Origin of the sequence: Streptomyces sp. NPDC093221 (genome assembly GCF_044753885.1) — a bacterium.
Classification (GTDB): domain Bacteria; phylum Actinomycetota; class Actinomycetes; order Streptomycetales; family Streptomycetaceae; genus Actinacidiphila.
Window position 1 is genome coordinate 306,801 of sequence record NZ_JBIVOA010000005.1, and the last position, 55,917, is coordinate 362,717.

Annotated in this window: 52 protein-coding genes and 1 tRNA gene (1 of these 53 cut by a window edge); 22 read left to right on the forward strand and 31 right to left on the reverse strand. The window is 72.4% G+C overall.

Annotated elements, in window-relative coordinates:
* The first annotated feature begins 368 nt into the window (after positions 1-368).
* On the forward strand, positions 369-947 hold the full coding sequence (locus ACIQCJ_RS21730; protein WP_401853205.1) for a hypothetical protein: 579 nt from the start codon (positions 369-371) through the stop codon (positions 945-947).
* A gap of 109 nt (positions 948-1,056) precedes the next feature.
* Positions 1,057-1,707, forward strand: a complete 651-nt coding sequence (locus ACIQCJ_RS21735) for an HAD-IA family hydrolase (RefSeq protein WP_355349995.1) — start codon at positions 1,057-1,059, stop codon at positions 1,705-1,707.
* 159 nt (positions 1,708-1,866) lie between these two features.
* Here ACIQCJ_RS21735 and ACIQCJ_RS21740 read toward each other — a convergent pair whose 3' ends face one another.
* Together ACIQCJ_RS21740 and ACIQCJ_RS21745 are read right to left on the reverse strand one after the other, a co-directional pair.
* The gene (locus ACIQCJ_RS21740) at positions 1,867-2,448 is read right to left on the reverse strand and encodes a TMEM165/GDT1 family protein (protein ID WP_355349992.1); all 582 of its coding nucleotides are present in this window, start codon (positions 2,446-2,448) and stop codon (positions 1,867-1,869) included.
* A gap of 314 nt (positions 2,449-2,762) precedes the next feature.
* Complete coding sequence (locus ACIQCJ_RS21745) at positions 2,763-3,536, reverse strand: ABC transporter permease (protein ID WP_355350004.1); 774 nt, start codon at positions 3,534-3,536, stop codon at positions 2,763-2,765.
* Positions 3,537-3,937: 401 nt separating this feature from the next.
* On the opposite strand from ACIQCJ_RS21745, the gene ACIQCJ_RS21750 reads away from it, so the two are divergent.
* The gene (locus tag ACIQCJ_RS21750; protein WP_355349989.1) at positions 3,938-4,618 is read left to right on the forward strand and encodes a VTT domain-containing protein; all 681 of its coding nucleotides are present in this window, start codon (positions 3,938-3,940) and stop codon (positions 4,616-4,618) included.
* A 78-nt stretch (positions 4,619-4,696) separates the two neighbouring features.
* Here ACIQCJ_RS21750 and ACIQCJ_RS21755 read toward each other — a convergent pair whose 3' ends face one another.
* Complete coding sequence (locus ACIQCJ_RS21755; RefSeq protein ID WP_188285091.1) at positions 4,697-4,882, reverse strand: hypothetical protein; 186 nt, start codon at positions 4,880-4,882, stop codon at positions 4,697-4,699.
* A gap of 267 nt (positions 4,883-5,149) precedes the next feature.
* Between ACIQCJ_RS21755 and ACIQCJ_RS21760 the strand changes: the two genes are divergently transcribed.
* Positions 5,150-6,571 (forward strand): family 2B encapsulin nanocompartment shell protein, encoded by a 1,422-nt coding sequence (locus ACIQCJ_RS21760; RefSeq protein WP_355349985.1) that lies wholly within the window; start codon positions 5,150-5,152, stop codon positions 6,569-6,571.
* A gap of 137 nt (positions 6,572-6,708) precedes the next feature.
* Here ACIQCJ_RS21760 and ACIQCJ_RS21765 read toward each other — a convergent pair whose 3' ends face one another.
* Positions 6,709-7,467: a DUF4239 domain-containing protein gene (locus ACIQCJ_RS21765; protein WP_402712262.1), complete on the reverse strand. Its 759-nt coding sequence runs from the start codon at positions 7,465-7,467 to the stop codon at positions 6,709-6,711.
* Positions 7,468-7,573: 106 nt separating this feature from the next.
* Between ACIQCJ_RS21765 and ACIQCJ_RS21770 the strand changes: the two genes are divergently transcribed.
* A complete protein-coding gene (locus ACIQCJ_RS21770) occupies positions 7,574-7,807 on the forward strand; it encodes a hypothetical protein (RefSeq protein ID WP_402712263.1) in 234 nt (77 codons plus the stop codon).
* 1,094 nt (positions 7,808-8,901) lie between these two features.
* On the opposite strand, the gene ACIQCJ_RS21775 is transcribed toward ACIQCJ_RS21770, so the two are convergent.
* The 3 genes from ACIQCJ_RS21775 to ACIQCJ_RS21785 all read right to left on the reverse strand — a co-directional run bounded on the left by ACIQCJ_RS21775 (position 8,902) and on the right by ACIQCJ_RS21785 (position 12,670).
* Positions 8,902-10,176, reverse strand: a complete 1,275-nt coding sequence (locus ACIQCJ_RS21775) for a sensor histidine kinase (protein WP_402712264.1) — start codon at positions 10,174-10,176, stop codon at positions 8,902-8,904.
* 17 nt (positions 10,177-10,193) lie between these two features.
* A complete protein-coding gene (locus ACIQCJ_RS21780; protein ID WP_402712368.1) occupies positions 10,194-12,197 on the reverse strand; it encodes an MMPL family transporter in 2,004 nt (667 codons plus the stop codon).
* A gap of 401 nt (positions 12,198-12,598) precedes the next feature.
* Positions 12,599-12,670 (reverse strand) — tRNA-Val (locus tag ACIQCJ_RS21785).
* Positions 12,671-12,819: 149 nt separating this feature from the next.
* On the opposite strand from ACIQCJ_RS21785, the gene ACIQCJ_RS21790 reads away from it, so the two are divergent.
* Entirely contained in the window at positions 12,820-14,061 is a 1,242-nt protein-coding gene (locus ACIQCJ_RS21790; protein WP_355349974.1) for a hypothetical protein, read from the forward strand.
* A 139-nt stretch (positions 14,062-14,200) separates the two neighbouring features.
* On the opposite strand, the gene ACIQCJ_RS21795 is transcribed toward ACIQCJ_RS21790, so the two are convergent.
* Positions 14,201-14,434 carry an FmdB family zinc ribbon protein gene (locus ACIQCJ_RS21795; RefSeq protein WP_391047336.1) on the reverse strand — a complete coding sequence of 78 codons (234 nt, stop codon included), beginning with the start codon at positions 14,432-14,434 and terminating at the stop codon, positions 14,201-14,203.
* 235 nt (positions 14,435-14,669) lie between these two features.
* On the opposite strand from ACIQCJ_RS21795, the gene ACIQCJ_RS21800 reads away from it, so the two are divergent.
* Positions 14,670-15,206 carry a DUF4383 domain-containing protein gene (locus ACIQCJ_RS21800; protein WP_355349968.1) on the forward strand — a complete coding sequence of 179 codons (537 nt, stop codon included), beginning with the start codon at positions 14,670-14,672 and terminating at the stop codon, positions 15,204-15,206.
* 25 nt (positions 15,207-15,231) lie between these two features.
* Here ACIQCJ_RS21800 and ACIQCJ_RS21805 read toward each other — a convergent pair whose 3' ends face one another.
* Positions 15,232-15,891, reverse strand: coding sequence for an O-methyltransferase (locus ACIQCJ_RS21805; protein ID WP_355349965.1), 660 nt, complete (start codon positions 15,889-15,891; stop codon positions 15,232-15,234).
* Between the two features lie 54 nt (positions 15,892-15,945).
* Here ACIQCJ_RS21805 and ACIQCJ_RS21810 point away from each other — a divergent pair, with 54 nt between their 5' ends.
* Entirely contained in the window at positions 15,946-16,572 is a 627-nt protein-coding gene (locus ACIQCJ_RS21810) for a nucleoside/nucleotide kinase family protein (protein WP_402712265.1), read from the forward strand.
* Positions 16,573-16,834: 262 nt separating this feature from the next.
* Here ACIQCJ_RS21810 and ACIQCJ_RS21815 read toward each other — a convergent pair whose 3' ends face one another.
* The 3 genes from ACIQCJ_RS21815 to ACIQCJ_RS21825 all read right to left on the reverse strand — a co-directional run bounded on the left by ACIQCJ_RS21815 (position 16,835) and on the right by ACIQCJ_RS21825 (position 21,489).
* Positions 16,835-17,653: an HAD family hydrolase gene (locus tag ACIQCJ_RS21815; protein WP_355349959.1), complete on the reverse strand. Its 819-nt coding sequence runs from the start codon at positions 17,651-17,653 to the stop codon at positions 16,835-16,837.
* On the reverse strand, positions 17,650-20,211 hold the full coding sequence (locus ACIQCJ_RS21820) for a phosphoribosyltransferase (protein ID WP_402712266.1): 2,562 nt from the start codon (positions 20,209-20,211) through the stop codon (positions 17,650-17,652). The genes ACIQCJ_RS21815 and ACIQCJ_RS21820 overlap by 4 nt, the downstream gene beginning before the upstream one ends.
* Positions 20,212-20,322: 111 nt before the next feature.
* Positions 20,323-21,489 (reverse strand): HpcH/HpaI aldolase/citrate lyase family protein, encoded by a 1,167-nt coding sequence (locus tag ACIQCJ_RS21825; protein ID WP_355349953.1) that lies wholly within the window; start codon positions 21,487-21,489, stop codon positions 20,323-20,325.
* 163 nt (positions 21,490-21,652) lie between these two features.
* On the opposite strand from ACIQCJ_RS21825, the gene ACIQCJ_RS21830 reads away from it, so the two are divergent.
* Positions 21,653-22,567, forward strand: coding sequence for a TerD family protein (locus tag ACIQCJ_RS21830; RefSeq protein WP_355349950.1), 915 nt, complete (start codon positions 21,653-21,655; stop codon positions 22,565-22,567).
* Positions 22,568-22,594: 27 nt separating this feature from the next.
* Here the strand turns inward: ACIQCJ_RS21830 and ACIQCJ_RS21835 are convergent, their stop codons facing one another.
* The 6 genes from ACIQCJ_RS21835 to ACIQCJ_RS21860 all read right to left on the reverse strand — a co-directional run bounded on the left by ACIQCJ_RS21835 (position 22,595) and on the right by ACIQCJ_RS21860 (position 27,147).
* Positions 22,595-23,326 carry a Tellurium resistance gene (locus ACIQCJ_RS21835; protein ID WP_355349947.1) on the reverse strand — a complete coding sequence of 244 codons (732 nt, stop codon included), beginning with the start codon at positions 23,324-23,326 and terminating at the stop codon, positions 22,595-22,597.
* Positions 23,327-23,396: 70 nt separating this feature from the next.
* A complete protein-coding gene (locus ACIQCJ_RS21840) occupies positions 23,397-24,590 on the reverse strand; it encodes a DUF475 domain-containing protein (RefSeq protein WP_401304272.1) in 1,194 nt (397 codons plus the stop codon).
* 55 nt (positions 24,591-24,645) lie between these two features.
* Positions 24,646-25,221, reverse strand: a complete 576-nt coding sequence (locus ACIQCJ_RS21845) for a TerD family protein (RefSeq protein WP_355349942.1) — start codon at positions 25,219-25,221, stop codon at positions 24,646-24,648.
* 118 nt (positions 25,222-25,339) lie between these two features.
* Positions 25,340-25,915, reverse strand: a complete 576-nt coding sequence (locus ACIQCJ_RS21850) for a TerD family protein (protein WP_188285108.1) — start codon at positions 25,913-25,915, stop codon at positions 25,340-25,342.
* Between the two features lie 108 nt (positions 25,916-26,023).
* Positions 26,024-26,506 (reverse strand): redoxin domain-containing protein, encoded by a 483-nt coding sequence (locus ACIQCJ_RS21855; protein ID WP_391047347.1) that lies wholly within the window; start codon positions 26,504-26,506, stop codon positions 26,024-26,026.
* A gap of 200 nt (positions 26,507-26,706) precedes the next feature.
* On the reverse strand, positions 26,707-27,147 hold the full coding sequence (locus tag ACIQCJ_RS21860; protein ID WP_188285110.1) for a DUF3052 domain-containing protein: 441 nt from the start codon (positions 27,145-27,147) through the stop codon (positions 26,707-26,709).
* Positions 27,148-27,558: 411 nt separating this feature from the next.
* Between ACIQCJ_RS21860 and aceE the strand changes: the two genes are divergently transcribed.
* On the forward strand, positions 27,559-30,306 hold the full coding sequence (gene aceE / locus ACIQCJ_RS21865) for a pyruvate dehydrogenase (acetyl-transferring), homodimeric type (RefSeq protein WP_355344828.1): 2,748 nt from the start codon (positions 27,559-27,561) through the stop codon (positions 30,304-30,306).
* Between the two features lie 109 nt (positions 30,307-30,415).
* Here the strand turns inward: aceE and ACIQCJ_RS21870 are convergent, their stop codons facing one another.
* Complete coding sequence (locus tag ACIQCJ_RS21870) at positions 30,416-30,682, reverse strand: small hydrophobic protein (RefSeq protein ID WP_355344825.1); 267 nt, start codon at positions 30,680-30,682, stop codon at positions 30,416-30,418.
* A 404-nt stretch (positions 30,683-31,086) separates the two neighbouring features.
* Between ACIQCJ_RS21870 and ACIQCJ_RS21875 the strand changes: the two genes are divergently transcribed.
* From ACIQCJ_RS21875 to ACIQCJ_RS21885, 3 genes are all read left to right on the forward strand, one after another.
* On the forward strand, positions 31,087-32,253 hold the full coding sequence (locus ACIQCJ_RS21875; protein ID WP_355344870.1) for an alpha/beta hydrolase: 1,167 nt from the start codon (positions 31,087-31,089) through the stop codon (positions 32,251-32,253).
* Between the two features lie 77 nt (positions 32,254-32,330).
* Positions 32,331-32,684, forward strand: a complete 354-nt coding sequence (locus ACIQCJ_RS21880; protein ID WP_355344822.1) for an MmcQ/YjbR family DNA-binding protein — start codon at positions 32,331-32,333, stop codon at positions 32,682-32,684.
* 38 nt (positions 32,685-32,722) lie between these two features.
* A complete protein-coding gene (locus ACIQCJ_RS21885; protein WP_391047353.1) occupies positions 32,723-33,475 on the forward strand; it encodes a DUF4429 domain-containing protein in 753 nt (250 codons plus the stop codon).
* A 61-nt stretch (positions 33,476-33,536) separates the two neighbouring features.
* On the opposite strand, the gene ACIQCJ_RS21890 is transcribed toward ACIQCJ_RS21885, so the two are convergent.
* Complete coding sequence (locus ACIQCJ_RS21890) at positions 33,537-34,559, reverse strand: aldo/keto reductase (RefSeq protein ID WP_391160185.1); 1,023 nt, start codon at positions 34,557-34,559, stop codon at positions 33,537-33,539.
* Entirely contained in the window at positions 34,559-35,068 is a 510-nt protein-coding gene (locus ACIQCJ_RS21895; RefSeq protein WP_355344813.1) for a MerR family transcriptional regulator, read from the reverse strand. Before ACIQCJ_RS21895 ends, ACIQCJ_RS21890 begins: the two co-directional genes overlap by 1 nt.
* Before the next feature lie 133 nt (positions 35,069-35,201).
* Here ACIQCJ_RS21895 and ACIQCJ_RS21900 point away from each other — a divergent pair, with 133 nt between their 5' ends.
* Positions 35,202-36,053, forward strand: a complete 852-nt coding sequence (locus ACIQCJ_RS21900) for a serine hydrolase domain-containing protein (RefSeq protein ID WP_402712267.1) — start codon at positions 35,202-35,204, stop codon at positions 36,051-36,053.
* Between the two features lie 18 nt (positions 36,054-36,071).
* Here the strand turns inward: ACIQCJ_RS21900 and ACIQCJ_RS21905 are convergent, their stop codons facing one another.
* Positions 36,072-36,785 (reverse strand): pirin family protein, encoded by a 714-nt coding sequence (locus ACIQCJ_RS21905; protein WP_402712369.1) that lies wholly within the window; start codon positions 36,783-36,785, stop codon positions 36,072-36,074.
* A gap of 377 nt (positions 36,786-37,162) precedes the next feature.
* Between ACIQCJ_RS21905 and ACIQCJ_RS21910 the strand changes: the two genes are divergently transcribed.
* The 5 genes from ACIQCJ_RS21910 (at position 37,163) to fabF (ending at position 42,099) form a co-directional block, all read left to right on the forward strand.
* The gene (locus ACIQCJ_RS21910) at positions 37,163-38,368 is read left to right on the forward strand and encodes a helix-turn-helix domain-containing protein (protein ID WP_355344804.1); all 1,206 of its coding nucleotides are present in this window, start codon (positions 37,163-37,165) and stop codon (positions 38,366-38,368) included.
* An 89-nt stretch (positions 38,369-38,457) separates the two neighbouring features.
* Entirely contained in the window at positions 38,458-39,408 is a 951-nt protein-coding gene (locus ACIQCJ_RS21915; protein ID WP_355344801.1) for an ACP S-malonyltransferase, read from the forward strand.
* Positions 39,409-39,421: 13 nt separating this feature from the next.
* A complete protein-coding gene (locus ACIQCJ_RS21920; protein ID WP_355344798.1) occupies positions 39,422-40,432 on the forward strand; it encodes a ketoacyl-ACP synthase III in 1,011 nt (336 codons plus the stop codon).
* Positions 40,433-40,502: 70 nt separating this feature from the next.
* On the forward strand, positions 40,503-40,751 hold the full coding sequence (locus ACIQCJ_RS21925) for an acyl carrier protein (RefSeq protein WP_355344795.1): 249 nt from the start codon (positions 40,503-40,505) through the stop codon (positions 40,749-40,751).
* Positions 40,752-40,830: 79 nt separating this feature from the next.
* Positions 40,831-42,099 carry a beta-ketoacyl-ACP synthase II gene (fabF, locus tag ACIQCJ_RS21930; RefSeq protein WP_401715246.1) on the forward strand — a complete coding sequence of 423 codons (1,269 nt, stop codon included), beginning with the start codon at positions 40,831-40,833 and terminating at the stop codon, positions 42,097-42,099.
* Positions 42,100-42,301: 202 nt separating this feature from the next.
* On the opposite strand, the gene ACIQCJ_RS21935 is transcribed toward fabF, so the two are convergent.
* Together ACIQCJ_RS21935 and ACIQCJ_RS21940 are read right to left on the reverse strand one after the other, a co-directional pair.
* The gene (locus ACIQCJ_RS21935; protein ID WP_402712268.1) at positions 42,302-43,195 is read right to left on the reverse strand and encodes an NAD(P)-dependent oxidoreductase; all 894 of its coding nucleotides are present in this window, start codon (positions 43,193-43,195) and stop codon (positions 42,302-42,304) included.
* A 56-nt stretch (positions 43,196-43,251) separates the two neighbouring features.
* A complete protein-coding gene (locus ACIQCJ_RS21940; protein WP_188285125.1) occupies positions 43,252-43,746 on the reverse strand; it encodes a DUF3145 domain-containing protein in 495 nt (164 codons plus the stop codon).
* A 453-nt stretch (positions 43,747-44,199) separates the two neighbouring features.
* Here ACIQCJ_RS21940 and ACIQCJ_RS21945 point away from each other — a divergent pair, with 453 nt between their 5' ends.
* A complete protein-coding gene (locus ACIQCJ_RS21945; protein ID WP_402712269.1) occupies positions 44,200-44,922 on the forward strand; it encodes an SGNH/GDSL hydrolase family protein in 723 nt (240 codons plus the stop codon).
* Between the two features lie 78 nt (positions 44,923-45,000).
* On the opposite strand, the gene ACIQCJ_RS21950 is transcribed toward ACIQCJ_RS21945, so the two are convergent.
* Both ACIQCJ_RS21950 and ACIQCJ_RS21955 read right to left on the reverse strand, forming a co-directional pair.
* A complete protein-coding gene (locus ACIQCJ_RS21950) occupies positions 45,001-45,771 on the reverse strand; it encodes an EI24 domain-containing protein (RefSeq protein ID WP_355344783.1) in 771 nt (256 codons plus the stop codon).
* A 421-nt stretch (positions 45,772-46,192) separates the two neighbouring features.
* On the reverse strand, positions 46,193-48,748 hold the full coding sequence (locus ACIQCJ_RS21955) for a beta-glucosidase (protein WP_402712270.1): 2,556 nt from the start codon (positions 48,746-48,748) through the stop codon (positions 46,193-46,195).
* Positions 48,749-48,897: 149 nt separating this feature from the next.
* On the opposite strand from ACIQCJ_RS21955, the gene ACIQCJ_RS21960 reads away from it, so the two are divergent.
* On the forward strand, positions 48,898-49,554 hold the full coding sequence (locus ACIQCJ_RS21960; protein WP_402712271.1) for a TetR/AcrR family transcriptional regulator: 657 nt from the start codon (positions 48,898-48,900) through the stop codon (positions 49,552-49,554).
* 59 nt (positions 49,555-49,613) lie between these two features.
* On the opposite strand, the gene ACIQCJ_RS21965 is transcribed toward ACIQCJ_RS21960, so the two are convergent.
* Positions 49,614-50,042 (reverse strand): organic hydroperoxide resistance protein, encoded by a 429-nt coding sequence (locus ACIQCJ_RS21965; protein ID WP_355344774.1) that lies wholly within the window; start codon positions 50,040-50,042, stop codon positions 49,614-49,616.
* Between the two features lie 118 nt (positions 50,043-50,160).
* Positions 50,161-51,171, reverse strand: a complete 1,011-nt coding sequence (locus ACIQCJ_RS21970; RefSeq protein ID WP_402712272.1) for an NADP-dependent oxidoreductase — start codon at positions 51,169-51,171, stop codon at positions 50,161-50,163.
* Positions 51,172-51,320: 149 nt separating this feature from the next.
* Between ACIQCJ_RS21970 and ACIQCJ_RS21975 the strand changes: the two genes are divergently transcribed.
* On the forward strand, positions 51,321-51,827 hold the full coding sequence (locus ACIQCJ_RS21975; RefSeq protein ID WP_401304299.1) for a MarR family winged helix-turn-helix transcriptional regulator: 507 nt from the start codon (positions 51,321-51,323) through the stop codon (positions 51,825-51,827).
* Between the two features lie 28 nt (positions 51,828-51,855).
* Here the strand turns inward: ACIQCJ_RS21975 and ACIQCJ_RS21980 are convergent, their stop codons facing one another.
* The 3 genes from ACIQCJ_RS21980 to efeB all read right to left on the reverse strand — a co-directional run.
* On the reverse strand, positions 51,856-52,869 hold the full coding sequence (locus ACIQCJ_RS21980) for a hypothetical protein (protein ID WP_402712273.1): 1,014 nt from the start codon (positions 52,867-52,869) through the stop codon (positions 51,856-51,858).
* 154 nt (positions 52,870-53,023) lie between these two features.
* On the reverse strand, positions 53,024-54,538 hold the full coding sequence (locus tag ACIQCJ_RS21985) for an aldehyde dehydrogenase family protein (RefSeq protein ID WP_402712274.1): 1,515 nt from the start codon (positions 54,536-54,538) through the stop codon (positions 53,024-53,026).
* A gap of 137 nt (positions 54,539-54,675) precedes the next feature.
* Positions 54,676-55,917, reverse strand: partial view of an iron uptake transporter deferrochelatase/peroxidase subunit gene (gene efeB, locus ACIQCJ_RS21990; RefSeq protein WP_355344867.1) — the 3' portion only. Its footprint extends 9 nt past the window's final position; 1,242 of the gene's 1,251 nt are visible here — the last part of the coding sequence; the start codon falls outside the window, past its right edge; the stop codon is at positions 54,676-54,678.

Genomic DNA, 55,917 nt, shown 5'->3' on the forward strand with positions numbered 1-55,917 from the left:
CCTCTTTCGCCCGGACGGCGAGCCGATCTTCAAAGGGGCGCGGGGAACTGCGCCACCAGCCACGACGCTCCCGCACGACACCACCCGCCCCAGCGGGGCAGACCGGTAATCCCCGGACCACCGGCCGGTGGGGGCGGGCCGCGCAGTTCCCCGCGCCCCTGACGGGGCGCACCGCCTTTCGGCCGGACGGCGAGCCGATCTTTTGGGGGCGCGGGGAACTGCGCCACCAGCCACGACGCTCCCGCACCTCACCACCCGCCCCGGCGGGGCAGACCGGTTGTCCCCGGACCACCGGCCGGTGACGGGTTACCCGCGCGAGCCCGCGCGGGCGGCGCCCCGCCGGGGGGTGGAGGTTCTAGGGTCGAGGGATGGTCACGCAGGCGTTCGGGGTCGCGGAGTTCCAGCTGGTGCTGCTGCGAAGAATGGCGGACCACCAACCGGAATTGGTGGACGAGGCGCTCCGGTCGCTGGGAGCGACACACGCCCAGGCGCGCGAGGCGCACAAGAGGTGGCAGGCGAGAGCCCACTCGCGCACGTTCCCGACCGGTGAGCGGAGGTACAGGACGGCGCTGGGCCCCCCGGAGACGGAGGAGGAGCGGCGGATCGGCGACCTGACGTGCCGGGCCCTGCGCTGGCCGACGCCCCTGTGGCCGGACCTGAGATTCGAGGTGCTGTGCGCACCGGGCGGCGGCTCGGCGGTGTGGAACGAGTGGCTGGTACGGGCCCCGGAAGCGCCCGCGCCAAGGCTGCGGGAGGTGGCCGACCTGACGCCGTGGTCGTGCACGGTGGACGACGCGGCCAGGGCCTTCCCGCCCGCGGAACCGCTGCCGCCGGACGCGCCGAGCCGTACCCGCGTGGCGCTGACGCCGCCCGGCGGCGGCGCGAGGGTGGTCGCGCACTTCACATGGGGCCTGTTGCAGTACGTGGACCAGGGGGACTGGCGCTGAGCGCCCCACTTTTGTACCGTGAGGGAACAAAGTGGTTCCGCCCGCTTCCCTGACCGGCGGGCGGAACCACGTTGCCGTTGATCACCGATGTGCCGAGGAGCCCCAGAACATGCCCGTCCTCTCCGCGAAAGCCCTGCTGCTGGACATGGACGGAACGCTGGTGAATTCGGACGCCGTCGTGGAGCGCTGCTGGCGTGCCTGGGCCGGCCGCCACGGCCTGGACGCCGACGCGGTGCTGAAGGTCGTGCACGGCCGCCAGGGCCACGCGACGATGGCCGTCCTGCTCCCCGACCGCCCGATGGCAGAGAACTACGCGGAGAACGCGCTGATGCTCGCCGAGGAGACCGCCGACACCGACGGTGTCGTGCAGGTGCCCGGTGCCACCGCCTTCCTGGCCTCGCTCGACGGCCGCCCGCACGCCTTGGTGACCTCGGCGAGCGAGGAACTGGCCACGACCAGGATGGCCGCCGCGGGCCTGCCGCTGCCGCCCGTCATGGTGACCGCGGAGCGGGTGAGCGCGAGCAAGCCGGACCCCGAGGGCTTTCTGAAGGGCGCGGCGGAGCTGGGCTTCGCGCCCGAGGACTGCGTGGTGTTCGAGGACGCCGAGGTCGGCATCGCGGCGGCGCGGGCCGCCGGAATGCGCGTGATCGGCGTCGGCCCGCGCGCCGCGGTCCACGCGCCCACCGCGCACGTCGACTCACTGGAGCGGGTACGGGTCGAGGCCGTCGCGGACGGCGGCCTCCGTATCGTCGTCGACTGAGACGTACGGACGCGTCGTACGGACAAGACGCACAGCCGAGACGCACGCACGCACGCGACGCACGCACGAGCCGTAAGGCCGTACGGGGACGCGTGAGAACGAACGGGCCGGACCCTCGTCAGGGTCCGGCCCGCCGTGCCGTACGGCCCCGCGGAATCGTCAGCCCGCGGCGGCCTCGTACAGGCTGAACCCGGCGAGCACCACCATCACAGCTGCCGCGATCTTCGTGATCAGCGCCAGCGGCACCCGCTTCATGAGCAGCCGCCCGCCGAAGATGCCCAGGGCCGCGACCGCCCACAGGCCGAGGACGGCGCCGATGCCGACCGAGACCGGGTCGTCGTAGCGGGCGGCGAGGTTGGCGGTCATGATCTGCGTGAGGTCACCGAATTCGGCGACCAGGATGAGCATGAAGCCGGTGCCCGAGACCTTCCAGAAGCTCTGGTTGGCGGGCTCGCGCACCTCCTCCTCGTCGTCGCCCTTGGAGAAGAGCAGCATGGCCGCGCCGCCGAGGAAGAGCAGTCCGACCACGCCCTGGACCCAGCGGTGCGGCAGCAGGGTGAGCAGGCTGCCCGCGGCGATGGCGAGGGCGACGTGGACGACGAAGGCGGCGGCGACGCCCACGAAGACATACGAGGCGCGGTAGCGGGTGCCGAGCATGAGCCCGGCGAGCGCGGTCTTGTCGGGGAGTTCGGCGAGGAAGATCACGCCGAAGACGACGGCGATGACGGTCAGGCTGAGCACGGGGTCTGGTCCTCAATCGGTCGGGCGCCGCACCGAGAGATCCAGGGGAACGTCAAGCCGTATCTGAGATCACTTCGGCACGGCAGCGTCGGAACACTGCGGCCGAAGGTCTCGCTGGCGGGCTGTACGCGCATCGCGCGGCACATCCGCCTCCGGGCGCCGGCTCAGAACAGCGAACTGCGGCTGAACTGAGCAGTATGTCGACGGTCCGGCGAAGAGCTACTCCCCTTCTGCTCCGACGAGTCTACGCGACGCCCGAACGGGGTACCGCACCGCGCGGTCGCGGGGCCAGGCCCCCCGGTCCGAAGGCCCGGTCACAGGGCCGGAACGCGGGTGATGCGGCCCCGCGCGACCAGTTCCAGGACGACGGAGACCGCGACCGCCTGGACGGCCATCAGCGCGATGAGGACGAAGAACTGCACGGCACCGGCCGACACGGGGCTCGCGCCGCCCAGCAGCATGCCCACGAAGGCGCCGGGCAGGGTCACCAGGCCCACCGTCCTGGTCTGGTCGAGGCCGGGGACCAGCGCCCCGGAGGCGGCCGGTCTGGCGATCTCCAGGCGCGCGTCGCGGTCGGAGAAGCCCAGCGCCATCGCGGCCTCCACCTCGCCCGCGCGCAGCTTCAGCTCCTCCAGGGCGCGCCGCCCGCCGAGCACGGTGGCGGTGAGCGCGCCGCCGATGAGGATTCCGGCCACGGGGATGAGCGCGATCCCGTCGATCGGCACCAGGCCGGTCAGCACGAGCACGACGACCACCGGCAGCGCGCCCGCCGCGACGGGCACCGCGGCCCACCACCAGGTGCGGTTGCGGGTGATCCGGCGCCCCGCGGTCCGCGACGCGACCGCGAACATCAGCGCCACGAAGCCCAGCAGCGCCGCCTGGTGCTTGACGACCCAGCCGATGAGGGCGGCGACCACCGCGAGCTGTACGGCCGCCCTGAGGCCCGCCAGGGCGATGCCGCGCGCGTAGTTGTCGTGCTCGTCGGCGAGTCTGGCGTACGCGGCGACCCCGGCGGCCGCCACGAGCAGCGCGGCGAGAACGAAGCCGAGGGTCTTGTCGACCGGCAGCAGGGAGGAATTCGAGGCCAGCGACGTGGACAGCGTCTCGTGGGTGGACACTGGAGGAGCGGGTGCGGAAGCCACAGCGTCACTGTAGGCGGGCGCCCGCCCGGCGCCCCCGCCGATTCCCGCGCGGATCGTACGGATTTCCGATCAGTTCTCTGATCAGCGATGAACGGTCCCGTCGGAAAGTATTCTCGTAGTGATGTCTACTACGTCACGTGCCCTCGCCGGTTCCGGCGGTGCCCCTTGGCGTACGCTGTACGGCTGACGGTGGATGAAGATCTTCGACCACCGGACAGCACCCCTTCAGGACCCGGTTTGACGAGGCGGAACGCCGACGGAGAGCCGGACAGCACGGCAAGTACGAGGTGCCCGGCATCAGACGGGCGCTCCACGGGTACGAATTCGGCCAAGGACGAGGAGGCGCGGTGCTGCAAGGCCTGGGCTCCCTTTTCGACTGGCCCTGGATCTACGTGCTCGTGGCGAGTTCCGTGATCCTCGACGTCTTCGTGCCGGTGCTGCCGAGCGGTGTGCTGGTGATCAGTGCCGCCACCGCCGGGACCGCCAGCTCACGCGACGACATGCTCGACGTCTTCGCGCTGCTGGTGTGCGCCGCCGTCGCGTCCTGCCTCGGCGACCTGCTGGCGTACCGGCTGGCCTTCCGCGGCGGGGACTGGTTCGACCGGAGAGTGGCGTCCTCGCGGCGCCTGGCGGGCGCGCACGAACGGCTCGGGCAGGTACTGCACCAGGGCGGCGGCGCCCTGGTGATCCTCGCCCGCTTCGCACCGGCCGGCCGCAGTGTGGTCAGCCTGGGCGCGGGCGCCGCCCGCCGCAGCCCGCGCGAGTTCCTGCCCTGGTCGGCGCTGGCCGGGGTCGCCTGGGCGACGTACAGCGTCGGACTCGGCTGGATCGGCGGCAAGTGGCTGGGCGCGAGCTGGCTCGGCACCCTGATGTCGTTCGTCGCGCTGCTGGGCGCCGGCGCCTTCGCCGCGTACGTCTTCCGCCGGGAGCGCCGCAGCGCGCTGGCCGCGGCGCTGGCCGCCGTGCCGCTCACCATCCCGCCGCAGGTGACGCCCCCGGACCGCGGCTCGGTCGTCGAGGCGCTGTAGCCGCCGCAGCCTCCGCGCGCGGTGGTTCCTGACCGCCGCGTGGCCGCCGCCTCACCTCGGGTGCGGTCCCGCACCCGGTCAGCGGCGACGACGCCGTCTGCTGGGGACCGCCCAGCCCGATCCGACGCCCGCCAGGTGCAGTGCGACGAAGACCAGTCCCGCGAGCAGCAGACTGATCGGCGTGAAGCCCGCGTCCGTGCTCGTGCTCGTGGCGTTGATGATGTACGCGATGGCGAAGATGACTGCCCCGATTGCGGCGAACATCCCGGACCTCCTGTAAGCCGGCCCTCGGGGCCGGCGGTGCTCGTGCGGTGCGGCGGCGCCGGGTGGCGTCCCCACCCACCGGTTGCCCCCGAACTCCCCCCTGACGCACACGGGTTCGAGCGCGCGCGGGGTCGCGCGCCCCGTGCGCCCCACCAAAAGCCGCGATCCGGATTTTCGGAAAGTATTCTCACTCGTTTCGGCAATAGGCAGCACTCTGCGTCACGGAAAGAATGAGGCCGTATCACCCGCTTACGGGAAGGACAGCACATGTCGGTTGATGCGGGCCAGGACACCGCACTCGGCAATCCGCACGACGACCAGGCGCGTACGAGCCTGGACACGTCGGCCGCCAGGAATCTGGCGACGACCACCAAGTCCGCCCCGCAGATGCAGGGCATTTCCTCCCGGTGGCTGCTGCGCGTACTGCCCTGGGTGCAGGTCAACGCGGGCACGTACCGGGTGAACCGCCGGCTGAGCTACTCGGTCGGCGACGGGCGCGTGACCTTCGTGAAGACGGGGTCCGAGGTCCGGGTGATCCCGCAGGAGCTGGGCGAGCTGGCCGCGCTGCGCTCGTTCAACGACGTCGGCGCGCTGACCGCGCTGGCGGACCGTTTCGTCCAGCGTGAATTCGCGCCGGGCGAGGTCATCGCCGAAGCCGGGACGCCCGCGGACACCGTCTATCTGCTGGCGCACGGCAAGGTCGAGAAGCTCGGCGAGGGGTCCTACGGCGAGCCGACCCGGCTCGGAGTCCTCGCCGACGGCGACCACTTCGGCGACCAGGCGCTGCTCGGCGCCGACGGCGAGTGGGAGTACACGGCCCGCGCGGCCACCGTCACCACGGTGCTGGCCCTGCCCCGGCAGGAGCTCGAACCGCTGCTCGGACAGTCAGAGGCGCTGCGCACGCACCTGGAGGCGCACCGCGCGATCCCGCGGCAGCGGGTCAACAAGCGCGGTGAGGCCGCGATCGAGCTGGCGTCGGGCCACAAGGGCGAGGAAGCGCTGCCCGGCACCTACGTCGACTACGAGGTCAAGCCGCGCGAGTACGAGCTGAGCGTCGCCCAGACCGTGCTGCGCGTCCACAGCCGTGTCGCGGACCTCTACAACGAGCCGATGAACCAGACCGAGCAGCAACTCAAGCTCACCGTCGAGGCGTTGCGCGAGCGCCAGGAACACGAGCTGATCAACAACCCCGAGTTCGGGCTGCTGCACAACGCTGACTACGACCAGCGCATCCAGCCGCACGCGGGCCCGCCGCTCCCCGACGACCTCGACGAGCTGCTCAGCAGGCGCCGCGGCACCAAGTTCTTCCTTGCCCACCCGCGGGCCATCGCCGCCTTCGGCCGCGAGTGCACCAGGGCGGGCCTCTACCCCGACCCGGTGGAGGTGCACGGCCACACCGTTCCCGGCTGGCGCGGTGTGCCCATCCTGAGCTGCAACAAGATCCCGGTCAGCACCGCCCGTACCAGCGCGATCATCGCGGTCCGCAGCGGCGAGGACAACCAGGGCGTCATCGGTCTCAACCAGACCGGGCTGCCCGACGAGTACGAGCCGGGGCTCAACGTCCGTTTCATGGGTATCGACGACAAGGCGATCATCAGCTACCTCGTCAGCACGTACTTCTCCGCGGCCGTCCTGGTGCCCGACGCGCTCGGCATCCTGGAGAACGTGAACGTGTCCAACTGGCGCTGACCGCACGGCGGTTCTCCTGAAAGCGGCTCCCCTGCCCGGCCTGGCAGGGGAGCCGCTTCGTTGTGTCCGCCGGACGCGTTCCCGGCCGCGTCCGCCGTGCGCGTTCCCGGCCGTGTCCGCCGGGGCGCGCGCCCTGGTCAGCGGCGCAGTACGAGGTCCCGGAAGACGTCGGCGGAGACGGCGAGTCCGCCGCCGAAGGGATCGTCGAGGTCCCAGATCAGGAACAGCAGGAAGGCGATGAGCGCGCTGAACAGACCGGCGAGCAGCAACTCCTTCGGTGAGCGCCGGATCTGGAGGGTGAAGATCAGTCCGACCGTCACCAGCGCGCCGGTGATCAGGCCGAACCACACCATCCCCGGCATCGTCGCGCCCACGCTCTGGCTGCGCGACGTGCGGGCCTCGTCGACGGCGGCGACCTCGTCGACCAGCGGCTGGTACGCCTGGGCGCCGAGGTCGGACGTGGGCGCGTACTGCGAGACGTCCTTGCGGAGCGTGTCGAGCAACGCGTTGCCCCGCGGATCCAGTTCGCCGTGGTTCTTCATGTACGGCCACTCCTTGTCGGCCACGAACGCCGCGTAGGCGTTCACGTCCGCGCGGATCCGGTCGCGTACGTCAACGGGATACACCTGCGCCCGCGCGCCCACCTCGTGCAACGCCTGTGCCTCGGCGAGGACTTCGGCCTGTGCCCCGCTCCTCCCCTCCCAGACACCGGCGATGGCAAGACCGAGCACGATCGCGTAGACCACGCCGATCATCATGACCATGTACTCGATGACGTCGGGTGTCTCCGACGGATCGTCGTCCGCGTGGACCTTGCGCGTACGCAGGACGACCACGCCGAGGACCACAGCGCAGACCGCGGCCATCGCGATCACCAGCGCCAACCACTGCGACATGCGGAAATCCCCCTTGTTTCACGTTCAGTTGTTCCTGCTGCGACCGGAGTTGGAGCCGGAGGAGCCGGGCCGCAGGACGGCGACGGCCAGCACGGCGGGCACGGTGGTGAGCATCATCGTGATCATCAGTGACCGGCGGTGCTCCTTCGGCGCCGCGACCGGCGCCGGCGCCTTCTCCGGCCAGTGCACCGCCACCGGGGCGGCGGGCGGCGCGGGTTGGGACCGCGGCACCGGCGCGGGAGCCGGTACGGGTGCGGCGGTGGGTACGGGCTGCGGTACGGGTGCGGGCGCCGGGGGCCTCGGCGCGGGTCTGGGACGTGGCGTCACCGCCGCTTTCTGACTCGGCGTGGGAGTCGGGGTCGGAGTGGGTGTCGGCGTGGGCGTGGGGGTCGGAGTGGGGGTCGGGGTCGGTGTGGGCGTAGGAGTCGGGGTGGGGGTGGGAGTCGGCGTGGGGGTCGGTGTCGGGGTCGGGCACGGCTTCGGATGGTGGTGGTGGCGGTGGCAGAGCCACGTCCAGGGCCACTGGTCCGGCCAGTACCCGCACCAGGGCACATACGGGTCGGGGTGGTGGTAACCGGGCCCGTGATGATCGGGCCGGTGCCGTCCGGGGTCGTGGTCCGCGGGGTCGTGGTGCCCGGGGTCGTGGTGATCCGGGTCAGCGTGGTCCGGGCCGTGATGACCGGGGTCGTGCCATACGGGCTCGTGGTGCGTCGGCTGGTGCCGTACGGGCTCGTGGCGGTCGGGCACACGGCTGGGCGCGGGCGAGGTCGTCGGCGGGGCCGTGGGCTCGGGATCGGTCCTGTGGGTGGGAACAGACGTGGGCGCGGCCGTACGCGTCGGTTCGGGCGCGGGCGCGGGTGTGGTCGTGGGAGCGGGCTTGGGTGTGGGTGCCCGGGTGGGCGGGGACGTGGGATCGGGCCGGGAGGGCCGCGTCCGTGTCGGTGCGGGTCTGGGTGTCGACGTCCGGGTCGGTTCCGGACCGGGCGACGCGCGGTGCGACGGCGCGGGCGACGCGGCCTCGGACGGTACGGGCGACGCGTGGTGCGACGGGTGACGGGACGGCTCGGCGGGGCATGACTCCGCTCTGCCGTGGCCCGCTCCCGCCGGGCACCGCGCGCGCGGCTCGGCCGAGGCCACCGCGCCGAGTCCCCACGATCCTGCCGCCATCGTCACGACAAGCAGCGCCGTCCAACCGCGGACGCGCCTCCCCCTAGAAGTGGTCACCCTTCATGGTCAGCATGCGCGCGGCACGTGCCGACGCTTCCCGCGACCGTTCCCCCAAAGGAGTAACGAAGGCGTCAAACCCTCGATTTTCCGCGCGAATCAGCGCCGCCCGCACCGGCCGCCGCGCGGGCGTGACCGGGCCCGACTCGCAGCGGTTGAGGACCAGTTGGGAGCGGTCGCGGGTGCCGGTCCCCCGCGCGGCGGGGCGCGTCAGGCGGGGTCCTGCGGTGCGGCGGTCCCGTCCGTACACGCGTCCGCGCGGGGGGTCAGCGGGAGGTCGGCCGCGACCCGGAATCCGCCTCCGGCGAGGGGGCCCGCCGTCAGGGTGCCGCCGACGCTGCGGACGCGTTCGCGCATGCCGATCAGACCGAAGCCGGGGCCGAGGTCGGGCCCCTGGGCGGGGCCGTGGGCCGGGCCGTCGTGAGGGCTGTCGTGAGGGCCGAGGTGGAAGGTGGGTCCGGGGCCGGGCCCGGGCCCCGTGCCGACGGCCGCCCCGCCGTCGTCGGTGATCTCGACCAGCAGCGAGCCGGGGCCGACGCGCACGGTCACCTCGGCCCGCGCCCCGGCCCCCGCGTGCCGGGTGGTGTTCGTCAGGGCCTCCTGCACGATGCGGTACGCGGCGGCCTCGACGGCGGGCGGGATGTGCGGGTCCGCGCCGCCGGAGGAAGCACCTCGCGCCGTAAGCACGTGGAGCCGGGCCCCGGCCGGGCGGGCGAGGTCCGACAGCGCGGCCAGACCGGGCAACGGCCCCTCGTCGGCGGCCCGTTCGCCGTACCGCAGCACCTCCAGCGTGGTGCGCACCTCGACGCGGGCCGCGCGGCAGGTGTCCGCGATGCCGTCCAGCGCCTTGGACACCGCCGCCCGGTCGAATTCCTCGGGCGCCACCGTCATCACGTGCGCGGCCACCGCCGTCTGCACACCGATCAGCGTGATGCTGTGCGCGAGCAGGTCGTGCAGGTCACGGGCGATCCGCAGCCGTTCCTCCGCCACCCGCCGGGCCGCCACCTCCTCCCGCGTCCGCTCGGCGCGCTCGGCCCGCTGCGTAGTCGCGGCCACCAACTGGCGGTGCACGCGCACGGTCGCGCCCGCCACCAGCACCGCCGCGATCCAGCCCGAGGTCCGCAGCGTGTCCACCGCTCCCCCGGCGTCCGAGACCCAGTCCGCCGCCACCGTGCCGCCGACGACCACCGTCCCGATGGCCGCCGCCCGCCACACCGGGCTCGTGGCCGCCGCCGTGAACAGCAGCGTCATCGAGCCCAGCACCGGCGCCGCGTGCGGATACCCGAGCGCGTGGTACGGCCCGAGGAACGCGACCGTCACCACCAGCGCGGCCGTCGTGTGCGTCCGCCGCCACAGCAGCGGGATCTGGCAGCAGACCAGCAGCGTCCAGCCCAGCGCGTCGGGACGCGTCCCCGGCGTCAGCAGGGCCAGCGGCACCGACAGCGCCGCCAGCCCCGCCGCGAGCGCCGCGTCCTGGCGCGTCACGCGGCGCCCTCGCGGGCTCACCCCCGTTCGCCCGGCGCCGGGCGGCTCAGGGCGCCGGGCCACCAGACCCGGCGGCGCAGCAGCAGCGCGGCCGAGGTCACCAGGAAGGTGCGGACGAGGAAGGTGTCGAGCAGGACGCCGACGGCGATGACGAAGCCGAGTTCCGCGAGCTGGACGAGAGGCATGTTCATCAGGACGGAGAAGGTCGCGGCCAGGACGACACCTGCCGAGGTGATGACGCCGCCGGTGGAGTGGAGCGCGCCGAGGGTGGCCTCGCGTGGCCCGGCGCCGTTGAGCGCTTCTTCGCGCATGCGGTGCATGAGGAAGATGCCGTAGTCGACGCCGAGGGCGACGAGGAAGACGAAGGAGAGCAGCGCGAGTCCTGGATCGGTGCCGTGGAAGCCGAGGACCGGGCCGAAGACGAGGCCGCCGATGCCCAGGGCGGCGCCCCAGACGGCGACGACCGCGACGACGAGCAGCAGCGGCGCGACGAGGGACCGCAGCAGGAGGATGAGGATGAGCAGGACGGCGGCGAGGGTGATCGGGATGACGATGCCGCGGTCGCGCTGGTTGGTGTGCTGGAGGTCGAGCTGCTGGGCGCTGGGGCCGCCGACGTAGGAGCCGGGGAGTCCGGTGCGCAGGGCCTTGATGGTGGCGGTCTCGGCCGCGGTCTGCGGCGGGCCCGCGGTGGTGACGAAGAATTCGCTCCAGCCGTCGGCGGTGCGCCCGGCGCGCACGTCGGTGACGCCTCGGGTGGAGCGGGCGGCGGCCCGCGCGGCCTCGGCGCGGTCGGCGGGCGCGATGACGGCGACGGGACGGCTGCCCTGGTCGGGGTAGGCCGCGCCGAGAATCCGCATGGCGGTGATCGCGTCGGGCTCGCTGCTGAACATGTCCTGCTGCTTGACGCTGCCGGGCAGGTTGAGCACGCCGACGGCGAGGGCGCCGAGCAGCAGCACACCGCCGACGAGCACCGCGACCGGCCTGCGGCCGACGCCGTCGCCGATCGCGACGAAGGCGCCGCGCCGCTGCTTCGGCTCGCTGCCGTGGGCGGGGATCAGCGGCCAGAACACGCGGCGGCCGAGGACGACGAGGACGGCGGGCAGCAGCGTCACCATGGCGAGCAGCGCGCAGACGACGCCCACGGCGGCCGTCGGGCCCATGCCCCGGCTGCTGTTGAGGTCCGCGGCCAGCAGGCAGAGCATGCCCGCGGCGACGGTGCCCGCGGAGGCCAGGACCGCGGGCGCGGCTTTGCGCAGGGCGGTGCGCATGGCGTCGTACGGGCGCTCGGTGCGGCGCAGTTCCTCGCGGTAGCGGGCCACGAGCAGCAGCGCGTAGTCCGTGCCGACGCCGAAGACGAGGATGGTCATCACACCGGAGCTCTGGCCGCTGACGGTGACGCCGAACGCCTGGTTGAGGCCGTAGGTGACCGCCATCGACAGCACGTCGGCGGTGCCCGCGCAGATCAGCGGGATCAGCCACAGCACGGGGCTGCGGTAGATGAGGATCAGCAGGACGGCGACGACGAGGACCGTGGTGTAGAGGAGCGGGCCGCCGAGCGCGCTGTAGACCTCGGCGCTGTCGGTGTCCAGGGCGCCCTGTCCGCCGACCTTCACCGTCAGCCCCGAGCCGCCCGTGGCGACGTCCCTGACCCCGTCCACGAAGTCGGTTCTGGCCTGGGAGTCCTGGCCCGGCGCCGTGGTCGACAGCGGGTACATCAGCGTGGTGCCGTCCTTGGACGGCACGGCCCGCGGGGCGTCCCCGGTGAGCCGGTTCGTACGGGCGATCTCGGCGGTCTGCCGCGCGGCGGTGGCCCGGTCGGCCGCGGTGAGGCCGCCGTCGCGGTGGTAGACCACGACGATGTCGGTCGTCTCGCCGCCGGGCAGCGACGCCTGGATCTTGGCCGCCCGCGTGGAGTCCGCGCTGTTCGGCAGGTAGTCCACGACGCTGTCGCGCTGGACGTCACCGAGCCTGGCGGACAGCGGTATCGCGACGGCCAGCACCCCGACCCACAGCGCGAGCATCAGCCACGGCAGCTTCCGCGCCCGGCCCCCGCCCGCCCCTGCGCCCGGCGGCGCGGCGCCCCCGTCACGTACCCCGCTGACCTGCTCCGCGGTCCTCATCCCGGCCTCCCCTTGCGACGAACGACTGATCGCCTCCATCGTCAAGGCGTGACAGCCACGGAACGTCGCGCCAGCGGCGGACATCGCCGTACCCCCGCGGGCGGTACGGGCCGCGCCGTTACATCCATGGGAGTACGGACGCGGGCCGGTCGGCCGGTGTCCCCGGCCCGGTGTCAGCGCAGGTGATCGGGGAGTGCCGTCTTCGCCGCCTCGAACAGCAGCGGCCAGGGCGGAACACGGAGCGGGACAGGGAAGAGCCCCTGTCCAAGGACGCTGGACAGGGGCCCGGGGGCTTCCGAGGGTGGGCGTGGACGGTTTCGAACCGCCGACATCCGCCTTGTAAGGGCGGCGCTCTACCACTGAGCTACACGCCCTCGGTGAGTTCGACGTCACAGGTTACCCTGCCCTGGGGCGTGATCAGCAACCACGGGGCCGTGGGGACCGGGCGGTGTGTTCGGGGCGGCCTGGTGGGAGGATGGGTCCGACGGTGGTCGGCGGCGATCTGCGGGGAGAGAGTGTCACGGTGACGACGGCACGTTCGTGGTGGCGACGCGGCGACAATCACCGTGCGGAGGCGCAGGCGGCGAAGGACGCCGCGTCACAGGCGTTCTACGAGCTGGACACGGCGCAGCGCGATCTGGAGATCTCGATAGAGACGATCTCGGCGGTGGACGACTCCCCCGAGGCGCGCCGGGCGCTGGCCGGATTCCGGTCGCTGGGCGAGCGCATCGACCAGGTGAGCGCGGCCTACATCAACACCGTGGACGCGCACGACATCGACCGGGACGAGCTGGACGCGGGCACGGCGGCGCGGGCGCGCACCGAGCTGACGAAGGCCAAGGACGAGCTGGACAGGGCCAAGACCGAGCTGGAGCGTTTCTCCGCGGGTCTCGCGCCGCTGCTCGGCAAGGCGGAGACGCAACTCGCCCGGCTGGCGCCCGCCGTGGAGCGGGCCAAGCAGTCGCTGCTGGCGGCGACGAACGCGCTGGACGGGGTCCGCGCGGTCGGGCTGAAGGCGGACGACCTCGCGGCCCGGCTGGCCGCGCTGGCACCCGAGCTGACCAGGCTGAACGAGGGCGCGAGCAAGCACGGCGTGCAGGAGACCGTCCAGCGGGCCGACGATGTGCGCCGCAAGGCGGACGCGGTGCGGACCGAGGCGGAGCGGCTGCCCGAGCAGGCCAGGGAGATGGACAAGCGGCTGGTGTCGCTGCGTACGCGGGTGCAGGCGCTGGCGACGCGGGCCGAGGGCGTGGACCCGGTGCTCAGCGAATTGCGGCGGCGGTTCTCGCTGGCGTGCTGGCAGGACCTCCAGCAGGTGCCCGAGCGGGCCGCGCAGGCGGTACGGCAGGCGGAGACGGCGCTGGCCGAGGCGCGCAAGGCGCGGGACGAGCAGCGCTGGCCGGACGCCACGTCACGGCTGGCGACGGTCAGGGCGCTGATGGACGACGTGGAGGGCGCGGTGTCCGCGGCCGGTGACCGGCTGCGGCAGCTCAACGAGGTGAGCAAGGACCCGAAGGGCGAGGTCGAGAAGACCCGCTTCGCGATCCGGGACGCGCAGCGGCTGGCCATGCAGGGGCGTTCGACGCCGGAGCCGCGGCACGCCCGCCCGCTGGACGACGCGGTGGCGCGCCTCGACCGCGCAGTGGCCGCGCTGGAGGGCAGGCACCCGGACTACTGGGCGTTCCTCACCGAGACCGCAGCGGTGCGCGAGACCGCGAACCGCGTGGTGGCCAACATCCGTGAGGACCGCGCGGCCGGGCGCTGAGCACCCCTGGCCGGTCTCCTGCTCCGGCGACCGGCGGTACGGCCGGACCGGCGTTCGTACGACCGGACCGGCATACGTACAGCCGGACCGGCATACGTACGATCCGACCGCCGCCCGTACCGGCCCCCGTCCCGTCCGTTCAGCTACAGCAGCCGCCACCGCAGCATCCGCCGCCGCCGTTGCCGCTCGCCGGGGCGGGACCGGCCGACGACGAGGACGAAGACGACGAGGAGCCGACCGCGACCGTCGAGAGCAGCTTCACGGTGTCGTCGTGACCCTTGGGGCAGACGGTCGGGGCGTCCGACTGGGACATGGGGCGGCGCAGCTCGAAGGTGGAGCCACAGGTCTTGCAGCGGTACTCGTAGCGAGGCATGGGCCCAGGGTAGCGGGGACGCGGCCCGCGGAGGGCGTTCCTCCACAGGTCACCCCGGCGTCGCCGGCCGCCGGGAACGATGTGCCGGACTTCGCGCACTGCCGCCCGCTGCCGCAAGCCCCGCGCCGCCGGCCCGTGACCCGGGGTGACCCGCGCGGAGCGCCGGATTCCGGACCCCGGCCTATCCTGGAGGAGCAGCGGCCTCGATTCCCCTTCAGCGAAGGAGGCCGGTCATATGCGACTCGACGATCATCTGCCCGTGGACCACAAGCTGAGCCAGATGTACCGATTCGGCGCCGGTCTGATGGGCCTGATCCTGGTCGTCTTCGGGATCCTCGGACTCCTCAACGGCGTGTCGTTCCTGTCCAAGGCGGGCGACCGGATCGCCGGGCTGAACTCCAACGGCGCGCTCAGCACGATCTCCATCGTCATCGGCGTGCTGCTCTTCGCCGGGATGGTGAAGGGCGGCAACTTCGCCTCGACCCTCAACATCGTCGTCGGCGTCGCCTTCCTGCTCAGCGGGTTCGTCAATCTCGCCCTGCTGGACACCGGCAGCAACCTTCTGGCGTTCAAGATGTCGAACGTGCTGTTCAGCTTCGCGGTCGGCGTGATGCTGATGTTCTTCGGCATGTACGGGCGGGTGACCGGCGGACTGCCGCACGACAATCCGTACTGGCGCAAGCGCCACCCCCAGCAGGCAGCCCGCGAGGAGGAGGCCCGGGCGGCGGTGACCACCCGGCGGCCGCCTCCCCGCGGACTGCCGCAGCACTGACCCCGTGACGGTCCAGCCGGAGTGACTACTTCTTACGGGCCAGGGTCAGGCCGTCCGCGACGGTGAGCAGGACATCGTCCACCCGGTCGTCCGCGCGTACATGGTCGTTGAACGCGCGGATGGCCGCGGCGCCGCCGGTCGCGTCCTCGTCCACGACCTCGCCGTGGAAGAGCGTGTTGTCGACGACGAGCAGGCCGCCCGGGTTCATGCGCGGCACCAGCTCCTCCCAGTAGTCGGTGTAGGACCCCTTGTCGGCGTCCAGGAACACCAGGTCGATCCACTGGCCGCCGGGCAGCGCCTTGAGCGTGTCGATGGCCGGGGCGATCCGCAGGTCGACGCGGTCGGCGACGCCCGCCTTGGCCCAGGCGTCCTGGCCGACGGCGGTCCACTCCTCGGAGACGTCGCAGGCGATGAGCCTGCCGTCGGCGGGCAGGGCCTGGGCCATCGACAGGGTCGAGAAACCGGTGAAGGTGCCGACCTCCACGATCTGCTTGGCGCCGGTCAGGCGGACGAGGAAGGCCAGCAGCGGGCCCTGCTCCTCAGCGGTCTGGAGCCCGGCCACATCGGCGAGGCGGGCGTGCGTGGTCTCGACCAGTTCCCGCTGGACGGCGTCCAGCGGCGGGTTGTGCGCGAGGACGTATCCGTAGAGCTCGGGTGTGAGCTGCGGGTTCTTCGTTTCGGACAAGGGTCTTCTCCCTGGTGCGGCGCTCAGGGCCCGTCCGGGCCCTAGGGTGACGGAATGCTCGTGGATGACGCGGTCGCCTTGGTCCCCAGCATTCCAGGCCGGAGGGCTCTGCTGGGGCTGGCGGGCGCCCCGGCCGCCGGGAAGTCGACTCTGGCGCGGCGGCTGGTGTCCGGGGTGAACGACCGGGTGGGCGCGGGGACGGCCGCGTATGTGCCGATGGACGGGTTCCATCTGTCCAACGCGCAGTTGGACCGGCTGGGGCTGCGGGACCGCAAGGGCGCGCCCGAGACGTTCGACGTGGACGGCTACGTCCACCTGCTGCGGCGGCTGCGCGGTGACCGTCAACACCCGGTCTACGCGCCCGACTTCGACCGGCGCCTGGACGAGCCGGTGGCCGCCGGGCTGGTCGTCGCGCCCGGTGTCCGGCTCGTCGTCACCGAGGGCAATTACCTCGCCGACGACGGTGCCGGGTGGGAGCAGGTCCGTGACCTCCTGGACGAGCTCTGGTACGTCGACGCGCCGCGTCAGGTGCGTGAGCGGCGGCTGCTGCGACGGCACGTGCGCGGGGGGCGCAGCGAGCTGGAGGCCCGGGCCTTTATCGCTGCGAGCGAGCGGCCCAACGCGCGACGCGTAGAGCGCTCCCGCGCCTATTGCACCCGGGTGGTGGCCCCGGGGCACTGACCCCGGACCCCGAGGCGGTTCCTCTCCGCCGGGGGCGCCGGCCACGCGCTTTTTTGGGGGCGCGGGGAACTGCGCGGCCCGCCCCCACCGGGCTGTCAGCCCGAGAACAGACAGCGTCTGCCCCGCTGGGGCCGGTTTTCAAGGCGCGCCACCGTCGGTGGCTGGTCGCGCAGTTCCCCGCGCCCCTAAAAAACAGGCCCTGCGCAACGCCAGCGCACCAGCCCCGCACCCCCAAAAAACAAGGCCCTGCGCGGGGGCGGCGTTAGAGGGCGTTGCGCATCCGCAGGATGATCTCTTCGCCGGCGGCGACGCCGACCGTGGCGAGGCCGGTGACGTGGGGGGCGGTCCAGCCGGAGTCGGCCAGCTCGCCGTGGCCGGGGCGCCAGCCCTCATCGGCGGCGAGGAGCAGATCGGCGTCGAGGAGGGAGTCGCCGGCGGCGAGGACGCGGTCGGCGCCGGTGCGGCGGACGACCTCGGCGAGGGCGGCGGACTTGCTGAGCGGCAGCGGCACGGCGTAGATCTTGCGGCCCTGGAGGGAGACGGTCCAGCCGCGGGGTTCGGCCCAGGCGGCGAGTTCCTTGACCCAGCCGGCGGGGAGGCGTTCGCGGTCGACCACGAGGTAGGCGAAGAGGTCTTCCGCGATGCGCTCCTTGCGCAGCCACGCGGGGTCGGCGGTCGCGGCGAGGTGGGCGCGCACCTCGTCCAGCGGCGCGGAGCCGTCGGCGAGACGGCGGCGGATCTCGGCGTTCCAGTCGTGGTCGGTGCGGCCGTCGACCAGGAGGTGGCCGCCGTTGGCGCAGATGGCGTACCGCGGCTGGGGTCCGGGCAGGCTGATCCGGCGGTACTGCTTGCGGGTGCGGGTGGTGGAGGGCACGAACTGCCCGGCCTCCGCGGCGAGTCGCACCAGCAGCGCCGCGGCGGTCTCGGTCATGTAGGACAGCGGCTTCGCCTCGTGCACCTCGACGCAGAGCAGGCGCGGCGCGTGCTCGTCGGCCATGGTGAGGGCGAGCGCCGCCGTGGAGTAGATCAGGGTGCGGTCGAGGTCGCTGGCGACCAGCGTGCGGTTCTGACGGGTACTCACTTCGCGTCCACCGCCTTGCCGTCGGTCCCGGTGGCCCCTCGGGTGTAGCGGGGGTGGATGAGACCCACGCAGGAGTACGGCAGCCCGTCCACCTCCTCGACCGGTACGCCGCGCTGTGCGGCCAGCAGGCGGACGTGGTCGAGGTCGGCGCCGACGCCGCGCTGGGCGAGGATCTTCCAGGGCACCCGGCGCAGCAGCACGCGGGTGGTCTCGCCGACGCCGGGCTTGACGAGGTTCACGTCGCCGATGCCGTACTCCTCGCTGATCCGCTCGACCGCGGCCCAGCCCGCCCAGGTGGGTGAACGGTCGGCGGAGCGCAGCGACTTGACGTCCTCGGCGACGGCGTCGCCGACCCGGTCGAAGGCGGCGGTGACGGTGTCGAGGAAGAGCCCGGAGACGTCGGCGCCCGCCAGCTCGCGGTAGAACTTCGCGCCGTGGTAGTCGTCGGGCCCGGTCAGGTCGGCGCGCAGCACGGTGCGCGAAATGAGGCCGGAGACCGTGGAGTTGAGGCACGCGGAGGGGATCAGGAAGTCGTCGCGGGTGCCGTAGGTGGACACGCAGCCGCCGGGGTCGGCGAGCACCGCGATGTCCGGGTCGAAGACGCCTTCGCCGTCGAAGTCCTTGACGGCTTCGGCCAGTTCGCGGGTGATGGCGCCCTTGCCCGTCCAGCCGTCGACGAACACGGCGTTCGCCGCGTCGTGGTGGGCGGCCAGCCAGCTCAGCGCGTTGCGGTCGATGCCCCGGCCGCGGACGATGGAGACGGCGTAGTGCGGCAGGTCCAGGCCGTGCGCGTGCCGGGCCCAGCGGCGCATCAGCACGCCGACCGGGGTGCCCGCGCGGGCCAGCGAGACCAGGACGGCGTCCGGGCCGCGCTCGGCGAGCACGAGTTCGGTGACGGCGCCGACCGCGCGCGCGATGCGTTCGGCGGAGCCGTCGAGGGCGGCCTTGAACAGGTCCTGGTACGCGGCGCTCGGCTGGTACTCGACGGGCAGCGACTCGGCGTAGTGCGCGCCGCCGCTCTGGATGGCCTCCTCGCGCTCCTCGGTCGGCGCTTCCAGCTCGACCTCCGACAGGTCCTTGAGCAGCCAGCCGACCTCGTCCGCCGCGTACGACGAGAAGGCGGGGCCGCGCAGGGGCTCGGGCAGCGGTCGGGCGGTGGCGCTCACAGGGGCGGGGCTCATCGGTGCGGCGTGTCCGTTCGGTCGGGGACGGGACTCGGTTCCGGCGGTGAGCCGGGACCGCAACCGGGCGTGCAGCCGGGGCCGCGGCCGGTAGGTGGGGACGACGGCGACCAGTACGCGGTCGGTGTGCGCGGCGAGCTGGGCGATCAGGCCGCCGGGCCCGTACAGCTCGGGGGTCTCGCCCGCGGAGTCGATGACGCAGACGACCGCGTCGAAGCCCGCGCCCGCCACGTTGTACGCGTACCGGTCGCCGGGGCCGTCGCTGGGCTCGTCGTGGGCGGGGAACACGATCCGGCTGCGGATGGCGTAGCCGGGGTCGTCGACGGCCAGCACCGGCGAGCGGGTGGTGGTGGAGTAGCGCACGTCGAGAGCGCCGCCAGGGGCCGCCTGCGAGCCCCCAAGGCCCGCGTCCGCTCCGGCGGTGTGCCGTCGCAGCGCCTCCGCCAGCCGCAGCGGGGCGTACATCAGCTCCTCGTTGCCGAGGACGAGGACGCGGCGGGCGCCGGGCGGGAGCGCGGCGGCCAGCCGCTGTCCCATCGCGGGCAGCGCGGCCTCCAGGGCGGCGCGGTGCTCGGGCAGGAAGCCGTGCCTGGCGCCGTCCGGCACCCCGGCCGGCCAGTCCAGCTCGACGTGCGTGAGGTCGTAGTAGTCGGCGGGCGTGGGCGGCGGCGTCTCGTGGGCGGCCACCAGGGCCTGTCCGCGCTCCAGCACGCCCTCGGGGAGCGTGACGGCGCCCGCGACCAGGGCGACGACGTCCACGCGGGCGCCGAGTTCCGCCGCGAAGTCCTCCAGCCGCGCCTGGTCGGCGGCGGACCGCATGTCGGTCAGGGCGACCACCACATACCGCTCACGCGGGTGGCGTCCGTGCAGGTCACGGATGGTGTTGAGGATGGTCTGGCCGGTGGAGAACTCGTCGTCGACGAGGACCAGCGGGCCGCTGCCCGCCAGCAGCGCCGGGTCCTCGGGGAGCAGCAGGTGCCCGGTGGCGTGGCTGTGCTCCTCCTGGAAGCCGCCGCCCGCCGCGACGCCCGCGACCTCGCGCCGGGTGGAGTGCAGGTACGGCACACCGCCGACGCCGTCGGCGACGCAGTGGCCGAGCCCTGTCGCGGTCTCGGCGTAGCCGAGGACCACGGCGTCGGCGACCGCGTCCGGGCCGAGCAGGTCGCGGACCCGCTCGCCGAGCGCGTACGCGGAGCCGTAGACCGCGCGCGGGTCCTGCGGGACGTGCTTGCCGAGGATGTTGGAGACCAGCAGGTGGGCGCGCTTGGGGTTGCGGCGCAGCGCGAGGCCGAGCACTCCGTGCAGGCCCTCGCCCACCAGGCCGATGCCCAGCCGGTCCGCGACCCACTGGCCCGGCCAGGGCGTGTGCGTTGCCATGCGGTGCTTCTCTTCCGTTCGGTGCGAGCGCGGCGCGGGGGCCGTGCTCAGGGCTGGGCGCGGCGCCTGGCCGTGCTCAGGACTGCGCTGGAGGCTGTTCCGGGACCGCGCTCAGGACTGCGGCAGGCTCGCCGCGAGCAGTTCCACGAAGCCGATGTCCTCCTGGGCGACGCCGAAAACCTCGGCGCGGCGCATGGTGCGCTCCGCCCAGGCGCGGTGCGGCTTCACCTCGTTCATCTTGTTGGTGTACGCGGACCGCATGACGCCGCCGCCGGAGCGGTCCTCGTCGAGTATGTCGGCCGCGTCGCAGAACTCCTCGTGCGTGACGACGCTCAGCGCGTGCACGACGGGCACGTGGGTGGGGTGGATGCAGGTCTTGCCCTGGAGGCCGTTGGCGCGGTCCAGCTCGATCTCGCGGAGCAGGCCGTCCATGTCGCGCTCGATGAGGGTGTCGCGCAGGTCCTCGGCCTCGGGGGTGAAGGGGCTGCGGCGCAGTTGCGGCTTGAACATCCGCTCGTGGTGCCTGAAGTACTCCCAGACCGGTCCCGTCACGGTGAAGCCGCTGCCGTCGGCGCGGCCGAGGACGTTGACCACGTCGGCGATCACCGAGGCGACGATCTGCACGTCGTAGGCGGTCATCGCGGGGGCGCGGCGCAGGCCGTAGGAGGAGCAGAAGTCGGTGACGCCCAGGCGCAGGGCGAGCACCCGCTCGCGGTATTTGTCGACCGTCCTGGATATCCCGTAGAGCGTCTCGACCCGGCTCTCCAGGTGCAGGAGCTGCGGGGACTCCAGTACGGGCATGGCGAACAGGCGCCGTCCGCTGGCGGCCTCCGCGTGCGCCATGGCCTCCAGGAAGGGGACGCCGGTCTCCTCGGTGAACTTGGGCAGCACGAATCCGGACAGCAGTTCCACGGTGCCGCCGAGCCGTGTCACCAGGTCGGTGATCTGCGCGGGCGTGCGGACCCGGATGAACAGCAGCGGAAGCGCCGCCTCCGGCCGGGTCGCGAGATCGGCGAACTGCCGGACGAGATTGGCCTCACCTGCGACGACGTCGCGGTCGTCGATGGAGTCCTCCAGGCACAGGACCATCGACACCACACCCCGGGCGGCCTGCTTCACCACGTCGTCCGCGAGCTGCGGGCGGGTGGCGGGGCTGTAGAGGGTGGCGCCGAGGGCGACCGCGAGCATGCGTGCGGGCGAGTCGGCAGTGAACTCCTGCGGCTCGCGGTGAAACAGTTCGCTCCTGGCTTCAGGAGCGAGGTGCCCGAAGTGTCGCATACGCCCCATTTCGAGGTAGTGAGCCCGATGATATCTGGCCGATTATCGTACGTGCGAGCATGGGGTAGAGGTTCCCTCCACACGTGAAAAACAGGTAACCGCGGCGGGTCCACCGCGTGACCGTCCCGCCCGGCGTTGTGGCGCACGCCACGGGGAGGGCAGGATGACCGGTATGACGCACGTGATGGTGAAGGGCTCGAACACCCCACTGGACGCCCCCGGAATCCGGGCGGTACTGCGCTGGACCCCGGCGTCCGGTTCCCCCGATGTTGACGCCTCCGTGCTGCTGCTCGGTTCCAACGGCAAGGTCCGTTCCGACGCCGACTTCGTCTTCTACAACGAACCGCGCCACCCCTCGGGGCTCGCCCGTCACCTGCCCAAGAAACGCGTCTCCGGCAGCCTGACCGACACCGTCGAGGTCGACCTGGCCGCCCTCGGCTCCGACGTGGACCGCGTCGTGATCGTCGCCTCCTGCGACGGCGGCCCCTTCGCGCAGGTCCAGGACCTGTGCGTGCTCCTCTACGACACCACGGGGCCGCAGCACGCGCCCGTCATCACCTTCGAGGTGCGCCCCGACACCGGCTACGAGACCGCCCTGAACTGCGGCGAGATCTACCGCAAGGACGGCGGCTGGAAATTCCGCGCCCTGGGCCAGGGGTACGACACCGGTCTGGTCGGCGTGGCCACCGAATTCGGCATCGCGGTGGACGACGTCGAGGGCGGCGACTCCGACCGTACCGCCGTACCGGCCACGACCGCGCCGCCCACCGTCTCCCCGGCGGCGCCGCCCACGGCCGGGCCGGTGTCCCAGCAGACCGCGCCGTACGCCCAGGAGCCGGAGCCCGCGCCCACCAGTGCGTACGGATACCCGCTCCAGGCTCCCTCGCCCGGCCACGTGCCCGCACAGCCCGCCTACGGCTACCCGCAGCCCGTGGCGGCCACCACGGCCCCTGCAGTCCACCAGCAGCCGCAGCAGGGCTACCCGGCGTACGGCTACCCGCAGCCGGTGGCCGCCGCCGCCAACGACGGCGGCTTCCAACTGCCGCCGCAGGGACCCCAGTTCCAGTCGGGCAGCTGACCCGCGCGGACAGCGCGCCGGACGCGGTCAGACCTTGGACTTGTAGCCGCGGCCCCACTGGAGGCCCCAGCCGTAGAGCCGGTCGATCTCGGCCTGGAAGCCGTAGACGTACCTGACCTCGCGGCGCACGACCAGCTCGCCCTTGCGGTTCTCGATCAGCACGACGGCGCACGAACGGGCCTGCGGCTCCCGCTCGTTGAGCGGGATCTCGATGCGCGGGCCCGAGGTCGGGAAGATCTCGACCTTCGCGTGCGTGCGGTCGAAGGCGGGCGTGCCGTCGTAGATGTAGACGAAGACCAGCAGCCGCCGGAATTCGTCCCGCTTGTCGAAGTTGATGTACAGCGTCTCGCCCGAGGTGCCGCCGAACCGGTCGTCGCCGCTCATCTGGATGTACGGCGGCGCGTCCAGGTCGCCCAGCAGATTGCCGAGCGGCTGGACAACTCCCTTGCTGCCGTCGGCCAGTTCGTACATGCAGGCCAGGTCGAGGTCGACATTGACCATGGCGGGTCCGGCCGCCTGCACCACGCGCGGTTTGAAGACGTCGAGCTGGCGGCGGAAGAACCCGCCGTTGGAGGTGGCCCAGCCACCGGTGTCGGATGTCCGCATCGACCACGAGAGGTTGACCCGGAGGTTGCCGACGGCCGCTCCCTGCTTGGACAGCGACACCATCGGGTGCCGCTTGGTGAGTTCCACGGTGTGCGCGTTCGCGACGTCGAACTGCTGCCCGCCGCTCGGCCGCAGAAAACTCCACCAGGCCATCTGCCCTCGCCCTCCCCTGACATGAGGCTGCCCCCGCCGGACGGCGGGGGCAGCGCTGGCGCGACCGGGGTCAGACCCCGCTCGCGACTTCCGCCTTGTCGTCGTCCTTGTCACCGTCCGGTTGCCCGGAGTCTTCCCCGAGTCGGCGGTTGCGTACCACCGAGGACCAGTACGAAGCGGCGATCAGCACCACGCCGACCAGACCGGTGATGACCTCGCTGACGTCGTACTTGATCGTGACGAGCAGGATGACGGCCAGCGCGCCGATCGCGTAGTGCGCGCCGTGCTCCAGGTAGACGTAGTCGTCCAGGGTGCCCTTGCGGACCAGGAAGACGGTCAGCGACCTGATGTACATCGCGCCGATGCCGAGACCCAGCGCGATCTCGAAGATGTCGTTGCTGACCGCGAAGGCGCCGACGACACCGTCGAAGGAGAAGGACGCGTCGATGACTTCGAGGTAGAGGAACATGAAGAACGCGGCCTTGCCCGCCAGGCCCACGACCTGTCCGGTGCTGACGCCGTTGCCGCTCTTCGCCGCGACGGGCTCCGCTCCGCCCGCTTCCGCGCCGTCCTCGTCGTCCGCGCCGTCCTCGTCGTCGTCCTCCAGCCGCTCCTCGAAGAAGCTGGAGACACCGCCGACGATGAGATACGTGAGCAGGCCGCCGACGCCCGCCAGCAGCACCGTCTCACCCTTGTCGATGGTGCCGTGACCGCCGTGCAGCGGGACGCCGGTGGCGACGGTGGTGGCGGCGACGAGCAGCGCGACCAGCGCGACCACGACGGAGAGCATGTCCAGCTTGCCGACCTTGGCCAGCGGCTTCTCCAGCCAGCCCAGCCAGGTGATCTCCCGCTCCTCGAAGATGAAGTCGAGGAAGATCATCAGCAGGAACATGCCACCGAAGGCGGCGATCGCCGGGTGCGCGCCGGTGACCAGCGCCTCGTAGCGGTCGTGGTCGTTGATCGCGACCCTGACCGCTTCCCACGGACTGAGCTTGGCCGTGATGGCGACGATGATGATCGGGAAGACGAGCCTCATGCCGAAGACGGCGATCAGCACGCCGATGGTGAGGAACATCTTCTGCCAGAAGGCATTCATCTTGCGGAGGATGCCCGCGTTGATCACCGCGTTGTCGAACGAGAGTGAGATCTCGAGGACCGACAGGATCGCGACAATGGCCAGGCCCTTCCAGCCCCAGAGGACGCCGGCCAGGGCGAGGCCGGCGGCAGTGATGCCGAACGACCAGCCGAATGTTCTGAGGAGCACGAGCTACCTACCTATTTCCCTGATGATCACGAGGACCCCCGCGAGGTACGCGGCTTTACGAAACGTTGACCCCGAAGTCTAGGGCGATGCCGCGCAGTCCGGAGGCGTACCCCTGACCTACCGCACGGAACTTCCACTCGCCGCTGTAGCGGTAGAGCTCGCCGAAGATCATCGCGGTCTCGGTCGAGGCGTCCTCGGTCAGGTCGTAACGGGCCAGTTCGGCGCCGTCCGCCTGGTTGAGCACCCGGATGTACGCGTTGCTGACCTGGCCGAAGGTCTGGGAACGGGCGTCGGCGTCGTAGATCGAGACCGGGAAGACGATCTTGTCGACGCGCTCGGGGACGAGGCTCAGGTCCACCAGGATCGTCTCGTCGTCACCGCCGGTGCCGCCGACCAGTTCGTCGCCGGTGTGCTCGACGGAACCCTCCGGGCTCTTGAGGTTGTTGTAGAAGACGAAGAACTCGTCTCCCAGGACCCGGCCGTTGCCGCAGAGCAGCGCGCTGGCGTCCAGGTCGAAGTCGGCTCCGGTGGTCGAGCGGGAACTCCAGCCGAGACCGATCTGCACCTTGGTGAGATTCGGCGCGGCCTTGGAGAGGGAGACATTGCCTCCCTTGGCGAGCGTGACGCCCATCGTGTTTCGTTCCTCCCCGTCGCAGGGTGTGCTGGGTGGGTCCTGGGTGCTGGGTGGGCCCTGGGTCCTGGGTCCGCCAGGGACGGGCGGCGCCCGGTGGCCGGGCGCCGCACCGCGATCAGACGTTGACGCCGAAGTCCTGGGCGATGCCGCGCAGTCCCGAGGCGTAGCCCTGGCCGATGGCGCGGAACTTCCACTCCGCGCCGTGCCGGTACAGCTCGCCGAAGACCATGGCGGTCTCGGTCGAGGCGTCCTCGGTCAGGTCGTAGCGGGCCAGCTCGCGCTGGTCCGCCGCGTTGAGCACCCGGATGTAGGCGTTGCGCACCTGGCCGAAGCTCTGCTGGCGGCTCTCGGCCTCGTAGATGGAGACGGGGAAGACGATCTTCGCGACATCGGCCGGGACACCGGCCAGATTCACGTTGATGACCTCGTCGTCGCCCTCGCCCTCACCGGTGAGGTTGTCACCGGTGTGCACCACGGAGCCGTCGGGGCTGGTGAGGTTGTTGAAGAAGACGAAGTGCGCGTCGGAGAGCACCTTGCCCTGGTCGCTGGTGAGCAGCGCGCTCGCGTCGAGGTCGAAGTCGTTGCCGGTGGTGGTGCGGGCGTCCCAGCCCAGACCGACGACGACGGCCGTGAGATTCGGCGCCTCCTTGGTCAGCGAGACGTTGCCACCCTTGCTGAGGCTGACTCCCACGAGTCCTCCCAAATCGGTTCGTGCGTGCTGTGTGCGTGGCGTACGCGTGCACAGATCCTGCGCTGGTGCCGGATCAACGTGCCGAGCTTAGTGACGGGTTCCCGAGGTCTACAGCGATTCGAGCGCCTTTGCGTAGTCGTGAAGATCGCGGGCGTCCGGCAGCCCGTTGACGACGGTCCAGCGCACGGTGCCCTCCTTGTCGATGACGAAGGTGCCGCGCAGGGCGCAGCCCTTGTCCTCGGCGAAGACGCCGTAGGCGCGGGAGACCGCGCCGTGCGGCCAGAAGTCGGACAGCAGCGGGTAGTCCAGGCCCTCCTGGTCGGCGAAGACCCGCAGCGAGTGCATCGAGTCGCAGGAGACGGCGAGCAGTTGCACGTCCGCGTTCTGGAACGCGGGCAGCTCGTCGCGCAGCGCGCACAGCTCGCCGGTGCACACGCCGGTGAAGGCGAAGGGGTAGAAGAGCAGCACGACGTTCTTCCGGCCGCGGAAGTCGGCCAGGCGCACGGTACGGCCGTGCTGGTCGGGCAGGGCGAAGTCGGGTGCCGGGGCGCCGACCGCGGGGATCTCGTGGGCTGCGCTGATCTCGCTCATCGCGCGGGCGTCCCTTCTCGGGGGAGGCGCGGGACCCGGCGCGGCCGTCGCGACCGCCGCAGGGCCGCGACACAGGGTGGGCCAAGCGCGCGGTTCCCCGCTCCCCCGAGGGGGCGCGGGGAACCGCGCGGCCAGCGTGTGACGGGCGGCGGACGGCCGCGGGGCGCAACCCCTGCGGCGGGCCGCCGGTGCCGGGAAAGCTACCGCTTCCCCGCGCGGGCCGTCTTGGGTGTCACGAGACGGCTGCCGGTCCAGTCCTTGGCGGCGTTGACGCTGCTGGTCTGGGCGAGGCCCGCGGTCTGCGCGGCCTCTCCGATCTCGCTGGGCTCGACGTGGCCGTCACGCCCGGTCTTCGGGGTCATGAGCCAGATCGGGGCGCCGGGGTCGACCGTCGACGTGGCGTCGACGAGTGCGTCGGTGAGGTCGCCGTCGTCCTCGCGGAACCACAGCAGGACGGCGTCGGGCACGTCGTCGTACTCCTCATCGGCGAGCTCCTCGCCCGTGAGCTCCTCGATACCCTCTCGAAGCTCCTGGTCGCAATCCTCGTCGTACCCGAGCTCCTGGACCACCTGTCCGGGCTCGAAACCAAGCCGGCTCGCCGGGTTGGTCCGCTCCTCCGCGTGGTCCGCGGTCGCGCTCACGCTTTGCCTCCTGTCATGGGGAAAATCTGCCCGCGCCTGTGCGGGTTATTGGCGGTAGTCCACACGGGCTGGGCGGATCGCGCAAGTACCCGGCGTACGAGACCGTCGAAACGGTGACGATTCGACCGTGTCACCGCAACCCGCACACTCAATGGTGACGCACATCACGGCGGTTTGCCGGTGTTGTGCGTGATTGGAGCCGCGAGTCGGTCGTACGAGCGACTGGGCGTAGAGTTCAGGTTTGGCCTCCCCCAACCTCAGGCCGGGAGGCTCCCGGCCGACCACCGGCCCTGGGGCCGCGCGGCTCATGAGCTGCGGTTACCGCTCGGTAGAGATGACGTATCGAACGACGCGGTACACGATGGAGGCGGCGCGACCCAGCAGAGCTCCACCTAGCAGCGAAGGAACAGCGTGGCTTCCGGATCCGATCGCAACCCGATCATCATTGGCGGCCTTCCCAGCCAGGTCCCGGATTTCGATCCCGAGGAGACGGCGGAATGGCTCGACTCGCTCGATGCGGCCATCGACGAGCGCGGCCGTGAGCGGGCCCGCTATCTGATGCTCCGCCTCATCGAGCGCGCGCGCGAGAAGCGCGTCGCGGTGCCCGAGATGCGCAGCACCGACTACGTGAACACCATCGCCACCAAGGACGAGCCGTTCTTCCCGGGCAACGAGGAGATCGAGCGCAAGATCCTCAACGCCACCCGGTGGAACGCGGCGGTCATGGTCTCCCGCGCCCAGCGTCCCGGGATCGGCGTCGGCGGCCACATCGCCACCTTCGCCTCCTCCGCCTCGCTCTACGACGTGGGCTTCAACCACTTCTTCCGCGGCAAGGACGACGGCCTCGGCGGCGACCAGATCTTCTTCCAGGGCCACGCCTCCCCCGGCATCTACGCCCGCGCCTTCCTGCTCGACCGGTTGAGCGAGGCGCAGCTCGACGCCTTCCGCCAGGAGAAGTCGAAGGCGCCGAACGGCCTTTCCAGCTACCCGCACCCGCGGCTGATGCCGGACTTCTGGGAGTTCCCGACCGTCTCGATGGGCCTCGGCCCGCTGGGCGCGATCTACCAGGCCCGGATGAACCGCTACATGGAGGCGCGCGGCATCGCCGACACCTCCACGTCGCACGTGTGGGCGTTCCTCGGCGACGGCGAGATGGACGAGCCGGAGTCGCTCGGCCAGCTCTCGATCGCCGCCCGCGAGGGCCTGGACAACCTGACCTTCGTCGTCAACTGCAACCTCCAGCGCCTCGACGGCCCGGTGCGCGGCAACGGCAAGATCATCCAGGAGCTGGAGTCGCAGTTCCGCGGCGCCGGCTGGAACGTCATCAAGCTGATCTGGGACCGCTCCTGGGACCCGCTGCTGGCCCAGGACCGCGACGGTCTGCTGGTCAACAAGATGAACACCACCCCGGACGGCCAGTTCCAGACGTACGCGACCGAGACCGGTTCGTACATCCGTGAGCACTTCTTCGGCGACGACCAGCGGCTGCGCAAGATGGTCGAAGGCATGTCCGACGAGCAGATCCTGCACCTCGGGCGCGGCGGCCACGACCACCGCAAGGTCTTCGCGGCCTACACGGCGGCCAAGGAGCACAAGGGCCAGCCGACGGTGATCCTCGCGCAGACCATCAAGGGCTGGACGCTGGGTCCGAACTTCGAGGGCCGCAACGCGACGCACCAGATGAAGAAGCTGACGGTCGACGACCTCAAGCGCTTCCGCGACCGGCTGCACCTGCCGATCACCGACCAGCGGCTCGACGAGGGCTACCCGCCGTACTACCACCCCGGCCGGGACTCCGAAGAGATCCAGTACATGCACGACCACCGCAAGGCGTGCGGCGGTTACGTGCCCACGCGCGTGGTGCGGGCCAAGCCGCTGCCGCTGCCGCCGGAGAAGACGTACGCGACCGCGAAGAAGGGCTCGGGCCAGCAGTCGATCGCCACCACCATGGCGTTCGTCCGCGTCCTGAAGGACCTGATGCGGGACAAGGAGATCGGCAAGCGCTTCGTGCTGATCGCCCCCGACGAGTACCGCACCTTCGGCATGGACGCGTTCTTCCCGAGCGCGAAGATCTACAACCCGATGGGTCAGCAGTACGAGTCGGTCGACCGCGAGCTGCTGCTGGCGTACAAGGAGTCGCCGACCGGGCAGATGCTGCACGACGGCATCTCCGAGGCCGGCTGTACGGCGTCGCTGATCGCGGCGGGCTCGGCGTACGCCACGCACGGCGAGCCGCTGATCCCGGTCTACGTCTTCTACTCGATGTTCGGGTTCCAGCGCACCGGCGACCAGTTCTGGCAGATGGCCGACCAGCTCTCGCGCGGCTTCGTGCTGGGCGCGACCGCGGGCCGCACCACGCTGACCGGTGAGGGCCTCCAGCACGCGGACGGCCACTCGCAGCTCCTGGCCTCCACCAACCCCGGCTGCGTCGCGTACGACCCCGCCTTCGGCTACGAGATCGCGCACATCGTGCAGGACGGTCTGCGCCGGATGTACGGCGAGACCGCGGACGGCAAGCCGGGCGAGGACGTCTTCTACTACCTCACCGTCTACAACGAGCCGATCCAGCACCCGGCCGAGCCCGCGGACGTCGACGTGGACGGCATCCTCAAGGGCATCTACCGCTTCAAGACCGGCGAGGCCGGTACGATCCCCGCGCAGATCATGGCGTCGGGTGTGGCGGTGCCGTGGGCGGTCGAGGCGCAGCGCATCCTCGCCGAGGACTGGAACGTACGGGCCGACGTATGGTCCGCGACGTCCTGGAACGAGCTGCGGCGCGAGGCCGTCGCGATCGAGGAGCACAATCTGCTGCACCCGGAGGAGGAGCAGCGCGTGCCGTACGTGACGCGCAAGCTGTCCGGGGCCGAGGGGCCGTTCGTGGCCGTCTCGGACTGGATGCGGGCGGTGCCCGACCAGATCTCGCGCTGGGTGCCCGGCACGTACTCCTCGCTGGGCGCGGACGGCTTCGGCTTCGCGGACACCCGTGGCGCGGCCCGTCGCTTCTTCCACATCGACGCGCAGTCGGTGGTCCTGGCGGTCCTCACCGAGCTGGCCCGCGACGGCAAGGTCGACCGGTCCGTGCTGAAGCAGGCCGTCGACCGCTACCAGCTCCTGGACGTGGCCTCGGCCGACCCGGGCGCGGCGGGCGGCGACGCGTAGTTCGGCTCTCGGGTTCGCCTCGGGCTCCGCACGACAACGGCCTCCGGGCCGAGAGGGCTCTCCCTCTCGGCCCGGAGGCCGTTCGTACGCCCGCGCGGCGCGGGCGGGGCTACTGGGCCACGTAGAGCAGCGCGATGAGTGTGTCGAGCGCGCCGAGGAACAGCGCGATCAGGGCCAGCAGGGGTTTGCGGCCGCTCCAGCGGCGGCCCATCGCGAGCCAGCCGCAGACGACCGCCACGGGGCCGAACACGATGCCCAGGACGAAGAAGCCCACGACCGCGCTGATGACTCCGATGATGCCGAGCCTGCCGCCGGTGCGCTCCACTTCGACTCGGGTGCCGCGGGAGCGTTCGGTCGTGGCGAAACGTCGAGCCATGGTTCCCTCCTCGGGGTCCCGTCCTCGGGTCCTGCCGGTTCGATTGCCCGCTGCGGGCACCGCTATGCCGCGCGGAGGCCGCCTACCGGCCGCGTATCGCCTTGTGAGTGCCTTCCGGCGGGAGGCGGGCACCGGGGGGTGCGTCCGACTGGCGGCAGCCGCGTAACCTCCGGTCAGATCATTCCGTTTCCAAACGTGATCTGACTCACCCTTGACCCGGCCACCCGTCCGGGTCTTCTACGCTGGACCGCGGAGCCGCGCCCAGGGACGCCGTTGTCCGCACGTACTGCCCCACAGCACCTGACGCCCCACCTCCCGCCCCCATATCCCCGCCGCCCGGTTGAACCCGGGACGAATCCGCGAGGCATCTGCGAGTGAGCCTTCTCGAAGCGCGACTGAGCCCCATGTCGATCCGCGCCCTGCTGGCCCTGTCGGTCGTCTTCATCATGCTGGCGACCACCGGCTGGACGGCGCTGCGCCCCGGCGGGGCCGGCGACCCGCGGGCCGCCGCCCTGTCGTCCTGGCGGCACGGCACCATCGCCTCGCACAAGCTGCCGGACCCCGACAGCGGCGCCCGGACGATCGCGCGCTTCTTCGCGTCGCTCACCGGCGGCCAGCGGCTCGCGCTCACCGAGCGGTACCCGCTGATCGTCGGCAATCTCAACGGGGCGCCGCTCACCTTGCGCTACCGGGCCAACCACGCGGCCATCGAGCAGGCCCGCACCGCGGAGACCGCGCGCTCGCACAGCGACCAGTTCACCGTGGCGGGCCGGATCGACGCGGCGCGGCGGGCCGCGCGCTACACCTCGCTGCTCAGCGGCCACCGGCAGATCCTCTCCTTCGACCCGACGGGCTCCGGCCGGGTCGCGGAGGTCTTCGGCGACCTGAAGGCCGCCAAGCGGGTCTCCGTCGTCGTCCCCGGCGTCGACACCAACCTGCTCACGTTCGAGCGCGCCACCAAGTCGTACGCGGCCCCGGTCGGCATGGCGACGGCGCTGTACGACGCGGAGCGCGCCGCCGACCCCGGCGTGCGGACGGCCGTGATCGCGTGGGCGGACTACACCACGCCGACGGGGCTCGGCCTGGACGCCTCGACGGGCAACATGGCCGAGCGCGGCGCCACCCGGCTGAACGCGCTGCTCAGCGCCTTGCCGCAGCACGCCGAGGTGTCGCTCTTCTGCCACTCCTACGGCTCGGTGCTGTGCGGGGTGGCCGCCCCCGACCTGCCGGGCCGCTCGGTCTCCGACATCACGGTCTTCGGCAGTCCCGGCATGCGCGTGCAGCGCGCCTCGCAGCTCCACACGTCGGCGCACGTGTGGGCGGCGCGGGACAGCTCCGACTGGATCAGCGATGTGCCGCACCTGGAGATCGCCGGGCTCGGCCACGGCGCCGACCCGGTCAACGACTCCTTCGGCGCCCGGGTGATCAGCGCCGCCGGAGCCAGCGGGCACCCCGGCTACTTCGCGCCCGGCACCACCAGCCTGGCCAACTTCACGCAGATCGCCCTGGGCAACTACGCGGCGGTCGCCTGTCAGGACGCGGACGAGGGCTGCACCTCGGGGCTCGCCTGAGGGACGGGCCGGGCCTCGGCCCGGCCGGGGGCGGGCTGCGGGGGCGGGCTGTCACAGGGCCGCCCTACGCTGGCCGCATGGCCACCTTCGAGGAGTTCGCGGACAGCGCCCTGGCGCTGCCGCGAGCGCACCGGCAGATCACCTGGGGCAGCGAGCACACCTTCCGGGTCGGCGAGAAGATCTTCGCCATGGGCAACCCCGACGGCGCCCATGTGTCGCTGAAGGCGTCCAAGGAGGATCAGACCGAGCTGATCGCCGCCGACCCCGGCACCTTCTCGCCCGCCCCCTACGTCGGCCGCTTCGGCTGGGTGCGCGCCGCCCTGGACTCCGTCGACCCGGACGAGCTCGCGGAACTCCTCACCGAGGCCTGGCGCCGCACGGCTCCGCGCCGCCTGGTCAAGGAGTTCGACGAGGCCGCGGGACGCGCGTAGTTCCTGACGGGGTACCGCCAAGCGGGAGGCCGCTTACGATGGCCCGTATGGGTGATGTGCTGGCCGGAAACAACGCTGAATGGGAGTTCGAACCAGAAGCGGTGGTGATCCGGTACAGCAGAGGCGTACGGGGCGTGAGGTTTCTCCAGGCCCTCGGGGAACGCCGGATTCCGCATGAGGCGCTGGACGGGATCGAACTGCTGGACGGGCGGCGCGGCACCGTCGTCCTGCGGGCGCTGCCCAGGCCCGGCGCCGATCCGGTGATCGAGGCGGCCGGCGGCCAGCTCAAGGAGAGCGCGGACCCGTACCGTCTGGTGCTGCCCGCGCAGTCGCGCACGCTCGCGGAGTACTACCGGGACGAGCTGCGCCCCCTGCTCGGCCCCCAGGTGCGGCACAGCCTCGACGACGGCCCGGCGGAACGTTTCCTCGTGGCCCCACCTGCGGCGCCGCGCTCCTTCAAGGCGTACGACGCGAAGGCGCTGTTCGACGGCCGCACCGTCAGTTTCCGCTGGTTCTGGACGGGCGCGTCGTCCGCGAAGTGGAAAGCGGGCGACCAGAGCTTCCCGGTGGAACAGCTCAGCGGCCTCGACTGGCGCTCGCCCGAACTCCTCCACGGCCATCTGCGGCTGCTGCGCCGCGACGCCGACCGGCAGGAGCAGCCCGGCGAGGCCGACCAGGACCCGGCCGCCGTCGTCTTCGGCCTCGGCTACGGACCCGTGCACGAGTCGCTGCCCTTCGCCGCGGCGGTGCTCGCCGCGATCAAGTCCGCCCGCGTACGGCCGCAGCCGTAGGGCGCGGTCGTACGCGGGCGGGTGGCGCCGTGTAGCGCCGTGTGTGACTGAATCCGTACGGCTACTCGCGCGCCGCCGACGTACTGCTCATGTCCGGGTAGCGGTCGCCCGCCACCTGCGCGGCGATCGGTTCGAGCAGCTCCAGCTCGGCCGGAGTGAGCGTGATCCGGGTGGCCGCGGTGTTCTCCAGCACGCGGGCGGACTTGCGGGTGCCGGGGATCGGCACCACCGGCAGGCCGTGCACGGCGGCGCGCTGCTGCACCCAGGCCAGCGCGATCTGGCCGAGGGTCGCGCCGTGCGCCTCGGCGACGGCGCGGACCGGCGCCAGCAGGTCCGCGTTGCGCCGGGCGTTCTCGCCGGTGAAGCGCGGCTGGCTCTGCCGGAAGTCGCCGCTGCCCAGCTCGGTGGCCGCGTCGGTGAACGAACCGGTCAGGAAGCCGCGGCCGAGCGGCGAGTACGGCACGAAGGCGATGCCCAGTTCGGCCGCCGCGCCGACCGCGGACTGCTCCACGTCCCGGCTGAACAGCGACCACTCCGACTGGATCGCGCTGATCGGGTGCACCGCGTGCGCCTCGCGCAGCTCCGCGCCGGTCACCTCGGACAGCCCCAGCCAGCGGACCTTGCCCTCCGTGACCAGCTCGCCCATCGCGCCGACCGACTCGCTCAGCGGGACCGCCGGGTCGCGCCGATGCATGTAGTACAGGTCGATGACGTCCGTGCCGAGGCGGCGCAGGCTGCCCTCGACGGCCTGCCGGATGTACGGCGGGTCGTTGCGGATCGCCCGGTACGAGGAGTCGTCGCGCTTGCGCTCGTTGGCGAACTTCGTCGCCAGGACGATCTCGTCGCGGTGCGCCTTGACGAAGGGGGCCAGGAACTCCTCGTTGTCGCCGATCCCGTACATGTCGGCGGTGTCGTAGAGGGTGACGCCGACGCCCAGCGCCGTCTCCAGCGTCTCGCGGGCCGCGGCCTCGTCGGTGTCGCCGTAGAACTCGCTCATGCCCATGCAGCCCAGCCCCTGGACACCGACCGCGGGTCCTTCGGTGCCGAGGGTCGTGGTGGCGATACGTGAGGTGTCGTCGCTCATCAGGCGCCTGTCCTTTCCTGCACTGCGGGGTGCCGCACGGCGGGGGTCCGCGGCGCGGGGTCCTGCACGGTGGAGCACGCGTACGTGCTGATCTTGAAGTCGAGGACCGTCAGGGTGTCCTGGAGCTCGGCGATCCGCTGGAGCACGTCCAGCCGGGTGGACTCCAGCAGCGCCTGCCGGTCGGGGAACGTGTGGTCGCCGCTGCGCACCAGCTCGGCGTACCGGACCATGTCGGCGACCGGCATCCCGGTCAGCCGCAGCTTGCCGACGAAGGCCAGCCAGTCCAGATCGCGGTTGGTGAACCGGCGCTGGCCGGTGTGCGAGCGGTCCACGTGCGGCATCAGGCCGATCCGCTCGTACCAGCGCAGGGTGTGCGCGCTGAGGCCGGTGAAGGCGGCCACCTCGCTGATCGTGTACTGGTCCTGGCCGTCGGGCCGCAGGTGCCCGTCGTCATCCGCGCAGCTCGTCGTATTACTCGGTTTGCTCTTCGCCACCTGCACGACCGTCATACCCTCCACGCTAAGACCTTGGAGTGCACTCCAAGCAAGTGGGCTCCGCGCGCCGGGCCCGCTCCGGTCCCGCCCCGGCCTCGCTCCGGTCCCGCCCCGAAGCGCGGCACGGACACGCTTTAAGCTCGCACGCATGGAGAGCTTGCGCCTGATCGAGCAGTGGCCGGTGACGAACGCGGCGGCGGCCGTGGTGCGGCAGGACGGGACGGTGGCCGGGTCGCACGGGCCGACGGGACAGCGGTTCCGGCTCGCCTCGGTCACCAAGCCGCTGACCGCGTACGCGGCGCTGGTGGCGTACGAGGAGGGCGTCTTCGAACTGGACGACCCGGCGGGTCCCGAGGGCTCCACCGTGCGGCACCTGCTCGCGCACGCGTCCGGGCTCGCCTTCGACGAGGACCGGGTGACGGCGCCGCCCGGCACCCGGCGGCTGTACTCCAACGCGGGCTTCGACGTGCTCGGCGAGCACCTGGCCAAGGCCGCGGGCATCCCCTTCGCGGAGTATCTGCGGCAGGCCGTGCTCGAACCGCTGGGCATGACCGCCACCGGTCTGTCCGGCGCGGGCTCCCCCGCCGCCACCGGTCTGTCCGGCGCGGGCTCCCCCGCCGCCGACGGTGTCTCCACGGTCGACGACCTCGTCCGTTTCGCCGCCGAGCTCCAGGCCCCGCGGCTGCTGCACCCCTCCACCGTGGCCACCGCCACCTCGGTGGTCTTCCCCGGCCTCAAGGGCGTCCTGCCGGGCTACGGCCACCAGAATCCCAACGACTGGGGCCTGGGCTACGAGATCCGCGCCGCCAAGTCCCCGCACTGGACCGGCGCCCTCTCCTCCCCCGCGACCTTCGGCCACTTCGGCCAGTCCGGCACCTTCCTGTGGGTCGACCCGGTCGCCGGAGCCGCCTGCGTCGCGCTCACCGACCGCGACTTCGGGGAATGGGCGGTGCCGCTGTGGCCGCGCTTCACCGACGCCGTCCTGACCGAGCTGCGCTAGGGCTTTCGGGGAGGGCGGTCAGCCGTACGACGGCTCGGCGTGCATCTCCCACACCAGGTACTCCGCCGGGCCCTCGCACCGCGCCGTGAGCGCGTCCGCGCCGGTGATCCGGGCCGCGTCCCCAGCCGTCAGCAGCTCGTCGCCGAGCCGCACACCGCCGCGGACGACATGCACATAGCGGTACGGGGCCGACGGCAGCGGCGCGCTGTCCGCCGTCACCGGGCGGCCCACGTACAGCGCGGCGGCGCGCTGCCGCAGCCGCAGCGCCCGCGGGGGCGCGTCCGGGGCGCCCGTGGCCAGCAGCGTCAGACCGGGGCCCGGCGGGGCCGGGTCGCTCACGCTCGCGTAGGCCGGGGCCTCCCCGAACGTGTCGGGGTGCAGCCACATCTGAACGAACGTCAGCCGCGTCCCGCCCGCGTTGCGCTCGACATGGCGTACGCCGCCGCCCGCGCTCAGCCGCTGGAGCCCGCCGGGGCCGAGGCGGTGCGGCGCGCCGCCCTCGTCCCGGTGCTCCAGCTCGCCTTCCACCACCCAGGTGACGATCTCCGTGTCCCGGTGCGGGTGTTCCCCGAACCCCGCGGGCGGTTCCAGGCTCTCCTCATTGCACGCCAGCAGCAGGCCGAACCGGACGTTCTCGGGGTCGTAGTGACCCCCGAACGAGAACGCGTGCCGCGTCACGATGCCCTTCTCCGGCACCGATCGCATCCTGCTCGCGGCCCGCCGCACGTCGATCACCGCCCCACGATACCCAGACCCCACCCCGCCGGGCCGTGGGCCTGCCCGTGCGGCTGCCGCCGCGTGGGCCCGCTGTCCGGACGACCTGTGCCCCGTCTGGGGCGCTGGTGGCACCCCCGGCCGGAGGTTGGGGGAGGAACTGCGCGGCCAGCCGCCGCGCTCCCGCAGGTCACCACCCGCCCCGGCGGGGCAGTTCGGATGTCTCCGGACCACCCGCCGGTGGGGGCTTGTCGCGCAGTTCCCCGCGCCCCTAAAGACCAGGCCCCGCGCAGGGTGGACGTACAGGGGGGCGGGCCCGCGGCGGGGCCGGGTCTCGCGCGGCGAAGCCGTACCCCTGGAGCGCGCCCCGCAGGGGATAAGGCAGGCTTGTCCTCGTGCCCGAGCCCTCGCAAAGCCCGCAACCTCCCGCAGAGACAGGCCGCGGCAGCCATGCCGCCACGCTCCGGCGGCTGGAGAAATCCGCCGGAAGGCTCGCCGCGAACGCCATCGCGCGGATGGACGCGCAGTTGCCGTGGTACCGGGCGATGCCACCGGAGAACCGGTCGTGGATCGGCCTGGTGGCCCAGGCCGGCATCGCCGCGTTCACGGAGTGGTTCCGGCACCCCGAGGCGCCGCAGGCGATCAGCACCGACGTGTTCGGCACGGCGCCGCGCGAGCTGACCCGGGCGATCTCGCTGCGGCAGACCGTGGAGATGGTGCGGACCACCATCGAGGTGATGGAGGCGGCGATCGACGAGGTCGCCGCCCCGGGCGACGAGGGCGTACTGCGCGAGGCGTTGCTGGTGTACGCGCGGGAGATCGCCTTCGCGACGGCGCAGGTGTACGCGCAGGCCGCGGAGGCGCGCGGCGCGTGGGACGCGCGGCTGGAGTCGCTGGTGGTCAACGCGGTGCTGTCGGGCGAGGCGGACGAGGGCGTGCTGTCCAGGGCCGCCGCGCTGGGCTGGAATTCGCCGGACAAGATCGTGGTGGTGCTCGGCACCGCGCCCACCGGGGACAGCGAGTTGACGGTCGAGGCGATCCGGCGGGCCTCCCGGCACGCGAAGCTCCAGGTGCTGACCGGGGTGCTCGGCGAGCGCCTGGTCGTGGTCGCCGGCGGCGACGACGACCCGATCCGGGTGGCGAAGGCGCTGATCGGCCCGTTCGCGGCGGGCCCGGTCGTCGCGGGCCCGGTCGTCGGCGACCTGCTGACGGCGACGCGTTCCGCGCAGGCGGCGGCGGCCGGACTCAAGGCGTGCGCGGCGTGGCCGGACGCACCGCGCCCGGTGCTCTCGGACGACCTGCTGCCGGAGCGGGCGATGGCGGGCGACCGCTACGCTCGTGAACAGTTGGTGGAGGAGATCTACAGACCGCTGGAGGAAGCGGGCTCGGCGCTGCTGGAGACGCTGAGTGTCTATCTGGAGCAGGCGTCATCCCTCGAAGGTGCGGCCCGCATGCTCTTCGTACACCCCAATACCGTTCGCTACCGGCTCCGACGTGTGACCGATGTCACCGGCTGGTCACCCTCCGATGTACGCTCCGCGTTCACCCTGCGCATCGCGCTCATCCTGGGGCGACTGTCCGACGCCGACCGGACGCACTGAGCTTTTGTTGGACACATACAAATCGCCTGACAGTTCTTGGTCCCTGTCCCCACGGGCGGTCATCCCCGTCCGCGAGAGAGAGTGTGAAGGTGCTCGTACTCGTCGCTCCCGGCCAGGGCGCGCAGACGCCCGGCTTCCTGGCCCCCTGGCTCGAACTCCCCGGTGCCGCCGACCGCCTGTCCGGCTGGTCCGCCGCGGCGAACCTCGACCTCGCCCACTACGGCACGAAGGCGGACGCGGACGAGATCCGCGACACCAAGGTGGCACAGCCGCTGCTGGTCGCCGCGGGTCTGCTGTCCGCGGGCGAACTGACCGGCGGGGCCTCCCCGCTGACCCCGGACGCGGTGGCGGGTCACAGCGTCGGTGAGATCACCGCGGCCGTACTGGCCGGGGTGCTGTCCGCCGAGGACGCGATGACCTTCGTCGCGGCCCGCGGCCGGGCCATGGCGGACGCCGCCGCGGTCACCGAGACGGGCATGTCCGCGGTGCTCGGCGGCGACCCGGACACGGTCCTCGCCCACCTCGCCGGTCTCGGTCTGACCCCGGCGAACATCAACGGCGCCGGCCAGATCGTGGCGGCCGGCACCATGCCACAGCTCGCGGCGCTGGCCGCGGACAAGCCGGAGAAGGCCCGCGTCATCGCGCTGAAGGTGGCGGGCGCCTTCCACACCGAGCACATGGCCCCGGCCGTGGCGACCCTGGAGGCGCTCGCGCCCTCGCTGGCCGTCACGGACCCGGCGCTGCCCTATGTGTCGAACGCCGACGGCCGGTTCGTGGCGTCCGGCGCGGACATCGTACGGCGGCTCGTCGCGCAGGTGTCCAACCCGGTTCGGTGGGATCTGTGCATGGAGACCTTCAAGGAACGCGGCGTCACTGCGATGATCGAGGTATCGCCCGGTGGCACGCTCGTCGGCCTCGCCAAGCGGGCGCTGCCCGGGGTGCGAACCCTCGCGCTGAAGACGCCGGACGATCTGGAAGCGGCCCGCGCCCTCGTCGCCGAATACGGCACCCCCGCCGAAGCCGTAGACGCAGCCGAATAGGAGCCGTGCAGAGATGACAGCGAAGATCAGGCCGAGCAAGGGCGCGCCGTACGCGCGGATCCTCGGTGTCGGCGGCTACCGGCCGACCCGCGTGGTGCCCAACGAGGTCATTCTGGAGCACATCGACTCGACGGATGAGTGGATCAGGTCCCGGTCCGGGATCGCCACCCGGCACTGGGCGGGTCCGGACGAGACCGTCGCCGAGATGTCGCTGGCCGCGGGCGGCAAGGCCATCGCGGACGCCGGGATCAGCGCGTCCGACATCGACGGCGTGATCGTCGCCACCGTCTCGCACTTCAAGCAGACCCCCGCCATCGCGACCGAGATCGCCCACCGGATCGGCGCGGGCATGCCGCCCGCCTTCGACATCTCCGCGGGCTGCGCGGGCTTCACCTACGGCCTGACGCTGGCCAAGGGCATGGTCACCGACGGCACCGCCAAGCACGTCCTGGTGATCGGCGTGGAGCGGCTCAGCGACCTCACCGACAAGGAGGACCGTGCCACGGCCTTCCTGTTCGGCGACGGCGCGGGCGCGGTCATCGTCGGCCCTTCGGACGTACCCGCCATAGGCCCCACGGTGTGGGGTTCCGACGGCGAGAAGTCCGAGACGATCAAGCAGACCGTCTCCTGGGAGGTCTACCGGGACACGCCCGCCGGGGAAGTCCGTTTTCCGGCGATCACGCAGGAGGGCCAGTCGGTCTTCCGGTGGGCCGTGTTCGAGATGGCCAAGGTCGCCCAGGAGGCGCTGGACGCCGCCGGGATCACCGCCGACCAGCTCGACGCGTTCATCCCGCACCAGGCGAACATGCGGATCATCGACTCGATGATCAAGGCTCTGAAGCTGCCGGACCACGTCGCGGTCGCCCGTGACGTGGAGACCACGGGCAACACCTCGGCCGCCTCGATCCCGCTCGCGATGGAACGGCTGCTCGCCACGGGCAAGTCCAAGAGCGGCGACACCGCGCTGGTCATCGGCTTCGGGGCGGGTCTGGTCTACGCGGCAACTGTGGTTACTCTCCCTTAGTCACACACACCCTCGCGGCGCCGCAGTCCCGCACGCCGCTCACCCAGCAACACATCAAGGAGCGCCGTCAATGGCAGCCACCAAGGAAGAGATCGTCAGCGGTCTCGCCGACATCGTCAACGAGATCGCCGGTATCCCGCAGGAGGACGTCCAGCTCGACAAGTCCTTCACCGACGACCTGGACGTCGACTCGCTGTCCATGGTCGAGGTCGTCGTGGCGGCCGAGGAGCAGTTCGGTGTGAAGATCCCGGACGACGACGTCAAGAACCTCAAGACCGTCGGCAACGCCGTCGACTACATCCTGGCCGCCCAGGTCTGACCGGGCCCCGCCCGCCAGAAAGCCCTACCGGGACGACGCGACTGTCGCCCGCCCTTCTAGACGTGGAGAGACAATTCCTGTGAGTCCGACCAATCGCACCGTGGTCGTCACCGGTATCGGAGCAACCACACCGCTGGGTGGCGACAGCGCGTCGACCTGGGAGGCGTTGCTGGCCGGCCGGTCCGGCGTCCGCACGCTCGACCAGGACTGGGCGGCGGATCTGCCGGTGCGGATCGCCGCGCAGATCGCCGTCGAACCGGGTGAGGTGCTGCCCCGCCCGCTGGCCCGCAAGCTGGACCGCAGCGCGCAGTTCGCGCTGATCGCGGCCCGTGAGGCGTGGGCGGACGCGGGCTTCACCGCGAAGGCGGGCGAGGACCCGGCGGTCGACCCCGACCGGCTCGGTACGGTCGTCGCCTCCGGCATCGGCGGCGTGACCACGCTCCTCGGCCAGTACGACGTGCTCAAGGAGCAGGGCGTCCGCAAGGTCTCCCCGCACACCGTGCCGATGCTCATGCCGAACAGCCCGTCGGCGAACGTCGGCATCGAGGTCAACGCGCGGGCCGGTGTGCACACCCCGGTCAGCGCCTGCGCCTCGGGCGCGGAGGCCATCGGTTACGCCATCGAGATGATCCGCACCGGCCGTGCCGACGTGGTCGTCGCGGGCGGTACCGAGGCGGCCATCCACCCGCTGCCCATCGTCGCCTTCGGCAACATGATGGCGATGTCCAAGAACAACGACGACCCGCAGGGCGCGTCGCGGCCGTACGACTCCGGGCGGGACGGCTTCGTCCTCGGTGAGGGCGCGGGCGTGATCGTCCTGGAGTCCGAGGAGCACGCCACCGCGCGCGGCGCCCGGGTGTACTGCGAGGCGGTCGGCCAGGGCATCTCGGCCGACGCGCACCACATCACCCAGCCGGAGCCGTCGGGCCGTGGCATCGCCGCCGCGCTGACCAATCTGCTGCACAACTCCGACCTGAAGCCGGCCGAGATCGTGCACGTCAACGCGCACGCGACCTCGACCCCGCAGGGTGACGTCGCGGAGATCAAGGCGCTGCGCCAGGTCTTCGGCGACGACGTGGACCACATGGCGATCTCCGCCACCAAGTCCATGACCGGTCACCTGCTGGGCGGCGCGGGCGGTATCGAGACGGTCGCGACCGTTCTCGCGCTGTACCACCGCATCGCTCCGCCGACGATCAACCTCAACGACCCGGACCCGGAGGCCGACGCCGACATCGTCCGCGCCGAGGCCCGCCCGCTGCCCGAGGGCACCATCGCCGCCCTCAACGACTCCTTCGGCTTCGGCGGCCACAACGTGGTGCTGGCGCTCCGCTCCTGGAACCGCTGAGGCGCTGCCCGCTGAGCTGTGACACGTGTGCCCCTGCCGGTCGGTCCGGCAGGGGCACACGTGTGAGGTCGGACCGCCGGGCGCACTGGCGCGGCGGGGTTCGCCGGTAGCCGGCGAGCCAAAGGGCGCGGTGGGGTTCGCCGGCGAGCAAAGGGCGGATCCAAGCGCCCGGAGGCGAGACGGCGGCAAAAAAAGAGGGGCGCTACTTCGCTTCGGGGTCGGCGTCGGAGAAGCTCGCGAAGTACGAGGCGGCCATGTCCTCGTCGCCGTGGCCCTGGGCGGAGGCGCGGTGGAAGCGGTCGGCCCCGGCGGCGGTGAGGTCGAGGCGGATGCCGTGCCGGTCGGCGGCGCCGAGGATGAGTCCGGCGTCCTTGGCGGCGGCGTCCACGGTGAAGTTGGGGGCGAAGTCGCCGCTGAGGATGACGGCGGACTTGGCGCGGAGGTAGGGCAGGTCGAGGGGGCCGCCCCCGATGGCTTCGAGGATGTGGTCGCGGTCGACGCCGAGCCCCTTGGCGAGCGCCATGACTTCGGCGGTGCCGTGGGTGACGGCCAGCACCCAGGTGTTGAGGACGAGCTTGAGGCTGCTGGCGGCCCCGGCCGTACCGTCGTCGCCGAGCCAGATGGTGGTGCGGCCGACCGCGTCGAAGACCCGTTCCGCGACCGGGCGGGCGGCGGCGGGGCCCGCGGCCAGTACGGTCAGCTCCCCGGCTTCGGCGACCGGCCGGGTGCCGAGGACGGGCGCGTCGAGGAAGTGCGCTCCGGTCTCGGCCGCCAGCGCGCCCAGTTCGGCCAGCGCGTCGGGCCCCACGGTGCTGCTCTGGACCCATACGACGCCCTCGCGCAGGGCGGGCGCGGCGGCGCGCATCACCTCCAGGACGGAGGGCCCGTCGAAGAGCATGGTGATCACGGCGTCGGCGTCGCGTACGGCGTCGGCCGGGTCGTCGGTGACGCGGATGCCGTCGGCTTCGAGCGGCTGGGCGCGGGAGCGGGTGCGGTTCCAGGCACGGACCTCGTGCCCGGCGGCGGACAGATTGCGGGCCATCCCGGCGCCCATGATTCCGGTGCCGAGGACCGCGACGGTGAGAGTGTCGGACATACCGGCAGGCTATGCCGCGCGGCCCCGCTCGGGGCGCCGACGTACCGCCGACGGGATTAGACCACTTGGTGGAGCCAGCGGACGGGGGCGCCCTCGCCCGCGTAGCGGAAGGGCTCCAACTCGTCGTCCCAGGGCTTGCCGAGCAGCCCGGACAGCTCGCTCTCCAGGTCCGCCTCGCCCATGCGGGCACGCTGCATCGCGGCGCGCAGCCGGTCCTCGGGGATCAGGATGTCGCCGTGCATGCCGATGACGGCGTGGAAGATGCCCAGCTCGGGGGTGGCGCTGTAGCGCTCGCCCTCGGCGGTCGCGCAGGGCTCCGCCGTGACCTCGAAGCGCAGTTGGTGCCAGCCGCGCAGCGCGGACGCCAGTTTGGACGCGGTGCCGGGCTCTCCCTGCCAGGAGAATTCGGCGCGCCAGGTACCCGGCGAGGCGGGCTGCCGGATCCAGTCCAGTGTGACGCGCACGCCTAGGACGCCCGCGACGGCCCATTCGACGTGTGGGCAGAGCGCGCGCGGTGCGGCGTGCACGTACAGAACTCCACGTGTCGTCACCGGTACCTCCAGTGTGGGACGAGGTTCGCCTTCCCCAGCGGCCTCACACCCGAACTGGCTGCTCTCGGGGCAACATTAGACATTCTGCACTATTCACCACAATCAGGACAACAATCTACGTTTGACGCCCGGCAGTCGCCGATCTCCCGTCTTTTCGCCCGGGTGTCAGGGAAAAAGCTACCGTGCGGCGTCCTTGAGGGAGTCACGTACCGTCGTGCTGGTACGAGATGTCACCCACTCGTCGGAGGGGAGCACCGGATGCGACCGATGCTGCGCCGTGGCCTCGCACTGGCCGTAGGGGCCGTTCTCCTGGGCGGATGCACCGTCAGCGGGTCTCCGCCCGACGGCGGTCGGGGTGAACCCTCCGCACACACCTCGCATTCCGCTTCGGGGCCGCGCGACCCGTCCCCGAAGCCCTCGCCGACCCGCCCCTGGAACGTCCGTCCGCCGTCGGTGGCCGCGCTCGGTGACTCCATCACCCGCGGTTTCGACGCCTGTTCGCCGCTGTCGGACTGCCCCGACGTGTCGTGGTCCACCGGCGACCGCGACAAGGTCGACAGCGTGACGCACCGGCTGGCCGCGACCGTGCCCGCCACCAGGAGCTGGAATCTCGCCCAGTCCGGCGCCCTGGTCGCCGACCTGCCCGCCCAGGCCGAGGCCGCGGCGGCCCACCGGCCCGCCATGGTCACCGTGCTGATCGGCGCGAACGACGCGTGCACCGCCACCGCCGCCGCGATGACCTCGATCGCCGACTTCCGGGCCGACTTCGCCCGCGCGCTGTCGTATCTGCACCGCGTGCTGCCCGGAACGCAGGTGCTGGTGGCCAGCATCCCCGACCTCAAACGGCTGTGGTCGGTCGGGCGGACCAACGTCCTGGGCAAGCAGGTCTGGAAGCTCGGCCTGTGCCCCTCGATGCTGCGCGACGCGGACTCGCACAGCGCGGCGGCCGAACAGCGCCGCGACACCGTACGGGACCGCGTGATCGCGTACAACAAGGTGCTCGGGCAGGTCTGCGGACAGTACGAGCGCTGCCGCTACGACGGCGGCGCGGTCTTCGCGTACCCCTTCGGCACGGACGACCTGAGCCGCTGGGACTGGTTCCACCCCAACGAGCGGGGGCAGGCCCAACTGGCCAGGATTCTGGCCCGAGTCGCCTTCGGCGCGAGTCCGACGTAGGGGCGGAACCGGTCATTTCACGGAGGGATCCGGCCTTTTCGGCGGCGGGGGGCGGGGACGGTGCGGGGGGGGCGGCCCTCAGTCGTCGGGCCGGCCCTCCTCGGCGGGCTCGCCCGGCGGCAGCACTTCCCTGGCCAGCAGCGTCGCGCCCGCGACGGCGCCGGGCATCAGGAAGACCGCCACCAGCGGCACGAGGAAGGCCAGGACGAGCGGCACGCCGAAGCCGAGGACCAGCGGCAGCCGGGCCCGCAGGACGCGGATGCGTTCGCGCAGCGGTACGTCGCGGCGCTGCATCGCGACCGCGGCGAGTTCCAGGGTGAGGAAGAAGCCGGAGACGCAGAAGCCGACGGCGGGCACCACGGTCTGGCCGAGGACCGGCACGAAGCCGAGCGCAAACAGCACGATCCCGAAGGCCGCGACGCGCACCAGGACCCGGACGCTGTCCACCGTCGAGACCCACAACTCCCGCCACAGCCCCAGCTCGGGCCCCTCGGGCGCCCCGCCCTCGGCCCGGTCCACGCGCGCCGCGACCGTCTCGTAGAACGGCTGCCCGACCAGCAGCGTCACCGCCGTGAACGAGATCACCGCCAGCAGCAGCCCGCCCCCGACCACAACCGCGTCCAACAGCCCCCGGAACGCCCCGGACCACGGCGACGCCCAGTGATCCGCGAAGGGCGTCGCCCACGCGACCATGTCGTCCGTCCACACCAGCAGCGCCACGAGCGCCGCCGCGTACCCGACCAACGTGATCAGCGCGGGCACCATCCCCAGCCGCCACTCCCGCCCGTGGCCTGCGGCCCACTTCTGGCCCAGATACAGCAGCCGCACTCCACCCCAGATCTCCCGCATGCGCGGAGCTTAGAGGACAAGCACGTCGGCCGCCGCCGCGAGGCATACAAGCGCGACCCGACACCCGCCGCCGCCAGGTCAGCCTTCGGCCCAACCCGCCCGCCAGCCACCACGCGCACTGCCCAACTCGCCTTCGCCGAAGGCCAGATCCCCTGCGGGACGGCCATCCGCGCCGGTACCCGAACCGCACGGCGCGCGGTCGCCGGACGCGAGATCCCTGCGGGACGGCCATCCGCCGAACCTCGGATCGCACGGGCCGCGGTCGCCAACAACGAGAGCCCCTGCGGGGCGGCCGTTGGCCGTTGCCCGAACCGCACGGCGCGCGGTCGGCGACGGTGGGGACCCCGCAGGGAAGCCGGCAGCCGAATTCCCAGCCTGCACGGGTGGGGGTCCCCCCGGCGAAGGCGGGGGGAGGGCGGGGTCAGGGGGCGGGGACGGAGAGCGGGGCCGTGAGGCGGGGCGAGGCGATGGAGCGGCCGGCGACCACGGCGTAGGCGCCGGGCACGAGCCGCCACGCGGCGGCATCCTCGTCCCAGACCTCGGCGGCCCGCCGGGGCACCCGGACGGTCACCTCGACGGCCTCCCCCGCCTCGGCGGCGACGGAAGCGAATCCGGCCAGCCACCGCCCGGGCCGCGCGACGTCCGAGGTCGCCCCCTCGGACGACGCCCCGTCGAGGTAGAGCTGGACGACCTCACGCCCGGCCCGCGCCCCGGCGTTCCGCACCCGCACGGTCGCGGTGACCAGCACGTCCGGCTCCGAACTCTCGGCGACGACCAGCGACTCGTACTCCCAGTCGGTGTACCCGAGCCCGTGCCCGAAGGGATAGGCGGGGGCGACGGCCTGCCGCTCCCACGCGCGGTACCCGATGAACACCCCTTCGTCGTAGGCGAGTACGCCGTCCCGCGGCGTGACCCGGCTGACGGGCGCGTCGGCGAGCCGTACCGGCCAGGTCGTGGGCAGCCGCCCGCCCGGCTCCTCCACGCCGAGCAGGACGTCGGCGAGGGCGGCCCCGGCCTCCTGCCCGGGGAACCAGCCGAGGAGTACGGCGGCCACGTCCTCGCGCCACGGAAGCTCCACCGGGGAGCCGGAGTTGACCACGACCACGGTCCGCGGATTGACGGCGGCGACGCGGGCGACGAGTTCGTCCTGGCGGCCGGGCAGCCGCAGATCGCGCCGGTCGAAGCCCTCGGACTCGACGCGTTCCGTGGTGGCGACCACGACGACGGCGGTGTGCGCGGCCCGCGCGGTCTCGACGGCCTCGGCCAGCAACTCCTCCGGGTCGCGGGCCGGTTCGCCGTGCAGCAGGGCGAACCCGACGGCGAGGATGGGGAGTTCGACGCTCTTGGGCACTGCGTGCACGAGGCTGATCTCGACCCGCTCCCCCGCCGCCAGTTCGACGGTCCCGTGCTCGGCGGGCGTGCCGAGGAACGCCTCGAACGGGTCCTCGTGCTCGCTGCCCTCGACGCCGTCGAACAGCACGTGTCCGCCGACGGTCAGGGTGAAGCCGCCGGTGCCGCGGGTGCCGAAGCGGTGCGCGCCGCTGACCCGCGGGGTGAACCAGCCGCGGGTCTCGACGGTGTGCAGCGCGTCGTACGCGACGCCTTCCGGCAGTTCGCCGAGCCACTGGAGCTGGCCGTTGGGCAGCTCCTCCGAGCCCAGTTCGGCTCCGTGTTCGTCGCGGGCGACGGCGGTGAGGGCGAATCCGGGCCCTGCGACGGGCAGTTCCTCGGTGGGGTCGGCGCCGACGCTGTGGCTGAGGGCGACGCCCGCGTGCAGCGCGGCCCGCAGGCCGTCGAGCGGCGAGACGACGTGGTCGGGGAAGACCTGCGCGGAGCCGCCGCCCAGGACGCGCGGGTCGCGGGCGGCGGCGCCGATGAGGGCGATGCCGCCGCCGAGCGGGGTCGGCGCGAGCGGCAGCACGGGCGCGTTGCCGCGTACCTCGTTGCGTACGAGCACGAAGCCGCGGCGGGCGATCTCGCGGGCCAGCGCGTCGCCGTCGGCCGGGGCGGGCCGGTCGGCCACGGCGACGGCGGGCGGCGCGCCCTCCAGCAGGCCGGTGCGGGCGGCGAGCAGCAGGACCCGGCGGGCGGCGGTGTCGACGGCCGCCTCCTCGACGGCCCCCGCGCGTACGGCGGCGGCCAGCGCCTCGCCGTAGACGGTGACCGGTCCCGGCATGGCGATGTCGAGGCCGCCCAGGAGCGCGCCGACGGTGTCGCGGGCGGCCAGCCAGTCGGAGACGACGACGCCGTCGAAGCCCCACTCGCCGCGCAGCACGCCGTTGACCAGCGGGTCGTGCTCGGTCATCGTCGTGCCGTTGACGGCGTTGTAGGCGGCCATGACGCCCCAGGGCCGGGCGCCCGCGACGATCGCCTCGAAGGGCGCGAGGTACAGCTCGCGCAGCGGCCGGGGCGCGATCCGGTTGTCGACGGTGAAGCGCTCGGTCTCCGCGTCGTTGCCGACGAAGTGCTTGACGGTGACGCCCACTCCGCCGTCCTGGACACCGCGCACATAACCGGTGCCGATGGCGCCGGTGAGATACGGGTCCTCGCTGTACGCCTCGAAGTGCCGTCCGCCCAGCGGCGACCTGTGCAGGTTGACGGTCGGCGCGAGCAGGACGTGGACGCCCTTGCGATGCGCCTCCTGGGCGAGCAACCGGCCTGCGCGGCGGGCCAGTTCGGGGTCCCAGGACGCGGCGAGCGCGGTGGGGCTGGGCAGCGCGGTCGACGGGTCGCCCGCCGTCCAGCGCTTGCCGCGTACGCCGATCGGGCCGTCGGACATCACCAGCGAGCCGAGGCCGATCTGCGGCAGCGCGGGCAGCGTCCACATGTCCTGGCCCGCCAGCAGCCGCGCCTTGGCGTCGAGGTCGAGCTTGCCGAGCGCCGCGTCGACCGCCCGCTCGCGCTCCGCGTCCCCGCGCGCGTCCGCGCGTACGCCCTCGTCCCCTGCTCCGGCCGCCGCCCCGCTGATCGCCGTCATCTTCCGTCCCCTTCCGCCTGTCCCGTACCGCTCCCGTCCCACCGCGCCCACGCTACCTGTCGTACGGTAGGGATAGATGCCATTTCGTAATCTTGTAGGCTCCCGAGCGGCAAAGGCTCCCGAGCGGCAGGGGAAGGGGGCGGGGTGGCGTGGCGGGAACCAGGAGTGAACGGCGGGGCGACCGGCGGGCGGAGATCATCCAGGCCGCGACGGAGGTGATCGCCGAGCGCGGCTACCGGGGTGCCACATTGGTGGCGGTGGCCGAGCGGGTGGGGCTGACGCAGCAGGGGCTGATGCACTACTTCCCCACCAAGGACGCCCTGTTGGTGTCCGTGCTGGAGGCGCGCGACCAGTGGGACATGGCGTCGGCGGCGCTGCACGGCCGGTCGTGGCCGCTGGAGGTGGTGGCGGAGCTGGTCGAGTACAACGCGACCAGGCCCGGTATCGTCCAGGCGTTCACGGTGCTGGTCGGCGACAGCGTCACCGAGGGGCACCCGGCGCAGGAGTATTTCCGCGAGCGCTACGCGCGGGTCCGCGAGGGCGGCGCGCAGGCGCTGCGCGCCGAGTACGGCGACCGGCTGCCGGGCGGCCTCACCCCCGAGCGGGCGGCCACCTTGCTGGCGGCGGTGATGGACGGCCTCCAGGTGCAGTGGCTCCTCGACCCCGGCGCGGTCGACATGTCGGCGGCCTTCCGCGACTTCCTGGCGCTGCTGGCCCCGCCGTCGGAGCCGGGGACGGCCGGACAGCCGTCGGAGCCGGGGACGGCCGGAGCGCCGTCGGAGCCGGGGACGGCCGGAGCGCCGTAAGGACCGCGCTCCTGGGAGCGCGGTCCTTACCGGGGCCGACCGGGTGAGCGGCGGAGAACTCAGACGACGCTCAGGTCCACCGTGATGTTGCCGCGCGTGGCGTTGGAGTACGGGCACACCTGGTGCGCCTTCTCCACCAGGTCCTTGGCGGTGACGTCGTCCACGTTGGGGATGGAGACGGCCAGTTCGACGGTGAGGCCGAAGCCGCCGGAGGCGATTTTGCCGATGCCGACCTTGGCGGTCACGCGGGAGCCGCTGATGTCGGCCTTGGCCTGGCGGGCGACGACGCCCAGCGCGCCCTGGAAGCAGGCGCTGTACCCGGCGGCGAAGAGCTGCTCGGGGTTGGTGCCGTTGCCCGCGCCGCCCATCTCGGTCGGCGGGTTCACGATGACGTCGAGCTTGCCGTCGTCAGTGGCGACGCGGCCGTCACGGCCGTTCTCCGCGGTGGCGACGGCGGTGTACAGGACGTCTACGGGCTGGATGCTCATGAAAGTGTCCTCCTGAGGGGCGGGCGGCCCGCAAGGCACGCGAGCACGCCTGCAACATTTTGTTGAATTTTCGGCCGGGTGTCGAGCCCGGCCGGTCGGTCGGCGGCCGGACGGCGGGTCACTCCGCCGGAAGAGAGACGATCATCTTTCCGGTGTTGTCACCGCGCAGCACGCCCAAGAACGCTTCCAGATTGTTCTCGATTCCCTCCACCACCGTCTCGCGGTACCGCAGCCGGCCGTCCCGCAGCCAGCCGGCGGCCTCGCGGACGAACTCGGGGCGAAGGTCCTCGTGGTCGGTGACGAGGAAGCCGCGCAGGGTGAGCCGCCTGCCGACCATCAGGCCGAGATTGCGCGGCCCCGCCACCGGCTCCGTCGCGTTGTACTGCGCGATGGCCCCGCACAGGGCGGCCCTGCCGTGCACCCGCATCGCGCCGACCGCGGCCTCCAGGTGCTCCCCGCCGACGTTGTCGAAGTACACGTCGATGCCATCGGGCGCGGCGGCCTTCAACTGCCCGGCCACCGGGCCGTCCTTGTAGTTGAAGGCGGCGTCGAAGCCGTACTCCTCCACCAGCATCCGGACCTTCTCCGCGGAGCCCGCGCTGCCGATGACCCGCGAGGCGCCCTTGAGCCGGGCGATCTGTCCGGCCTGGCCGCCGACGGCGCCCGCCGCGCCCGAGACGAAGACGACCTCGCCCGGCGCGAATTCGGCGACCCTCAGCAGACCCGCGTAGGCGGTGAGCCCGGTCATGCCGAGGACTCCGAGATACGCGGTGAGCGGCGCCTGGTCCGGGTCGACCCGGACGGCGCGCGCGGCGTCCACCAGGGCGTACTCCCGCCAGGCGAGGCCGTGCAGCACATGGTCGCCGACCGCGAAGTCCTCGGCCCGCGAGGCCACGACCCGGCCGACGGCGCCGCCGTGCATCGGCTGGTTCAGCTCGTACGGCGGCGCGTACGACTTCGCCTCGTTCATCCGGCCGCGCATGTACGGGTCGACCGACAGGTGCAGATTGCGGACCAGGATCTGGCCGGGGCCCGGCTCGGGGACGTCGGTCTCGACCAGCGCGAAGTCTTCCGGCACCGGCCAGCCCTGGGGGCGGGCGACCAGGTGCCATTCACGGCTCTTCGGCATGGGGGAAGTCCTCCTTCGGCGACGGTTCGACCACTGGTCGGCGTCGATCACTGATCAACCGCTGATCAACCATGGAAATGATTCAGGTGCTGAACTAACCATGGACCTTGATGTTTCATGATGTCAAACATTTGGGTAAACTGTTGGTCATGACACGTCGCCGAAGCGATCCCCTGACCGTCGAGGTCGTCGGCCTGATCGGCACCGTCGCCGCCCGCTACCACCAGGAGTACGAGTCGGCCGCCGCCCGCCACCGGCTGACCGGCGCGCAGGCCAAGGTGCTCGCGCTGCTCAATTCGGGGCCGCTGCCCATGCGGCGGATCGCCCGCTGGCTGAAGTGCGAGCCGTCCAATGTGACCGGCATCATCGACCGGCTGGAGGTCAGGGGGCTGGCCGAGCGCCGTACCGACCCGGCCGACCGCCGGATCAAGCTGGCCGCGGCCACCGCCGAGGGCCACGCCGTCGCCGACAAACTCCGCGACTCCCTGGACTTCGCCCGTGAACCGCTCGCCGGGCTCTCCGAGCAGGAACGCACCATGCTGCGCGACCTGTTGCGGCAGATGCTGGGCGACGACCCGGCGGACGGCGCGCACCGCGACCACAGCCTCGGAGACACCCCGGGAGCGGGCCGCGAGCCGGGCGAGGGCGACGGCTGACGCCCGCTGATCCGTCCCCGCGGGGACCCTACTGGCACCACCAGAGCACATGCGTGCACGTCGGCGACGGTGTCGCGGGCGAGGACGGCGGCGCGGTCGTGGTCGGCGGCGCGGCGGTCGTCCTCGTCGGCGACGCGCTCGCGGTGCGCGAGGGCTTCCCCGCCGGGCTGGACGCGGGCGCGCTCTCGGAACGCGAGGCCGACGCCGACGGCGAGCCGGACGCCTTGTCGGACGCCGAGGGCGACGCGCTGCCGCTGGTCCGGCCGCCGCCCTTCGGGACGCCGGGGGTGCCGCTCGCGCCGGTGGACGGCCGGGGCGCGTCGGGCGAGGGGGAGATCGGGGAGACGCCGGGGCCGGGATCGGTGGACGGGCTCGGCGAGCCGCCGGAGAAGGCCGCGACGCCGAACATCGTCAGCGAGCCGACGACCGCGACCGCGCCGACGCCGAGGATCGCCGCCCGCTGGTGACGGCCGCGGCGGCGCCTGGCGGTCCCGCGCAGGTCGTGGTCCTCGCGGTAGCCGCCGCCACCGGCTCCGAGCAGGCTGTCGGCCAGGGCAGTGGGGGCGTCCCGTCGCGGGGCTTCGCCGTACGCGGGGACGTACGGGTCGGCGTACGGGGCGGTGTACGTCCCGCCGTACGCGCTGTCGTCGCCGGGCGTGCCGGGGTCCGTGTCCGGGCCCTCGCCGACGCCGGGGCCGACTGCGACGGCACTGCCGGTACCCGTGCCCGCGCCGCCGGGCTCGGGCTCGGCGGCGGTCGGGGCGGGGGCGGTCGGGGCGGCGGCGGGGCCCGCGTCCGGGCCGAGGCCCGAGTCCCTGAGGAGGTCGTCCACGAGGGAGCCCTCGACGGGGGCCTCCGGTGCCGCCGCGCTCGCGGGCGGCGCCGGGTCGGCGCCGTCCCCTGCGGCGGCCTCCTCGGTGACCGGCGGCAGTTGCGCCGTGTCGGCCTCGTCGGGCAGCCCCGACCGGTCCGCGATCGCGCCGCATCCGGGGCAGGAGAAGGCGCCGTTGAGGTGTCGTCGGCACGTGTGGCAGTAGTTCATGGCGGATGGACTGTAAGGGACCGTCGCGGTGCGGCGGAACCCCGGAGTTCCGCTTGTCCCGGCTTCGCCGGGAAACTCCCCTGCGGACAAGTCGCCGCAGCTCAGGCCAGGTCGGGGCGGTCTGTACAGCGTCGGGCCGGTGCCCGGCGGCGGCTCAGCCGGGCCAGACGAGACTCTGCGTCTCGCTGTAGGCGTGCAGCGCGTACGACCCCACGTCCCGGCCGACGCCGCTGCGCTTGAAGCCGCCGAAGGGCGCCTCCATGTTGCGGCCCACGGTGTTGATCCCGACGCCGCCCGCGCGCAGCCGCCGCGCGACCCGGAAGGCGCGGGGCACGTCGGCGGACCACACGTAGTCGATCAGGCCGTAGTCGCTGTCGTTGGCGAGCGCGACGCCCTCGTCCTCGTCGTCGAACGGCAGCACCACGACGACGGGCCCGAAGATCTCCTCGCGGACCACCCGCATGTCGGGCGCGCAGTCGGCCAGCAGTGTGGGGGCGACGTAGAACCCCCTTTCCAGCGGCGGGCGTTCACCGCCCGCCAGCAGGGTGGCGCCCTCCTTGCGGCCGAGCGCGACATACGCCTCGACGCGGTCGCGGTGGGCGGCGGAGATGACCGGGCCGACGACGGTGGCGGGTTGGGCGGGGTCGCCGACGACGAGCCGTCGCGCGTACCCGGCCAGTCGCTCCACCAGCCGTGGGTAGACAGCGCGTTGGGCCAGTACGCGGGTGGGGGCGGTGCAGATCTGGCCGCTGTAGAAGCTGAAGGTGGTGCCGATCCCGGCGACGGCCGAGTCGAGGTCGGCGTCGTCGAAGACCAGCGCGGCGCCCTTGCCGCCGAGTTCCATCAACTGCCGTTTCATACCGCGCCCGCAGGTCTCCGCGATGCGCTGCCCGACGGCCGTGGAGCCGGTGAAGCTCACCATGTCGGTGTCGGGCGACCCGACGACCGCCTCGCCGACGTCGGCGCCCGAGCCGGTCACCACGTTGAGCACACCCGGCGGCAGCCCGGCCTCGGTCAGCGCCTCCGCCATCCGGTAGACCGACAGCGGGTCCTGCGGGGCGGGTTTGACCACGACGGTGTTGCCCATCGCGAGCGCGGGCGCGACCTTGCCCGCCGGATTCGCCCAGGGGTTGTTGTAGGACGTGACGCAGGCGACGACGCCGACCGGCTGCCTGATCGCCAGCGCGCCGAAGACGCCGCCCGCGCCCATCGCGGACGCCTCGTTGAGCTGCGGGAGCAGCGCGGTCTCGGTGGGTTCGAGCGCGCCGCGCGCGTATCGCAGGAAGCGGGCGGCGGCCACGCCGACCTGCATGCCGCGGGCGGTCGCGGCGGTGGCGCCGCTCTCGGCGCCCGCCAGGGCCGCGTACGGCTTCAGTTCGCGCAGGATGATCCGCCCGGCGCGCTCCAGTATCCGGCCGCGCTCCTCGGGGCGGGTCCGCGACCAGCCGTCGAGCGCCTGCCGGGCGGCGGCGGTGGCCGCGAGCGCCTGTTCCGGGCTCGCTTCCGGCGCCCGCCCGACCACGCGCTCGGTGGCCGGGTTCAGCACGTCGTAGTGCCCGCGCTCCGGGGCGGTCCACCGGCCGCCGATGAACAGCGCGTCCTCGATCGCCGTCCCGTCCGTACCTGTTGACGTATCCGTCGGCCCGTCCGCCGCCCTGTCCACCGCCATGCCCGCCTCCTCGGCCGCCGGTCCCACCGGAATCCGGCACGGGCACAGCATGCCTGACGGACCGTCAGATGAGGAGAGGCGGACGGCACCTGATCCGCCCGGCCCGACGGCGTGCTGACGGAATGTCAGGCGGAGGCTCAGGCGGAGAGCAGGCCGCGGCCGAGCCAGTCCTTGGTGTCGCGGACGCCGGGCAGCACGAAGAAGTAGCCGCCGCCGACCGGGGAGATGTAGTCGACCAGCGGCTCGTCGATCAGCCGGGTCTGGGTGGCCTCGAACTGCCGCTGTACGTCCTGCTGGTAGCAGCAGAAGACCAGCCCCATGTCGAGGTTGCCGACCGCGTCCACGCCCCGGTCGTAGTTGTAACCGCGGCGCAGGATGCGGGAGTCGTCGGTCCTGGCGGTGCGCGGGTTGGCCATCCTGATGTGCGCGTCCAGCGGGATCGCGTTGCCCTGCGGGTCCTTGGCGTAGAGCGGGGTGTCGGTCTCCTTCGCGCCGTCCAGCGGCGCGCCGGTGTCCTTGCGGCGGCCGAACATCAACTCCTGCTCGGTGAGCGAGACCCGGTCCCAGAACTCGACCAGCATCCGGATGATCCGGATCGCCTGGTAGCTGCCGCCCGCCGCCCACGCGGGCTCGCCGAGCGCGTCCGTCACCCACACCAGGCGGTCCATCTCCCGGCCGGAGCGCACGTCCGGGTTGGCGATGCCGTCCTTGAAACCGAGCAGATTGCGCTGCGCGCCGGTCGGCCGGGGCGCGTTCTGGAAGCCGTCCATGCGCCACTTGATCTGCATGCCGCCGCGGGTGTGCCGGGCGATGTCGCGCAGCGCGTGCAGGACGGTGTCCGTGCTGCCCGCGCAGATCTGCAACGACAGGTCACCGTGGCACTGCGCGGCCTGGAGGTTGTCGTTGGGGAAGGTCCGCATCGGGGTGAGGCGGCGCGGCTTGGCGCCCGCGAGGCCGTAGCGGTCGTCGAAGAGCGAGGAGCCGACGCCGACGGTGACGGTGAGCGCGTCGGCGGGGACGGTCGGGCCGAGGATGCCGTTGTCGGACGGCGGCGCGCCGACGCCCAGGTCGTCGGGGGTGCCGCCCGCGGTGAGGAAGCGGGCCCGCTCGGTGATCGTCCTGAAAAGGTCGGCGAGTTCGGCCCTGGTGTCCGCGATGACGTTCAGCGAGACGAAGGTCGCCGCGGCGGGCTGCGGGGTGATGACGCCCGCCTGGTGCGCGCCGTGGAAGTCCACCGCCGCGGCCTGGCCGCGCTGACCCGCGTCGGCCGCCTGGGCGCTGCTCCCGCCGGCCGCCGTGCTCAGCGCGAGGCCGCCGCCCGCCAGCGCCGCCGCGCCCGCGCCCGCGCCGAGCGCGGTCTTCACGAAGGACCTGCGGCC

Coding starts and splice junctions, on each gene's coding strand:
- ACIQCJ_RS21825 (WP_355349953.1), bottom strand. CDS start 21,489: ATGCGACACTTCGGGCACCTCGCTCCTGAAGCCAGGAGCGAACTGTTT.
- ACIQCJ_RS21980 (WP_402712273.1), bottom strand. CDS start 52,869: ATGAACTACTGCCACACGTGCCGACGACACCTCAACGGCGCCTTCTCC.
- ACIQCJ_RS21920 (WP_355344798.1), top strand. CDS start 39,422: ATGACAGCGAAGATCAGGCCGAGCAAGGGCGCGCCGTACGCGCGGATC.
- ACIQCJ_RS21880 (WP_355344822.1), top strand. CDS start 32,331: ATGGCCACCTTCGAGGAGTTCGCGGACAGCGCCCTGGCGCTGCCGCGA.
- ACIQCJ_RS21845 (WP_355349942.1), bottom strand. CDS start 25,221: ATGGGCGTCACGCTCGCCAAGGGAGGCAATGTCTCCCTCTCCAAGGCC.
- ACIQCJ_RS21780 (WP_402712368.1), bottom strand. CDS start 12,197: ATGCTCGCGCTGTGGGTCGGGGTGCTGGCCGTCGCGATACCGCTGTCC.
- ACIQCJ_RS21820 (WP_402712266.1), bottom strand. CDS start 20,211: ATGGCAACGCACACGCCCTGGCCGGGCCAGTGGGTCGCGGACCGGCTG.
- ACIQCJ_RS21950 (WP_355344783.1), bottom strand. CDS start 45,771: ATGCGGGAGATCTGGGGTGGAGTGCGGCTGCTGTATCTGGGCCAGAAG.
- ACIQCJ_RS21855 (WP_391047347.1), bottom strand. CDS start 26,506: ATGAGCGAGATCAGCGCAGCCCACGAGATCCCCGCGGTCGGCGCCCCG.
- ACIQCJ_RS21765 (WP_402712262.1), bottom strand. CDS start 7,467: ATGTCGCAGTGGTTGGCGCTGGTGATCGCGATGGCCGCGGTCTGCGCT.
- ACIQCJ_RS21800 (WP_355349968.1), top strand. CDS start 14,670: ATGCGACTCGACGATCATCTGCCCGTGGACCACAAGCTGAGCCAGATG.
- ACIQCJ_RS21965 (WP_355344774.1), bottom strand. CDS start 50,042: ATGAGCATCCAGCCCGTAGACGTCCTGTACACCGCCGTCGCCACCGCG.
- ACIQCJ_RS21810 (WP_402712265.1), top strand. CDS start 15,946: ATGCTCGTGGATGACGCGGTCGCCTTGGTCCCCAGCATTCCAGGCCGG.
- ACIQCJ_RS21935 (WP_402712268.1), bottom strand. CDS start 43,195: ATGTCCGACACTCTCACCGTCGCGGTCCTCGGCACCGGAATCATGGGC.
- ACIQCJ_RS21795 (WP_391047336.1), bottom strand. CDS start 14,434: ATGCCTCGCTACGAGTACCGCTGCAAGACCTGTGGCTCCACCTTCGAG.
- ACIQCJ_RS21900 (WP_402712267.1), top strand. CDS start 35,202: ATGGAGAGCTTGCGCCTGATCGAGCAGTGGCCGGTGACGAACGCGGCG.
- ACIQCJ_RS21885 (WP_391047353.1), top strand. CDS start 32,723: ATGGCCCGTATGGGTGATGTGCTGGCCGGAAACAACGCTGAATGGGAG.
- ACIQCJ_RS21755 (WP_188285091.1), bottom strand. CDS start 4,882: ATGTTCGCCGCAATCGGGGCAGTCATCTTCGCCATCGCGTACATCATC.
- ACIQCJ_RS21735 (WP_355349995.1), top strand. CDS start 1,057: ATGCCCGTCCTCTCCGCGAAAGCCCTGCTGCTGGACATGGACGGAACG.
- ACIQCJ_RS21875 (WP_355344870.1), top strand. CDS start 31,087: ATGTCGATCCGCGCCCTGCTGGCCCTGTCGGTCGTCTTCATCATGCTG.
- ACIQCJ_RS21955 (WP_402712270.1), bottom strand. CDS start 48,748: ATGACGGCGATCAGCGGGGCGGCGGCCGGAGCAGGGGACGAGGGCGTA.
- ACIQCJ_RS21760 (WP_355349985.1), top strand. CDS start 5,150: ATGTCGGTTGATGCGGGCCAGGACACCGCACTCGGCAATCCGCACGAC.
- ACIQCJ_RS21890 (WP_391160185.1), bottom strand. CDS start 34,559: ATGAGCGACGACACCTCACGTATCGCCACCACGACCCTCGGCACCGAA.
- ACIQCJ_RS21830 (WP_355349950.1), top strand. CDS start 21,653: ATGACCGGTATGACGCACGTGATGGTGAAGGGCTCGAACACCCCACTG.
- ACIQCJ_RS21895 (WP_355344813.1), bottom strand. CDS start 35,068: ATGACGGTCGTGCAGGTGGCGAAGAGCAAACCGAGTAATACGACGAGC.
- ACIQCJ_RS21835 (WP_355349947.1), bottom strand. CDS start 23,326: ATGGCCTGGTGGAGTTTTCTGCGGCCGAGCGGCGGGCAGCAGTTCGAC.
- ACIQCJ_RS21730 (WP_401853205.1), top strand. CDS start 369: ATGGTCACGCAGGCGTTCGGGGTCGCGGAGTTCCAGCTGGTGCTGCTG.
- ACIQCJ_RS21975 (WP_401304299.1), top strand. CDS start 51,321: ATGACACGTCGCCGAAGCGATCCCCTGACCGTCGAGGTCGTCGGCCTG.
- ACIQCJ_RS21970 (WP_402712272.1), bottom strand. CDS start 51,171: ATGCCGAAGAGCCGTGAATGGCACCTGGTCGCCCGCCCCCAGGGCTGG.
- ACIQCJ_RS21870 (WP_355344825.1), bottom strand. CDS start 30,682: ATGGCTCGACGTTTCGCCACGACCGAACGCTCCCGCGGCACCCGAGTC.
- ACIQCJ_RS21985 (WP_402712274.1), bottom strand. CDS start 54,538: ATGGCGGTGGACAGGGCGGCGGACGGGCCGACGGATACGTCAACAGGT.
- ACIQCJ_RS21925 (WP_355344795.1), top strand. CDS start 40,503: ATGGCAGCCACCAAGGAAGAGATCGTCAGCGGTCTCGCCGACATCGTC.